Annotated in this window: 55 protein-coding genes and 2 pseudogenes; 31 read left to right on the top strand and 26 right to left on the bottom strand. The window is 73.3% G+C overall.

Going from position 1 to position 54,430, the window contains the following annotated elements; translation table 11 throughout:
- A partial coding sequence (locus E4P41_RS23075) for a hypothetical protein (protein WP_245177151.1) occupies positions 1–104 on the bottom strand: 104 nt, incomplete at its 3' end.
- Between the two features lie 37 nt (positions 105–141).
- Positions 142–1,164, bottom strand: a pseudogene (locus E4P41_RS06680) (bifunctional 3-(3-hydroxy-phenyl)propionate/3-hydroxycinnamic acid hydroxylase); the annotation flags it as partial.
- Between the two features lie 60 nt (positions 1,165–1,224).
- On the opposite strand from E4P41_RS06680, the gene E4P41_RS21940 reads away from it, so the two are divergent.
- Positions 1,225–1,371: a hypothetical protein gene (locus tag E4P41_RS21940; RefSeq protein ID WP_167760945.1), complete on the top strand. Its 147-nt coding sequence runs from the start codon at positions 1,225–1,227 to the stop codon at positions 1,369–1,371.
- 3 nt (positions 1,372–1,374) lie between these two features.
- Here E4P41_RS21940 and E4P41_RS06675 read toward each other — a convergent pair whose 3' ends face one another.
- The 5 genes from E4P41_RS06675 to E4P41_RS06655 form a co-directional block, all read right to left on the bottom strand.
- Positions 1,375–1,962, bottom strand: coding sequence for a molybdenum cofactor biosysynthesis protein (locus E4P41_RS06675; protein WP_245177150.1), 588 nt, complete (start codon positions 1,960–1,962; stop codon positions 1,375–1,377).
- A 64-nt stretch (positions 1,963–2,026) separates the two neighbouring features.
- Positions 2,027–3,148, bottom strand: coding sequence for an XdhC/CoxI family protein (locus E4P41_RS06670; RefSeq protein WP_135140122.1), 1,122 nt, complete (start codon positions 3,146–3,148; stop codon positions 2,027–2,029).
- A gap of 66 nt (positions 3,149–3,214) precedes the next feature.
- Positions 3,215–4,321: a VWA domain-containing protein gene (locus E4P41_RS06665; RefSeq protein WP_135140121.1), complete on the bottom strand. Its 1,107-nt coding sequence runs from the start codon at positions 4,319–4,321 to the stop codon at positions 3,215–3,217.
- Positions 4,322–4,376: 55 nt separating this feature from the next.
- Entirely contained in the window at positions 4,377–5,291 is a 915-nt protein-coding gene (locus E4P41_RS06660) for a MoxR family ATPase (protein ID WP_135140120.1), read from the bottom strand.
- A gap of 196 nt (positions 5,292–5,487) precedes the next feature.
- Positions 5,488–6,330, bottom strand: a complete 843-nt coding sequence (locus E4P41_RS06655) for a PRC and DUF2382 domain-containing protein (protein WP_135140119.1) — start codon at positions 6,328–6,330, stop codon at positions 5,488–5,490.
- 325 nt (positions 6,331–6,655) lie between these two features.
- Here E4P41_RS06655 and E4P41_RS06650 point away from each other — a divergent pair, with 325 nt between their 5' ends.
- On the top strand, positions 6,656–7,465 hold the full coding sequence (locus E4P41_RS06650; protein ID WP_135140118.1) for a DUF3097 domain-containing protein: 810 nt from the start codon (positions 6,656–6,658) through the stop codon (positions 7,463–7,465).
- 43 nt (positions 7,466–7,508) lie between these two features.
- Here the strand turns inward: E4P41_RS06650 and E4P41_RS06645 are convergent, their stop codons facing one another.
- The 4 genes from E4P41_RS06645 to E4P41_RS06630 all read right to left on the bottom strand — a co-directional run bounded on the left by E4P41_RS06645 (position 7,509) and on the right by E4P41_RS06630 (position 11,326).
- On the bottom strand, positions 7,509–7,700 hold the full coding sequence (locus E4P41_RS06645; protein ID WP_135140117.1) for a hypothetical protein: 192 nt from the start codon (positions 7,698–7,700) through the stop codon (positions 7,509–7,511).
- 263 nt (positions 7,701–7,963) lie between these two features.
- Entirely contained in the window at positions 7,964–8,803 is an 840-nt protein-coding gene (locus E4P41_RS06640) for an aldo/keto reductase (protein ID WP_135140116.1), read from the bottom strand.
- A gap of 100 nt (positions 8,804–8,903) precedes the next feature.
- A complete protein-coding gene (locus E4P41_RS06635; RefSeq protein ID WP_135140115.1) occupies positions 8,904–10,085 on the bottom strand; it encodes a GNAT family N-acetyltransferase in 1,182 nt (393 codons plus the stop codon).
- Positions 10,082–11,326 carry an MFS transporter gene (locus E4P41_RS06630; protein ID WP_135140114.1) on the bottom strand — a complete coding sequence of 415 codons (1,245 nt, stop codon included), beginning with the start codon at positions 11,324–11,326 and terminating at the stop codon, positions 10,082–10,084. Before E4P41_RS06630 ends, E4P41_RS06635 begins: the two co-directional genes overlap by 4 nt.
- A gap of 185 nt (positions 11,327–11,511) precedes the next feature.
- On the opposite strand from E4P41_RS06630, the gene moaA reads away from it, so the two are divergent.
- From moaA to E4P41_RS06610, 4 genes are all read left to right on the top strand, one after another.
- A complete protein-coding gene (gene moaA / locus E4P41_RS06625; RefSeq protein ID WP_209307572.1) occupies positions 11,512–12,564 on the top strand; it encodes a GTP 3',8-cyclase MoaA in 1,053 nt (350 codons plus the stop codon).
- 83 nt (positions 12,565–12,647) lie between these two features.
- Complete coding sequence (locus E4P41_RS06620; RefSeq protein WP_245177149.1) at positions 12,648–12,914, top strand: MoaD/ThiS family protein; 267 nt, start codon at positions 12,648–12,650, stop codon at positions 12,912–12,914.
- A 74-nt stretch (positions 12,915–12,988) separates the two neighbouring features.
- Complete coding sequence (locus E4P41_RS06615; RefSeq protein ID WP_135140112.1) at positions 12,989–13,195, top strand: CsbD family protein; 207 nt, start codon at positions 12,989–12,991, stop codon at positions 13,193–13,195.
- Positions 13,196–13,256: 61 nt separating this feature from the next.
- The gene (locus E4P41_RS06610) at positions 13,257–13,763 is read left to right on the top strand and encodes a GAF domain-containing protein (RefSeq protein WP_135140111.1); all 507 of its coding nucleotides are present in this window, start codon (positions 13,257–13,259) and stop codon (positions 13,761–13,763) included.
- A gap of 156 nt (positions 13,764–13,919) precedes the next feature.
- On the opposite strand, the gene E4P41_RS06605 is transcribed toward E4P41_RS06610, so the two are convergent.
- Positions 13,920–14,330, bottom strand: coding sequence for a molybdenum cofactor biosynthesis protein MoaE (locus tag E4P41_RS06605; protein WP_135140110.1), 411 nt, complete (start codon positions 14,328–14,330; stop codon positions 13,920–13,922).
- On the bottom strand, positions 14,327–14,905 hold the full coding sequence (locus E4P41_RS06600) for a nucleotidyltransferase family protein (protein ID WP_135140109.1): 579 nt from the start codon (positions 14,903–14,905) through the stop codon (positions 14,327–14,329). The genes E4P41_RS06605 and E4P41_RS06600 overlap by 4 nt, the downstream gene beginning before the upstream one ends.
- A 66-nt stretch (positions 14,906–14,971) precedes the next feature.
- Between E4P41_RS06600 and E4P41_RS06595 the strand changes: the two genes are divergently transcribed.
- Together E4P41_RS06595 and E4P41_RS06590 are read left to right on the top strand one after the other, a co-directional pair.
- Positions 14,972–15,199, top strand: coding sequence for an antitoxin (locus E4P41_RS06595; protein ID WP_135140108.1), 228 nt, complete (start codon positions 14,972–14,974; stop codon positions 15,197–15,199).
- Positions 15,196–15,594, top strand: a complete 399-nt coding sequence (locus E4P41_RS06590; RefSeq protein WP_135140107.1) for a TA system VapC family ribonuclease toxin — start codon at positions 15,196–15,198, stop codon at positions 15,592–15,594. The genes E4P41_RS06595 and E4P41_RS06590 overlap by 4 nt, the downstream gene beginning before the upstream one ends.
- Positions 15,595–15,673: 79 nt before the next feature.
- Here the strand turns inward: E4P41_RS06590 and E4P41_RS06585 are convergent, their stop codons facing one another.
- The 4 genes from E4P41_RS06585 to E4P41_RS06570 form a co-directional block, all read right to left on the bottom strand.
- Complete coding sequence (locus tag E4P41_RS06585; protein WP_135140106.1) at positions 15,674–16,726, bottom strand: ABC transporter ATP-binding protein; 1,053 nt, start codon at positions 16,724–16,726, stop codon at positions 15,674–15,676.
- A complete protein-coding gene (locus E4P41_RS06580) occupies positions 16,723–17,523 on the bottom strand; it encodes an ABC transporter permease (RefSeq protein WP_135140105.1) in 801 nt (266 codons plus the stop codon). Before E4P41_RS06580 ends, E4P41_RS06585 begins: the two co-directional genes overlap by 4 nt.
- Positions 17,520–18,311 carry a molybdate ABC transporter substrate-binding protein gene (modA, locus tag E4P41_RS06575; RefSeq protein WP_135140104.1) on the bottom strand — a complete coding sequence of 264 codons (792 nt, stop codon included), beginning with the start codon at positions 18,309–18,311 and terminating at the stop codon, positions 17,520–17,522. Before modA ends, E4P41_RS06580 begins: the two co-directional genes overlap by 4 nt.
- A 114-nt stretch (positions 18,312–18,425) precedes the next feature.
- Positions 18,426–18,821 carry a TOBE domain-containing protein gene (locus tag E4P41_RS06570; RefSeq protein ID WP_135140103.1) on the bottom strand — a complete coding sequence of 132 codons (396 nt, stop codon included), beginning with the start codon at positions 18,819–18,821 and terminating at the stop codon, positions 18,426–18,428.
- Between the two features lie 153 nt (positions 18,822–18,974).
- Between E4P41_RS06570 and E4P41_RS06565 the strand changes: the two genes are divergently transcribed.
- The 6 genes from E4P41_RS06565 to E4P41_RS06540 all read left to right on the top strand — a co-directional run bounded on the left by E4P41_RS06565 (position 18,975) and on the right by E4P41_RS06540 (position 27,397).
- Positions 18,975–20,282 carry a DUF2786 domain-containing protein gene (locus E4P41_RS06565; RefSeq protein ID WP_135140102.1) on the top strand — a complete coding sequence of 436 codons (1,308 nt, stop codon included), beginning with the start codon at positions 18,975–18,977 and terminating at the stop codon, positions 20,280–20,282.
- Complete coding sequence (locus E4P41_RS06560) at positions 20,279–20,848, top strand: hypothetical protein (protein WP_135140101.1); 570 nt, start codon at positions 20,279–20,281, stop codon at positions 20,846–20,848. The genes E4P41_RS06565 and E4P41_RS06560 overlap by 4 nt, the downstream gene beginning before the upstream one ends.
- A gap of 585 nt (positions 20,849–21,433) precedes the next feature.
- Positions 21,434–23,134 (top strand): ATP-dependent DNA helicase RecQ, encoded by a 1,701-nt coding sequence (locus E4P41_RS06555; RefSeq protein WP_245177148.1) that lies wholly within the window; start codon positions 21,434–21,436, stop codon positions 23,132–23,134.
- A gap of 131 nt (positions 23,135–23,265) precedes the next feature.
- On the top strand, positions 23,266–24,909 hold the full coding sequence (locus tag E4P41_RS06550) for a carbamoyltransferase C-terminal domain-containing protein (RefSeq protein ID WP_135140099.1): 1,644 nt from the start codon (positions 23,266–23,268) through the stop codon (positions 24,907–24,909).
- Between the two features lie 456 nt (positions 24,910–25,365).
- Positions 25,366–25,809, top strand: coding sequence for a DUF4383 domain-containing protein (locus E4P41_RS06545; protein ID WP_135140098.1), 444 nt, complete (start codon positions 25,366–25,368; stop codon positions 25,807–25,809).
- A gap of 376 nt (positions 25,810–26,185) precedes the next feature.
- Positions 26,186–27,397: an acyl-CoA dehydrogenase family protein gene (locus E4P41_RS06540; RefSeq protein ID WP_135140097.1), complete on the top strand. Its 1,212-nt coding sequence runs from the start codon at positions 26,186–26,188 to the stop codon at positions 27,395–27,397.
- A gap of 108 nt (positions 27,398–27,505) precedes the next feature.
- Here the strand turns inward: E4P41_RS06540 and E4P41_RS06535 are convergent, their stop codons facing one another.
- Entirely contained in the window at positions 27,506–27,706 is a 201-nt protein-coding gene (locus E4P41_RS06535; RefSeq protein ID WP_135140096.1) for a hypothetical protein, read from the bottom strand.
- 537 nt (positions 27,707–28,243) lie between these two features.
- Here E4P41_RS06535 and E4P41_RS06530 point away from each other — a divergent pair.
- A complete protein-coding gene (locus tag E4P41_RS06530) occupies positions 28,244–29,449 on the top strand; it encodes a hypothetical protein (protein ID WP_135140095.1) in 1,206 nt (401 codons plus the stop codon).
- A gap of 65 nt (positions 29,450–29,514) precedes the next feature.
- Here the strand turns inward: E4P41_RS06530 and E4P41_RS06525 are convergent, their stop codons facing one another.
- Positions 29,515–29,706 (bottom strand): hypothetical protein, encoded by a 192-nt coding sequence (locus E4P41_RS06525; protein WP_135140094.1) that lies wholly within the window; start codon positions 29,704–29,706, stop codon positions 29,515–29,517.
- Between the two features lie 54 nt (positions 29,707–29,760).
- Here E4P41_RS06525 and E4P41_RS06520 point away from each other — a divergent pair, with 54 nt between their 5' ends.
- Both E4P41_RS06520 and E4P41_RS06515 read left to right on the top strand, forming a co-directional pair.
- Positions 29,761–30,045: a metalloregulator ArsR/SmtB family transcription factor gene (locus E4P41_RS06520; RefSeq protein ID WP_135140093.1), complete on the top strand. Its 285-nt coding sequence runs from the start codon at positions 29,761–29,763 to the stop codon at positions 30,043–30,045.
- Between the two features lie 9 nt (positions 30,046–30,054).
- Positions 30,055–30,438: a VOC family protein gene (locus tag E4P41_RS06515; protein WP_135140092.1), complete on the top strand. Its 384-nt coding sequence runs from the start codon at positions 30,055–30,057 to the stop codon at positions 30,436–30,438.
- Positions 30,439–30,443: 5 nt separating this feature from the next.
- On the opposite strand, the gene E4P41_RS06510 is transcribed toward E4P41_RS06515, so the two are convergent.
- A complete protein-coding gene (locus tag E4P41_RS06510) occupies positions 30,444–30,959 on the bottom strand; it encodes a MarR family transcriptional regulator (RefSeq protein WP_135140091.1) in 516 nt (171 codons plus the stop codon).
- A 100-nt stretch (positions 30,960–31,059) separates the two neighbouring features.
- Here E4P41_RS06510 and E4P41_RS06505 point away from each other — a divergent pair, with 100 nt between their 5' ends.
- On the top strand, positions 31,060–31,998 hold the full coding sequence (locus E4P41_RS06505; RefSeq protein ID WP_135140090.1) for an ABC transporter ATP-binding protein: 939 nt from the start codon (positions 31,060–31,062) through the stop codon (positions 31,996–31,998).
- The gene (locus E4P41_RS06500; RefSeq protein WP_135140089.1) at positions 31,998–33,629 is read left to right on the top strand and encodes an ABC transporter permease; all 1,632 of its coding nucleotides are present in this window, start codon (positions 31,998–32,000) and stop codon (positions 33,627–33,629) included. The genes E4P41_RS06505 and E4P41_RS06500 overlap by 1 nt, the downstream gene beginning before the upstream one ends.
- Before the next feature lie 146 nt (positions 33,630–33,775).
- Here E4P41_RS06500 and E4P41_RS06495 read toward each other — a convergent pair whose 3' ends face one another.
- A complete protein-coding gene (locus E4P41_RS06495) occupies positions 33,776–35,380 on the bottom strand; it encodes an LCP family protein (RefSeq protein WP_135140088.1) in 1,605 nt (534 codons plus the stop codon).
- Between the two features lie 219 nt (positions 35,381–35,599).
- Between E4P41_RS06495 and E4P41_RS06490 the strand changes: the two genes are divergently transcribed.
- Positions 35,600–36,394, top strand: coding sequence for an exodeoxyribonuclease III (locus E4P41_RS06490; RefSeq protein WP_135140087.1), 795 nt, complete (start codon positions 35,600–35,602; stop codon positions 36,392–36,394).
- On the opposite strand, the gene E4P41_RS06485 is transcribed toward E4P41_RS06490, so the two are convergent.
- From E4P41_RS06485 to mobF, 3 genes are all read right to left on the bottom strand, one after another.
- Positions 36,391–37,599 (bottom strand): site-specific integrase, encoded by a 1,209-nt coding sequence (locus tag E4P41_RS06485; RefSeq protein WP_245177147.1) that lies wholly within the window; start codon positions 37,597–37,599, stop codon positions 36,391–36,393. The two genes, E4P41_RS06490 and E4P41_RS06485, sit on opposite strands and share 4 nt — an antisense overlap.
- A 62-nt stretch (positions 37,600–37,661) precedes the next feature.
- Entirely contained in the window at positions 37,662–37,871 is a 210-nt protein-coding gene (locus tag E4P41_RS06480; protein ID WP_135140086.1) for a helix-turn-helix domain-containing protein, read from the bottom strand.
- Between the two features lie 165 nt (positions 37,872–38,036).
- Positions 38,037–40,826, bottom strand: a complete 2,790-nt coding sequence (gene mobF, locus E4P41_RS06475; RefSeq protein ID WP_245177146.1) for a MobF family relaxase — start codon at positions 40,824–40,826, stop codon at positions 38,037–38,039.
- A gap of 584 nt (positions 40,827–41,410) precedes the next feature.
- Between mobF and E4P41_RS06470 the strand changes: the two genes are divergently transcribed.
- The 4 genes from E4P41_RS06470 to E4P41_RS06455 all read left to right on the top strand — a co-directional run bounded on the left by E4P41_RS06470 (position 41,411) and on the right by E4P41_RS06455 (position 44,884).
- A complete protein-coding gene (locus E4P41_RS06470) occupies positions 41,411–41,695 on the top strand; it encodes a hypothetical protein (protein ID WP_135140085.1) in 285 nt (94 codons plus the stop codon).
- 106 nt (positions 41,696–41,801) lie between these two features.
- Positions 41,802–42,629, top strand: coding sequence for a hypothetical protein (locus E4P41_RS06465; protein ID WP_135140084.1), 828 nt, complete (start codon positions 41,802–41,804; stop codon positions 42,627–42,629).
- 227 nt (positions 42,630–42,856) lie between these two features.
- A complete protein-coding gene (locus tag E4P41_RS06460) occupies positions 42,857–43,582 on the top strand; it encodes a nucleotide-binding protein (RefSeq protein WP_167760944.1) in 726 nt (241 codons plus the stop codon).
- 543 nt (positions 43,583–44,125) lie between these two features.
- Positions 44,126–44,884 carry a class I SAM-dependent methyltransferase gene (locus tag E4P41_RS06455; RefSeq protein ID WP_167760943.1) on the top strand — a complete coding sequence of 253 codons (759 nt, stop codon included), beginning with the start codon at positions 44,126–44,128 and terminating at the stop codon, positions 44,882–44,884.
- 100 nt (positions 44,885–44,984) lie between these two features.
- On the opposite strand, the gene E4P41_RS06450 is transcribed toward E4P41_RS06455, so the two are convergent.
- Together E4P41_RS06450 and E4P41_RS06445 are read right to left on the bottom strand one after the other, a co-directional pair.
- The gene (locus E4P41_RS06450; protein ID WP_135140081.1) at positions 44,985–45,623 is read right to left on the bottom strand and encodes an ATP-dependent Clp protease proteolytic subunit; all 639 of its coding nucleotides are present in this window, start codon (positions 45,621–45,623) and stop codon (positions 44,985–44,987) included.
- A gap of 347 nt (positions 45,624–45,970) precedes the next feature.
- Positions 45,971–47,401 (bottom strand): hypothetical protein, encoded by a 1,431-nt coding sequence (locus E4P41_RS06445; RefSeq protein ID WP_135140080.1) that lies wholly within the window; start codon positions 47,399–47,401, stop codon positions 45,971–45,973.
- Positions 47,402–47,698: 297 nt separating this feature from the next.
- On the opposite strand from E4P41_RS06445, the gene E4P41_RS06440 reads away from it, so the two are divergent.
- From E4P41_RS06440 to E4P41_RS06410, 7 genes and pseudogenes are all read left to right on the top strand, one after another.
- Positions 47,699–48,235, top strand: a complete 537-nt coding sequence (locus tag E4P41_RS06440) for an ATP-binding protein (RefSeq protein WP_209307571.1) — start codon at positions 47,699–47,701, stop codon at positions 48,233–48,235.
- Positions 48,236–48,365: 130 nt separating this feature from the next.
- Complete coding sequence (locus tag E4P41_RS06435) at positions 48,366–49,199, top strand: hypothetical protein (RefSeq protein WP_135140078.1); 834 nt, start codon at positions 48,366–48,368, stop codon at positions 49,197–49,199.
- Positions 49,200–49,432: 233 nt separating this feature from the next.
- On the top strand, positions 49,433–50,188 hold the full coding sequence (locus E4P41_RS06430; RefSeq protein ID WP_135140077.1) for a hypothetical protein: 756 nt from the start codon (positions 49,433–49,435) through the stop codon (positions 50,186–50,188).
- 1,274 nt (positions 50,189–51,462) lie between these two features.
- Positions 51,463–51,921, top strand: coding sequence for a helix-turn-helix domain-containing protein (locus E4P41_RS06425; RefSeq protein ID WP_135140076.1), 459 nt, complete (start codon positions 51,463–51,465; stop codon positions 51,919–51,921).
- Position 51,922: 1 nt separating this feature from the next.
- Positions 51,923–52,477, top strand: coding sequence for a PIN domain-containing protein (locus tag E4P41_RS06420; protein WP_135140075.1), 555 nt, complete (start codon positions 51,923–51,925; stop codon positions 52,475–52,477).
- A 414-nt stretch (positions 52,478–52,891) separates the two neighbouring features.
- Positions 52,892–53,080 carry a hypothetical protein gene (locus tag E4P41_RS06415; protein WP_245177145.1) on the top strand — a complete coding sequence of 63 codons (189 nt, stop codon included), beginning with the start codon at positions 52,892–52,894 and terminating at the stop codon, positions 53,078–53,080.
- A gap of 302 nt (positions 53,081–53,382) precedes the next feature.
- Positions 53,383–54,430: pseudogene (locus E4P41_RS06410) on the top strand (hypothetical protein); the annotation flags it as partial.

Genomic DNA, 54,430 nt, shown 5'->3' with positions numbered 1-54,430 from the left:
GCGTTGCCCGCGCTGATGACGCCGTCGGCCTTGAACGGGGTCTTCAGCGAGCCGAGCTTCTCCAGGGTGCCGCCGGGGCGGATGCCTTCGTCGGCGCTGACCACGGTGCCGTCGGGCGTCGTGACCGCCGCCGGTCATCAGCCGGCCCAGCAGCAGCGCCATCCGCACCATCGCCCGCGCGTGCGGCTCGCGCTCGGCCTGGTGGGTGTCGAGCAGCCGCTCGGGGGCCGCGCCGGCCAGCACCGCCGCCACCTTCCACGCGAGCTGGTGGACGTCGCGCAGCCCCAGCCCGAGCCCCTGGCCGATGAACGGCGGGGTGAGGTGGGCGGCGTCCCCGGCGAGCAGCACCCGACCGCTCCGCCAGCGGTCGGCCACCTGGGCCCGGTAGACGTACTCGGCGACCCGCACCACCTCGGCGCCCGCCGCGCCGTACGGGGCCAGCAGTGCGGGCAGCCGGGCGGTCAGCGCGTCGCGGGTCTCCCCCGGGCGCAGGCGGAACTCCCACCGGTAGCGGTCGCCGGACACCGGCATGGCAGTGGCCGCCCGGTGCGGGTCGCAGACCTGGTGCACCCCGGGCCAGAGCGGCAGCGGCGAGGGCGATCGCAGGTCGGCCACCAGCCAGCGGTCGGGGCGGCCGAGGTCGCGCATGTGCGCCCCGATCGACGTCCGCACCGTGCTGTTCGCGCCGTCGCAGCCGATCACCGCAGCGGCCCGCACCCTCGACCGTGCTCCGGAGGCCCGGTCGAGCACGGTCAGGGTCACCTCGCCGTCCTGCGTCAGGTCCACCAGCTCGCAACCGGTGCGCAGCTCGACGAGCGGCTCCCGGCGGACGGCGGCCAGCAGCAGCTCCTCCAGGTCGGGCTGGTGGAACATCGACCCCTGCGGCCAGCCGTGCACCCCCGCCCGCGGGTCGCGGGCGAACCCGGCGAGCACCCGCCGGCGGCCGTCGAGCAGCCGCAGCCCCTGCATCGGCCGGCTGATGCGCAGGAAGTCCTCGGCGACCCCGGCGTCGGCCAGCGCGCGCAGCGCCTCGTCGTCCAGGTGGACCGCGCGGGGCTGCCCGTAGGGCGAGCGCTGCCGCTCGAGCACCACCACCGCGACCCCGCGACGGGCCAGCAGCAGCGCCGCCGTCAGCCCCACGGGCCCGGCGCCGACGACGACCACCGGGCGCCCCGTCACGCCGTCACTCTCCCAGCCGGCGCTCCGGGCGGTGTGGCAGCAACGGTGCAGCCGACTTCCCACCGGTGTGACCAACGCCACGACCTGTCCAGCACGGTCATGCGCTGTGCGTGCCACGGCGGCGGGACGACCGGCCTCGACCTGCGGCTGCGCACCGCGGTCCGGCTCGAGCTCGTCCCGGTGCCGGCCTGACGGTCAGCCGGCCCCGCGGTCGGGCGCCCGGCGGACGGCGTCCCCCGCCCGGGTCGGGTCCAGCGGGACCGGACCGGCGAGGACGGCGGGGCCCAGCCGCAGCACGCCGTCCGACATCGCGGCGCAGCGCACCCCGCCCCGACCGCGCAACGCCCGGTGGGCGCCCGGCGCCAGGACGACGTCCATCCACGCGCACGGGTGCGCCGGCCGCCCGCCGCCCAACAGCACCGGCCCGGAGCCGGAGTCCAGCGCGAACCGCTGCCTGCGCAGCGCCTCCACCTCGGCTCCGCGCAGGACGACGGTGCGCCGCGCCAGCAGCGGGTCGAAAGGGAGGACGCCGATCTCGGCGGCGACCGCCTCCAGCGCCTCGACGGCGAGCACGGTGAGCCGGGCGTCGCGGTGGGCCGGGCGCCCCGCGTAGCGGTCCCCGACCACGCCGTACCCGGCGCGGACCTCGATCTCCTCCCGCCGGTCTCCGTCGACGGCCGGGGCAGGGCTGAGGGGCCGGCCGTCGTAGCGGTGCACCGGGGAGGCCAGGAGCGCGACCACCTCGACGTCATACCTGTAACGCAACTCTTCGATGTCGCTCACCGCGCGTTGGCCCCTTTCCAGGGTCCCGCCCCGAGCCTGCGAGGGGTGGGGAGGAAAGGGGTCCTTACCGGTCGGCCGTCCGGTGGATCGGCCCGTCGGTGCCGGTCAGCCGCTCCCCGGAGCCGCCCCAGCGCCCGGCGATGACCTCCGCGGCGATCGAGATCGCCGTCTCCTCGGGCGTGCGGGCGCCGAGGTCCAGGCCGATCGGCGAGGAGAGCCGGACCAGTTCCTCCTTGGCCAGGCCGGCCTCCTCCAGCCGCGCCAACCGCTCGTCGTGGGTGCGCCGCGAGCCCATCGCGCCCACGTAGGCCACCGGCAGGCGCAGTGCCACCTCCAGCAGCGGGACGTCGAACTTGGGGTCGTGGGTGAGCACGCACAGCACGGTGCGCTCGTCGATGCGGCCGGCATCGACCTCGGCCTGCAGGTAGCGGTGCGGCCACTCCACGACCACCTCGTGCGCGTCGGGGAAGCGCTTCGGGGTGGCGAAGACCGGGCGGGCGTCGCAGACGGTGACCCGGTAGCCGAGGAAGGCACCGACCCGGGCGACGGCGGCGGCGAAGTCGATGGCCCCGAACACCACCATCCGGGCGGCCGGGGCGAAGGCGTTGACGAACAGCGTCAGGTCGTCGCCGCGGCGCTCGCCGTCGTGCCCGACGTGCAGCATCCCGGTGCGGCCGGCGGCCAGCATGCCGCGCGCGTCGTCGACCACCGCGTCGTCCAGCCGCTGCAGACCCAGCGTGCCGGCGCTGCGGTCGGGCCAGACCACCAGCCGGCGGCCCACCCGGTCCTCCGGCCCGGCGACGCAGGTCACGACGGCGACCGGCTCGTGCGCCTCGACCGACTCGGCGACCTCGCCCAGCTCGGGAAAGGACTCGCGAGACACCGGCTCGACGAACACGTCGAGGATCCCGCCGCAGGTCAGCCCCACGGCGAAGGCGTCGTCGTCGCTCACGCCGTAGCGCTCGAGGGTCGGGACGCCGCTCTCGACGACGTCCCTGGCCTCCTCGTACACCGCGCCCTCGACGCAGCCGCCGGAGACGCTGCCCACCGCGGTGCCGTCCGGGCCCACCAGCATCGACGCCCCCGCCGGGCGCGGCGCCGACCGCCAGGTGGCGACCACCGTCCCCATCCCGACGGTCTCGCCCGCCTGCCACCAGCCGATCAGGTCCTCGAGCACGTCACGCATCGCTACCCCTCCCTGGCGGAGTCGCTCGAGTGCGGAAACCGCACTCGAGCGACTCCGCAACAACCCTCATGCACGGGAGATCACCCCCGCCAGTTCCTGGAACGCGGCCAGGCTGTGCCCGGCCACGAAGTGGTCGACCGACGGCAGCGCCGCCTGCATCCCCCCGGTGAGCGGCTCGTAGCCCTCGCGGCCCTTGTGCGGGTTGACCCACACGACCGCGTGCGCCAGCCGCTGCAGCCGGGCCATCTGCTCGGCGAGCACCTCGGTCCCGCCGCGCTCCCAGCCGTCGCTGCAGACCACGACCACCGCCCCGCGCGCGGTGCCGCGCTGCCCCCACCGGTCGAGGAAGGCCTTCAGCACCTCGCCGAGCCGGGTGCCGCCCGACCAGTCCGGGATCGCCGAGCCGCTGGCGGCCAGCGCCCGGTCCGGGTCGCGCAGCCGCAGCTCGCGGGTCACCCGGGTCAGCCGGGTGCCGATCGTGAACACCTCGGTCGCCGCCGGGTGCGCCCGGACGGCGGCGTGCGCGAAGCGCAGCAGCGCGTCGGCGTAGGAGCTCATCGACCCGGAGACGTCGACCAGCAGGACGACGCGGCGCGGGCGGGGCCGGGCGCGCCGGTGCAGCAGCCGGGTGACCTCGCCGCCGTCGTGCAGCGCGCGGCGCACCGTGCGGGAGGCGTGGACGACGCCGTGCGGACCGGGCCGGCGACGGCGGGAGGGGCGCATCGGTGACGCCGGCACCAGCAGCGCGAACAGCCGGCGCAGCTGTTCGCGCTCGGCGCCGGTCAGCTCGGCGACGTCCCGGTGGCGGAGCACCTCGTCGGCGCTGGCCTGGCCGGCCAGCTCCGGTTGCGACTCGCCCTCCTCCTCGCCGGGGCCGGGGTCGAGCGGCGCGGTCGTCGCGGTCCGGGGCTGCGGCGGCCCGGCGGGTCGCACCGGCCGGGGCGACTCGCCGCCGAAGTAGGCGGCGAAGGCGGCGTCGTAGCGGTCGAGGTCGTCCGGACCGGCGCACAGCGTCAGCCGGCCGGCCCAGTAGACGTCGGTGGCGTCGAGGACGTCGAGCGCCGCGACCGCGGCCAGCATCGCCTCGACCCGGTCCGGGGAGGCGCCCACCCCGGCCACCCGGAGGGTGCGCGCGAAGCCCAGCACCGTGTCGACGACGTCCCGCCGCGGCATAGCGGAGTCGCTGGAGTACGGAATCCGCGCTCCAGCGACTCCGCTCGGCGTCCGGTCAACCACCGAAGAGCGCCCCCCGGGCCATGGCGTGAACCCGGTCGGTGTCCTCCCGATACTTGAGGACGGCGCCCAGCGTGCGCGCCGCGACGTCCGGGTCCAGTTCGCGGGCGCCCAGCGTGTGCAGGGCGGTCGCCCAGTCCATCGCCTCGGCGACCCCGGGCGGTTTGAGCAGGTCGAGGGTGCGCAGCTTCGCCGTCGCGCGGGCGACCTCGTGGGCCAGCTGCTCGGTGACGTCCGGCAGCCGGCGGCGGAGGATCGCCACCTCCCGGTCGAAGTCCGGATGCTGCAGCCAGTGGTAGAGGCAGCGCCGCTTGAGTGCGTCGTGCACCTCGCGGGTGCGGTTGGAGGTCAGGACGACCAGCGGCGGCGTGGTCGCCCGGATCGTGCCGAGCTCGGGGATCGAGATGGTGAAGTCGGAGAGGACCTCGAGCAGGAAGGCCTCGAACTCGTCGTCCGCGCGGTCGACCTCGTCGACCAGCAGCACGCTCGGGGAGTCCTCCAGTGCCTGCAGCAGCGGGCGGGCGAGCAGGAAGCGGCGGTCGTAGAGCGAGGCCTCGAGCGTCTCGGTGTCGCCGGTGGCGTGCGCGGCCTCCGCGGCGCGCAGATGCAGCAGCTGCCGCCCGAAGTCCCAGTCGTAGAGCGCCTGGCTGGCCTCGAGGCCCTCGTAGCACTGCAGCCGGTACAGCGGCCGTCCGGTCACCTGAGCGAGCGCCTGGGCCAGCGCCGTCTTGCCGACCCCGGCCTCGCCCTCAAGGAACAGCGGTCGGTGCATGGCCAACGCCAGGTAGGCCGCGGTCGCCAGGCCCTCGTCGGGCAGGTAGCCGGTGCCCACGAGAGCAGCGGTCAGCTCGTCGGGCCCACCGACGACGCCACCCGGGCCAGCTGCCGGCTGCACCGTGGTCTCGCTCACGTCCCGAGCATCCCACCCCTCGCAGGGCGGCGACCCTGCCCGGTCGGGCGGCTCGCCCGGTCCGGACGCGGCATCCCCCGGACGGCAGATGGCCGGCCGGGAACGAGTCCTCGGCCGGCCACCGCAGTGAGGGGCTGGCCCCGGCGGAGTCCCGCTGCGAGCCTGCGAGCGGCGGGACCCTGCAGGGGGTCCTTTCTCAGACCCGACGGTCCGTGGTGCCCGGGCCGTCGACCTCGATCTCCTCCTTGCGGACGTCGGCCGACACCTGCTCCTGCTCGGTGACGGCCTGCTTGTCCAGGCGGACGTGCTCGACCGGCACGGCCTCCTTCTCCACGACCGGACGCTCGGCGCGGAGGGTGACCTCGTGCTCCTCCTCGGAGATCGCCGGGCCGTCCATGGCGTTCCCGACGTTGGCGTCGGTGATCGGCTCGCGCTCGACCCGGACCTCCTCGCGGGAAACGGGCACGGTCTCGGTCACGTTCTCGCTGACGACGTACTTGCGCAGCCGGGCCCGGCCGACCTCCTCGCTGCGGGTCCCCACGTTGAGCCGCTCCTCCGAGCGGGTCATCGCGTCGTCGGTGGTGGGGCCGGAGGTGTCGCGGCCGACGGCACCGGGAGCGACGTCGTCGCGGTCGGTGCGGCCCGCCATCCCGGTCATGCCCGCGGTCGTCGTCGTGCCGACGGTCGTCGTCGTGTCGGTTGTGCCGACGGTGCTGTCGGTCATGCCGAGCTGCAGGTCGTAGTACCGGTAGAGCTCCTGCTCCTCCTGCGGGGAGAGGTGCCCGTCGGTGTCGATCTTCGGGGCGTCCTTCACCTGGCTCTTGGTCACCGGGACCCGGAGGCCGTCGTCGGTGAGCTCGGCGTTGCGGATGGGGACGAAGGACTCCTTCGTCCCGAACATCCCCGTGCGCACCGTGACCCACTCCGGCTGGCCGCTCTCGTCGTCGAGGTACACCTCCGACGCCGAGCCGATCTTGTCACCGCTCTGGTCGTAGACGTCCTTGCCGATCACGCGGCTGATGGCTTCGGTGCCGATCATCGTGGCTGTCGCTCCCATCTGAGCACTGAGCACTAGGTGGTTCGGTCGCACCGATGGGTGACCGGTCAGCCGGTCACGAAACGGCATCACCGACCGCGACACGCCCGGGTCGGCCCGAGGGCGGCTCCCGCCGCAGGGCCGGAGACGGTTCCGTCCCGCATTCGCGCTGCTCAGCGCGGAGATCGAGGGGGATGACGAGGGACCCCGGACGACGGTAAGGGACGATCACGAAATGTGATGTCGGCACAGTCGGGCGTGTCGGACACGGCCCGACCTCGGCGCGTCGGTCCCGCCACGGGTCTTCCTTCTGCCCATCCTGGAGGGCGTGCCTCCCCGCTCGCCGTACGACGACCTGGTCCATCCCCGCACCGTCAAGAAGCCCACCCCGCAGGTCGAGGCCGACCGCGACCTCGTCGTCGAGGACCCGAGCTCGGGGTTCGTGGGCGCGGTCGTGCGCTGCGAGAAGGACGTCGTCCACCTGGAGGACCGGTTCGGGAAGGTCCGCGCCTACCCGCTCGGCCCCGGCTTCTGGGTCGACGGCCGCCCGGTGGTGCTCGTCCGGCCCAGGCCCGAGGCCCCCGCCGGGCCGGCACGCAGCGCCTCCGGCTCCACCTACGTCGCCGGCGCCCGCGCACGGGTGGCCCGCGAGGGGCGCATCTACGTCGAGGGCAAGCACGACGCCGAGCTGGTGGAGAAGGTCTGGGGCCACGACCTGCGCCTCGAGGGCGTCGTCGTCGAGCCGCTGCACGGCGTGGACGACCTGCCGGCGATCGTGCGTGACTTCCGGCCAGGCTCCGGACGGCGGCTCGGCGTGCTGGTCGACCACCTGGTGGAGGGGTCGAAGGAGTCGCGGATCGCCGGGCAGGTGACCGGCGCGCACGCGCTCGTCGTCGGCCACCCGTTCATCGACATCTGGCAGGCCGTGAAGCCGTCCGTCGTCGGGATCCGCGCGTGGCCGACCGTGCCGAAGGGTGAGCCGTGGAAGGAGGGCGTCTGCCGCCGGCTGGGCTGGGAGGACGACACCGGCTACGTGTGGGCGCAGCGGATCCTCGCCCGCGTCCGCACCTGGACCGACCTGGAGCCGGCGCTCATCGGCCGGGTCGAGGAGCTCATCGACTTCGTGACGACGGACTGATGGAGTGCCAGGGCGGATGATGCGCCCTGGCACTCCACCGGCGTCACTCGCCCCGGCGCAGCGGCGGCTTGTCCTCGGGTGCCGAGGCCACGTTGCGCTGGGCCTCGGGCGGGTCGAGCGGGCCGCCGACCTGGTCGCGGTCGTCCTGCTCCGCTGCGACGTCCCTGGGCCTCGGGGCCTCGGTGCCGTTGCGCGGCACCGAGGCCGGTGGGTTCGTGCCGGTCGGATCGGTCATGGCCGTTCGCCCTCTCCATGGGTCGCTGGTCTCCGATGGTTCCTGCATGACCGCCGACGAGGACGGCGAATCGAACGATGACCGCTCGTCACGAGTTCGTCCAGAAGGCTCCCGACGCAGCCGAGTCGTGCGCCGGGAGCCTCCCGCTCAGCCGTGGACGCGGGTGGCCATCGGGGCTCGCGACCGGACGGCGACGTCGGGTGCCGGGACGGTGACGCAGCGGAGTGCGACACCGCAGGAAACCTGCCGCACTCCGCTGGACGTCAGCTCGCGACGTGGTTGAAGGTGTCCGGGTCGGGACCGGTGCGCTCGCCGCGGTCCAGGCCGGTGACCGTGGCCATGTCGTCGCGGCTCAGCTCGAAGTCGAACAGTGCGAAGTTCTCACGCATCCGCTCCGGGGACACCGACTTCGGGAAGACGACGTCGCCGCGCTGGACGTGCCAGCGCAGCACGACCTGCGCCGGCGTACGGTCCAGCCGCTCGGCGATGGCCACGACTGCCGGGTCGCCGAGCACCTTGCCCTGCGCGATCGGCGACCAGGCCTCGGTGACGATCTCGTGGTCGGCGTCGAACGCCCGGACGTCGTCCTGCGCGAGGTAGGGGTGCACCTCGATCTGGTTGACGGCCGGCCGCACCTCCGTCCCGCCGAAGAGCCGGCGCAGGTGGTGGGGCTTGAAGTTCGAGACGCCGATCGCCCGGGTCCGGCCGCTGGCGTAGATCTCCTCCATCGCCTTCCAGGTCTCGACGTAGTCGACGTCGATGCCCGGCAGCGGCCAGTGGATGAGGAAGAGGTCGAGGTATTCGAAGCCGAGGTCGGCCAGGGACTGGTCGAAGGCGCGCAGCGCGTCGTCGCGCCGGTGGAAGCCGTTGTTCAGCTTGCTGGTCACGAAGACCTCGCCGCGGTCGATTCCCGAGCGCGCGACGGCCTTCCCGACGCCCTTCTCGTTCCGGTACATCTCGGCGGTGTCGATGTGCCGGTAGCCGATCTCCAGCGCGGCGGAGACGGCCTCCGCGGTGTCCTCCGGCGGGACCTGGTAGACGCCGAACCCCAGCTGGGGGATCTCGACGCCGTTGTTGAGCCGGATCGTGGGCACGCTGGCCACAGGTGCTCCTCTCGCTGACGGATGGGGCGCCGCGCGCCCGCACCGGGCGCGCGGCCTGCCGGCAGACCGCCTACCCGGCGGCCCCGCGCTCAACCCGTCGCTAGAAGTAGTCGAGCAGCTGGGCCGGGGGCCCCGCGGCGAGCAGGTCCAGCGCGGCGGGGTCCTCCGGCCCGTGCACCAGCCCGGCCAGCGCCGCGGCGCGGCCGGTGGTGACGCCGCAGTACAGCTGTGCGAAGCCGCGGACGTCGAGCCGCAGCCCCGGGTCCCGGCCGGGACGCCGCAGCTCGCCGGCGCCGTCGGCGAGCTCGAGCTCCCACGGCCCGGCGTTCTCCGGCACGACCGGGTCGACCAGCGTGAACGCCACCCGCCCGCGCACGTGCCCCGGCCAGCCGCGGTCGGCCACCGCGCGCACCACGTCGACCGGCCGGTGCATCCACGCCGTCGCGGGCCCGGCCGGCGACCGTTCGAGGGGCAGCCCCCCGGATGCCGCGTCGCCGGCCAGCAGCGGCACCCGGACGGTGCCGGTGACGGTGCGCCAACCGGCGAGCACACCGACCAGGGCGTGCCCGGCCTCCGCGGTGACCGCGAGCAGGTCGGAGACGGTCAGCCGGGCGTCAGGGCCGTAGCCGGTGCCGCGCCCGTACACCAGGGCCCCGGTCGGCGCGCCGTCCTGCTCGACGACCGTGACGCCGTCCACGCCGTCCGGCCACGGGCCGTCGTGCGGCAGGTCGTACCTGCCCCCGCGCCGGGTGAGCAGGCCGCTGCGCGGCCGGGCGAGCGTCTCGTACAGCGCGTCGACCACGGCGAGGTCGACCGGCTCGCCCGGGCGCACGCGCACCCCGGGGACCGGCGCCGTGGGCATCGAGGCGGTGTCGAGGTCGGCCCGCTGCAGTGCACCCACGACCTCCCAGCCCAGCCGCCGGTACACCGCCGACACCGTCGGGTACAGGGCGCTGACCGCGGCGCCCCGCTCCCGGCCCCGCGCCAGCAGGTCGGTGAGCAGGGCCCGGGCCACGCCCGCGCCGCGGTACTCGGGCAGGACGGCGACGCCGGCGACGTCCGCCGTGGCCAGCACCCGGCCGCCCCACCACTGCCCGTGCCCGGTGTCGGTGGCCGTGCCGACCAGGCGCCCGCGCTCGTCGAAGGCGCCCAGCCGGAGCATCCCGGGCACCGGCCGCAGCGCCCGGTCCGGCGGCGTGACCGGCCCACCGAAGGCCAGCCGGCCGAGCTCCCACGCGGCGGGCAGGTCTTCGTCGACCAGCGGCCGCACCGTGACGCTCATGCCACGCCTCCAGGGGCCGTCCCCGCCAGTACCGGCGCCGGGCGGGCACGCAGCAGCGGTGCGCCGGCCAGCGCCACGAGCGCCGAGAGCGCCGCGGCCAGCGCCGGGACGGCGAACGCCGGCTCGGCACCCCAGGCGTCGACGGCCGCGCCGGCCAGCGCGGAACCGGCCGTCACACCGAGCGTGAGCCCGGTGGTGGTCCACGACAGCGCCTCGGTGAGGGCGGCGCGCGGCACCCGGGACTCGGCCAGGGACGTCCCGGAGACCAGCACGGGGGCGATGGAGAGGCCGGCGAGGAAGCCGGTGGCCACGAGCACGGTCAGCGACCCGACGCCCCACAGCAGCTGCGCGGCCAGGCCGAACACGACGGCGGTGGCCAGGAACCGCGTGGCCAGTGTCCCGGGCAGCCGGACGACGCCGTAGAGGAGGCCGGCCACGAGGCTGCCACCCGCGTAGACGGCGAGCGCCACACCGGCCAGCGCGGGCGCGCCCTCCTCGTCGGCGAACCCGACCACGACGACGTCCATCGCCCCGAAGACGGCACCCACGGCGACGTAGGTGGTCGCCACCAGGAGCACCGTCGCGTTGAGGGCCGCCCACCGCCGGGACGGCGCGGCGGGGTCGGCCGGGTGCACGGCGGGCTCGGTGGCACCCTGCCGGGCCAGCCAGAGGCCGCCGAGCGTGCCGAGCGCGATGCCGGTGAGGAAGCCCACCGGAGGGGCGACGAGGGTGGCCAGCAGGGTCACCAGCGGCGGGCCCACGACGAACACGACCTCGTCGACGACGGCCTCGAGTGCGAACGCCGTCTGCCGGCGGGCCGGGTCGGCCAGGGCCTCGGCCCAGCGGCCCCGCACCAGGGAGCCGATGTTGGGGCCGCTGGCGCCGCACGCCGCGGCCAGCACGAACCAGGTCCAGAGCGGGGCCCCGGCGGTGACGGCGGCGACGAAGGCGACGCCGGAGACCAGGTAGCCGGTCATCGCCACGCGCAGGACGGCGCCCTGCCCGCGCCGGTCCATCGCCCGCGCCCACTGCGGGCTGGCGATCGAGAAGCTCAGCGCGAGCGTGCCGGAGACCGCGCCGGCCAGGCCGTAGCTGCCGGTCTCGGCGGCGACGAGCAGGACCGCGCCCAGGCCGAGCATGGGGATGGGCAGCCGGGCGACCCACCCGGCGAAGGAGAACGCCACCGATCCGGGGACGGCGAACAGGCGGGCGTAGGGGCTGAACACGGTGCGGGGTGACACGGAACTCTCGCGCTTCCTGGCCACAGGCGAGTGCGGGGCTGCCCGCCGGTCTCTCGGGTGGCCCCGCGACCGTAGCAACGCACCCGTGTGCGCCGCCCCCGGATTCCCGCCGCCCGGCGGGTCGGCGGCTGCACCGCCCGATCGGCGAGGGGCGCACGGTCGCCTCCCCGCACTACATTCGGGCTGTGACCTCGACCAGCCCGCTCCCGGACCCGGTGGCCCGCCGCGCGGACCCGACCCCCGGTACCGGCGGCCTCGTGGACCGGCACGGCCGGGTCGCGACCGACCTGCGGGTATCGCTGACCGACCGGTGCAACCTGCGCTGCAGCTACTGCATGCCGCCGGAGGGCCTGGACTGGCTGCCCAAGGTCGAAGTGCTCACCGACGAGGAGGTCGCCCGGCTGGTCCGCATCGGCGTCGAGCAGCTGGGCATCCGCGAGGTCCGCTTCACCGGTGGCGAGCCGCTGCTGCGCCCCGGCCTGGTCGGCATCGTGGCCGCCGCCACCGCGCTGGAGCCCAGGCCCGAGGTCAGCCTGACCACCAACGCGATCGGCCTGGCCCGGGTCGCCCCCGCGCTGGCCGACGCCGGCCTGGACCGGATCAACGTCAGCCTCGACACCCTCGACCGCGACCGGTTCAGGCAGCTCGCCCACCGCGACCGGCTCGACGACGTCCTCGCCGGGCTGGCCGCCGCGCAGACCGCGGGGCTGACGCCGGTCAAGGTCAACGCCGTCCTGCTGCGCGGGATGAACGAGGAGGACGCCGTCCCGCTGCTGGCCTTCTGCCTCGAGCACGGCTACCAGCTGCGCTTCATCGAGCAGATGCCGCTCGACGCGCACCACGCCTGGACCCGCGGGGAGATGGTGACGGCGGAGGACATCCTGGAGCGGCTGTCGGCGGCGCACACGCTCACCCCGGACACCGAGGAGCGCGGCTCGGCCCCGGCCGAGCGCTGGCTGGTGGACGGCGGCCCCGCGACGGTCGGCGTCATCGCGTCGGTGACCCGGTCGTTCTGCGGCAGCTGCGACCGCACCCGGCTGACCGCCGACGGGCAGGTCCGCAACTGCCTGTTCGCCCGCGAGGAGTCCGACCTGCGGACGCCGCTGCGCGAGGGCGCCACCGACGAGGAACTGGCCGACCGCTGGCGGATCGCCACCCTCGGCAAGCTGCCCGGGCACGGCATCGACGACCCGAGCTTCCTGCAGCCGGCGCGGCCGATGTCGGCCATCGGCGGCTGAACGTGAGCCGACCGCGAACGAGCACCGCAGCGAGCTCGGCGAGCGAGGAGCGGAGCGGGCGCGGAGGCGGAGCAGGTGGCATGGTGCCCACCCACCCCGCCACCCCGGTGACCGTCACGGTGCGGTACTTCGCCGGGGCCCGCGCGGCCGCCGGCGTCGAGACCGAGATCCGGGAGGCCACCAGCCTGGACGAGCTCGTCGGGCAGCTCGTCGACGCGCACGGCGAGCGGCTGGAGCGGGTGCTCGCCGCGTGCTCGTTCCTCGTCGACGGGGCGCAGACGCGGGACCCGTCGTCGGCCCTCGCGCCCGGGGCGGTCGTCGACGTGCTGCCCCCGTTCGCCGGGGGGTGAAGAAGGACCCCGTCCTCCCCACCCCTCGCAGGCTCGGGGCGGGACCCGGGACGGGGCCGCGCGAGAATGGGGCCATGAGCATCTGGGACAGGGCGAAGGCCAAGGTGGACGAGCTGGTCGGCCGCGCCGAGGAGGTGTACGGCGAGTCCCACGGGGACGCCGCCGCGCAGCTGCACGGGGAGGCCCACCGGCTGGAGGGCGAGGCCGAGGAGGACGCCGCGCTGCGTCAGGAGGCCGCGGAAGCCGACCGACGGGACGACGGGACCAGCCGGGCCCACTGACCGCCGTCCCGGGGTCACGCCCCGGGACTGGGCAGCGCGCTCCCGGGGCACACCGAACACCATGGCGACCCACCGCGGCATCGGGGACGTGGCGCCGTGGCAGGACTTCGCGACAGCAGCCCACGGCGCCCTCGAGTTCCTGCACCAGCAGCTCGGTTGGGACCTCTGGGCCCTCACCCGGGTGGTCGGCGACCGTCAAGTGGTCCTGCATGCGCACCCGGCCGGGCCGTTGCCGCCGGGGGCGTCCCTGCCGTGGGAGGAGAGCTTCTGCCGGCTGATGGTGACCGGCGAGGCACCGCGGGCGGCCACCGTGGTCGCCGCCGTCCCCGAGTACGCCGCCCGCAGGCTGGGTCCAGCGGCCCCCGTCGCCGCCTACATCGGCGTCCCACTGGTCACCGTGGACGGTCGGTTGTACGGCACGCTCTGCGGCTTCGGCTGGCGGGCGCGACCGCGCAGTGCCACCCGCGACCTGCCACAGGTCGAGATGGTGGCACGCGTGCTGAGCACCCTCATGGCCGCCGGCATGACGCCGCCCGACCCGCCGCCGGGGCCGGATCTGTGGGCGTGATGAAGGGACCCCGTCCTCCCCACCCCTCGGAGAAGGACCCCCTGCCCCTCACCGCTCGTCGGCCGGCCTCGCCTCGCCCGGAGGCTCGGCCGAGCTCGTGAGGGCGAGAGGGGCGAGGTCCTTCCACCTGCAGGGGCCGGGACCCGGGGCGGGGCCTCAGGGGCAGGCGACCCACTCCTCGTCGCCGTCGGTGAAGACCTGCCGCTTCCAGATCGGCAACCGCTTCTTCACCTCGTCGACGAGCTCGGCGCAGGCGGCGAACGCCTGGCCGCGGTGCGAGGAGCTGACCGCGCAGGCCAGCGCGACGTCGCCGATGCCGAGCATGCCCACCCGGTGGGAGACCGCGACGGCGTGCACGTCGGGGCGGGCGGCGAACTCCTCGGCCAGCTCGACGATCACCTGCTCCGCCGTCGGGTGGCCCACGTACTCCAGCTCGGTGACCGACCGGCCGCCGTCGTGGTCGCGGACCACGCCGGCGAAGGAGACGACCGCTCCGGCCGCCTTGTCGGCGACGGCGTCCTCGTGCTCGGCGACGGAGAGGGGGGTGTCCACGACCCGGGCGATCACGGCGCCGACGGTACCCCGCTCGGTGGCACGTCCAGGTCCGTCGGATCGGCCAGGCCGGTGCAGTCGACCTCGGTGACCGCGTGCGCGGCGAGGTAGCGGCGGGCGCCCTCGTCGCCGGTCGCGGTCTCGGCGACGCCGGCCCAGTGGTCGCGGCCGAGCAGCACCGGGTGCCCGCGGACGCCGTCGTAGGTGGCGACCGCCAGCGCGTCCGGGGCGGCGTGCGCGGCCATCCGCTCCAGCGCGGCCGGCGTCATCCCCGGCATGTCGACGAGGCTGACCAGGGCGACGTCCACCCGTCCGGGCCAGCCGCGCAGGCCGTCGAGCCCGGTGCGCAGGCTCGAGGCCATCCCGCTCTCCCAGTCGCGGTTGGCCAGCACCGTGGCGCCGTCGAGGTCCGCCGTCCGCCAGACGTCGACCGCCCGCGCGCCCAGGACGACGAGCACCGGGTCGCACACCGCCCGCGCCGTCCGGACCGCCCGCTCGACCAGCAGGCTGCCCCCGTATTCGACCAGCGCCTTCGGCATCCCGTAGCGGCGCCCGCCGCCCGCGGCGAGCACCAGCCCGGCAACTGACATACCCCTAAGCCTGGCACAGGGCTCTGCATCTTGATGCAGTTCGGGCCTCCGGTGCACCATTGAGCGGTGCGCACCACCATCGACCTCCCGGACGACGTCCACCAGCTGGCGACCGCGATCGCCCGGGATGCGGGGACCACGCTGAGCGAAACGGTCACCCGCCTGCTGCGTTCGGCGCTTGCCGCTCCCCGGCCGACCCGAGTGACCACCAGCAGCGTGACAGGACTGCCCGTCATCTCCCTCGGACGGATTACGACCAGCGAGGACGTGCGCTCGCTGGACGACGAGGAGTGACTGTTCTCCTTGATGCCAACGTCCTCATCGCCCTGGTCGTCGTCGACCACGTCCACCACGGAACCGTGGAGAGCTGGCTCGCCGAGGACTCGACGCCCTTCGCCACCTGCCCCGTAACGCAGGGTGCTCTCCTCCGTCACCTGTTGCGCGGCGGAGCGGACGCCGCCGAGGCGCTCAGCCTGCTACGCGGGTGGACGTCCAGCGAGCGGCACGAGTTCTGGCCCGACGACCTCGGCCACGGCGACGTCGATCTCCGCGGCGTCGTCGGACACCGCCAGGTGACCGACGCCTACCTGGCCGGACTGGCGCGAGTACGAGGCGGCCGGCTGGCCACCCTCGACCGCGGCCTGGCCCTACTCCACCCGGACGTCGCGCTGCTCCTGATGATCAGCTGAGTTGATCGTTCCGGTTCCGGGCTCACGACCAGTGGTGAGCCAGGAGCTGGAACGGTGATCCCAGCTGATCATCGCCGCCTCATCGGTCGTAGACGGCGACCTCGGAGGCCTTGACCGCGGCCCAGACCGCCGCGCCGGGGGCCAGCCCGAGCTCGGCATAGGCGGCCTCCGTGACGTCGGCGACCAGCGGCACCTCGCCGTCGAGCTCGCAGCGCACGGTCGACCCGTGCGGGGTGGCCGAGACCAGTCGGGCCGGCCAGACGTTGCGCGGGCTGCCCGCGGGCCGGGCCGGGTACAGCGCGACCGATCCCGGGCGGACGGCGACGAACACCGGCCCCGCGGTCTCCTCGGCCACCGCGACGCGGCCGCCGCCGTCCAGCCGCACCGTCGTCCCCTCACCGGTGCCCGGCAGCAGCGCCAGGCCGACCAGCCGGGCGACGTAGTCGGTACGCGGATGCCGGCTGACGTCCGCCGGCGTCCCGGCCTGCACGACCCGGCCCTCCTCGACGACGACGACCCGGTCGGCCAGCGCCATCGCGTCGATCGGGTCGTGCGTGACCAGCACGGTGCTGCCGGCGTACTCGGCGAGGTGGCGGCGCAGCTCGGCGCGGACGGTGAGCCGGGTGCGGGCGTCGAGGGCCGAGAGGGGCTCGTCGAGCAGCAGCACCGCCGGCTCCCCCACCAGCGCCCGGGCCAGCGCGGCCCGCTGCGCCTGTCCACCGGAGAGCCGGCCGGGACGCCGGTCGCCGAGGTCGGCGATGCCCACGCGGGCCAGCCATGCCGCAGCGGCTCTGCGCGCGTCCGACGTCCGCGTGCCGCGGGTGCGCAGGCCGAAGGCGACGTTGTCGGTGACCGACAGGTGGGGGAAGAGCAGGTGGTCCTGGAACACCATGCCGAGCCGGCGTCCGTGGGCGGGGACGTGCACGCCGGCGGCGACGTCGTCCCAGACCTCCGCGCCGACGGCGACCCGTCCGCCGTCGGGGGGCAGCAGGCCGGCCACCACGCGCAGCAGCGTGGACTTGCCGGCGCCGTTCGGGCCGAGGACGGCGAGCACCTCGCCGTCGGCCACCTCGAGGTCCAGATCGACCGTGAGCGGCCCGCACGCGACCCGGACGTCGGCGGAGAGCGTCACCGCACTCCCCTCGTCAGCCAGCGGTCCCGCAGCAGGAGCAGCGTGGCCACCGAGACGACCAGCAGCACGAGGGAGAGCACGATCGCCGTCTCCGGGTCCTGCTGCAGCGCGAGGTAGACGGCGAGCGGCATCGTCTGCGTCGTCCCCGGGAAGTTGCCGGCGAAGGTGATGGTGGCGCCGAACTCGCCGAGCGCCCGGGCCCAGCAGAGCACCGCGCCGGCGGCGACGCCGGGGGCGACCAGCGGGAGGGTGACCCGGCGGAACGTCGTCCACCGGTCGGCGCCCAGGGTGGCGGCGGCGTCCTCGAAGCGGGCGTCGGCGGCGCGCAGCGCACCCTCGACGCTGATGACCAGGAACGGCATCGCCACGAACGTCTCGGCGATGACCACCGCGGTCGTGGTGAAGGGGATCGTGACGTCGAACGCCTGGTCCAGCCAGCGGCCGACGATGCCCTGCCGGCCGAGGACCAGGAACAGCGCGACGCCGCCGACGACCGGGGGCAGCACCAGCGGCACGGTGACCAGGGCGCGCAGCACGGAGCGGCCCCGCGCGCGGGACCGGGCGAGCACCCAGGCCAGCGGCACGCCGAGCACCAGCGAGAGGGCGGTCGCGGCCGTCGCCGAGACCAGGCTCAGCCGCAGGGCCTCGCCGACGGCCGGGGAGGTCAGCTGCGGCCACAGCTCACCCCACGGTGCGCGGACGACGAGCCCGACCAGCGGCAGCACGAGGAAGGCCACGGCGAGCACCGCGGGGACGAGCAGCGGGACGGGGACGCCGGGCTCCCTCGACCGGCTCACGGAATGCGGAAGCCGGCGTCGGCCAGCGCCTGCTGTCCCTCCTCCGAGCGCACCAGGTCGACGAAGGCGGCCGCCGCCTCGGGGTTGGGGCCTTCGGCCAGGACGGCGATCGGGTACTCGTTGACGGCCTGCTCGGCCCCGGGGACGTCCACGCCCTCGACGGCGTCCCCCGCGGCGGTGACGTCGGTCGTGTAGACCAGCGCGGCGTCGACTTCACCGAGCTCGACCTTGGTGAGCGCGGCGCGGACGTCCTCCTCGAGCGTGTCCGGGCGCGGGGTCACGCCCGCGGCGGCGAAGACGTCCTCGGCGGCCGCGCCGCAGGGCACCTGCGGCGCGCAGATCGCGAGCGCGAGCTCCTCCCGGGCGAAGTCCGCCAGCCTGCCCACCTCCGCCGGGTTGCCCGCCGGGACGGCGATCTGCAGCACGTTCGACGCGAACACCGCGGGGTCGCCCTCGGCCAGCCCGGCGTCGGTGACCACGGCCATCTGCGGCTCGTCGGCGCTGGCGAAGACGTCGGCCGGCGCACCCTGGCTGATCTGGGTGGCCAGCGCGGAGCTGCCGGCGAAGTTGAACCGCACGTCCAGCGCGGGGTTCTCCTGCTCCAGCTGCTCCCCCAACTCGGTGAAGACGTCGGTGAGCGAGGCCGCGGCGAAGACCGTCAGCGTGCCGTCGAGCTCGGCCCCCCTGGTGGATGCCGTCGTCCCGGCTGCGTCGTCGGAGGGACCGCCGCAGCCGGCGAGCACGAGCGCCGCCGCGAGCGGCAGCACGACCTGGGTGCACCTGGGCATCGGACCTCCCGACCGCACGGACCCGAACGAGGTCCGCGACTGCGGCGAAGATAACCCAACGCTGGCGCAGGTGCGACTACCCTGTCGGGCAGCCCTCCGCGAGCGCGGATAGCGTCACGGGACGTCCACGCTGACCTGGGTGGCCTTGACCGTGGCGACCGCCCGCACGCCGACGTCCAGGCCGAGTTCGTCGGCGGCCTCCCGCGACATCAACGACACCACCCGGAACGGACCGGCCTGGATCTCCACCTGCGCCATCACCGTGTCGCGGACGACGCGGGTGACGATGCCGGTCAGCCGGTTCCGCGCCGAGGAGTACCGCGTCGCGCCGGGCTCGGGGGCCTCGTGCAGCTGCGCGGCCAGCCGGGCGAGGTCGGCGCCGTCGACGTGGGCGGGCCCGCCGCCGTCCCGCGAGGCCGGCAGCCGGCCGCCGTCGATCCACCGGCGGACCGTGTCGTCACTGACGCCGAGCAGCGCGGCGGCCTCGGCGATCCGGTAGGCGGTGGACACATCGGCACCCTAAAGGACCCCCTCCTCCCCACCCCTCGCGAGCTCGGGGCGGTTCCCAGGAGGGGGCCGCCGTGGGGCGGACAACGCCCGGCCGTCGTCCACAACCGCCGACGGAACGGTGACCCGTCGGCGTCGGCTGGGCATGCTGTCGGCATGGCGAAGACCGCGGCCGAGCGCAGGACGGCCCGCAAGCGCAAGCAGCAGCACCGCTCGCAGCGCCGATCCGGCGATGCGGCCGCGCGCAGCGACACCAGGGCTCTGATCGGGCAGCTGGTCACCGCCGGCGCCTGGCCGGCCGACGACCGACAGCTCGACCGCATCGTCGCCGAGCTCGCGTCGCTGGCCCCGGACGCGGAGGCCGCAGGGCAGGTCACCGACCTGCTGCTGTCCGTGCTCGGGCGGATGTGGGAGCTCGGCTGGCAGCCGGTCGACGCGGTGCACGTGGTGCGCAGGGAGGGGCCGGCGCGAGTGACCCGCCTGGCGGTCGCCGTCCTCGCCCGCCACGCGGCCGTGACCGAGGCGGCCACCCGTGCACCCGAGGAGTGGATCGCGCAGCTCTCCGCCCTGGGGGTCACCGCCGATCCGCACGCGAAGGTGGTGGCCCGGTGGCGGGAGACAGAGGGGCTGGATGCGGCGACCGCCTGGCGGGACGTGCTGCGGCTGGTCGGGCGCTGGGGAGAGGTGCCGGAGCTCACCAGCCTCGGGCCGCCACCATCACGATGGGGGCGCTCGGCGCCCCGGAGGCACGCGACGCGCGCGGGTCAGGCCGATCCGCGGATGCTGGCGCGGATCCGCGCGCTGCTGGCGAAAGCGGAGTCGACCGAGTTCCCGGAGGAGGCCGAGGCGCTCACGACCAAGGCCCAGGAACTGATGACCCGCTACGCGGTCGACGCGACGCTGCTCGACGCTGCGGACGGCGCCTCGCTGGCCGACTCGGTACGACCCCGCAGGGTGCACGTCGACAACCCCTACGCCGACGCCAAGGCGCAGCTGTTGGACGTGGTGGGCGACGCCAACGGGGTCCGAGTCATCTGGCAGGGACGGTGGGGGATGGCCACGGCCGTGGGGCTGCCGGTGGACCTGGACCTGACCGAGCTGCTGTTCACCTCGCTGCTCGTGCAGGCCACCCGCGCGATGGGAGACACCGGACGCGCCGGCGGGCGGCGCACCCGGTCGCCGTCCTTCCGCCGCTCCTTCCTGCTCTCCTACGCCCTGCGGATCGGCGAGCGCCTGGCCGACGCCCGCGGACAGGCCGAGCGGGAGGCCGAGGAGCGCGTCGGCACGTCACTGGTGCCGGTGCTGACCGCCCGCAGCGAAGCCGTCGACGACGTCGTCAGCGACCTGTTCCCGGAGCTCACCACGGTCGAGCGGCGGATCCTCAACGCGCAGGGGTGGCATGCCGGGCGGCTGGCCGCTGACGATGCGGACCTCCGCTCCGGCCGCGAGCAGGTCACCGGGTGAGCGGCGTTCCCGCGGGACCCCATCGAGGTGGCCGACTGCTGGAACACGGCTGGGACGGATGGCCAGCGCCGAGTGGACCCGTCAGTCCACGCGCCGCGCGGGACCACCCATCGCGCACGCACCCGATCGTCGACCTCGGCGAGGACCTCGAAGTCGGCGTCGTAGTGGAGGACGACGGCTCCGTGCTCCACAGCTGTCGCGGCCAGCAGGAGGTCGACCGCCCCGACCGCTCGTCCCTTGCCGGCCGCCCAGAGGGCGCTCTGCAGCTCGACCGCGCCGACCTGGGCCGCCGCACCGACGAACAGAGGGGTGAAGTCGACGGTCATCCGCCGGACGATCGCCGCGTGATCGGCCGCCGACCGGGCGCTGGACCCTGCTTCCAGAGTCGTCAGCACCATCGGACCGAGCCCGGCATGGCGCTGCTCACCGCGATCGACTCCCTCGCCGAACGCGAGGCCCGCCGCGAACGAGCGCAGAACGAGCAGGCCCGAGACTCCCGCACCGCTCGGATTCCCGACCCGGACGCCCACTCCGATCGGAGGGAGGAGACTCTTCCCGGGAGGTGAGCCACCGCTTCCCCAGGGCGTGCCCGTGAACGGCGAGCGGATGGACCTGCGCTATGCCGTCGGGGCCTCATGTGCCGCCGCGACCCGATCCGCCGGCTCGCCGCCGACGCCGGGGTCGCTCCGGACTTCACGCCACGGTGATCCGGGGCAGCGCACCGCGTTCCGCGGGAACGCCCCACCGGACCGCGTCGCCGCTAGGTGGTACACGAGCGAGGTGGCGCCCGCGCCCGGCCCGCCGGATCGCGGCCGCACCGGCCAGCAGCCCCGGACCGGCTCCCACAGCAGCTCCTCGTCGGACACGGGGTCCACCTCGAGGCGCACGCCGTTCCCGCTGTCGAAGGCCGGACCGGTCATGCGCCGCACGAGGCGCTCGCAGGCGAGGCCGTACTGGGCCGGCAGCGGGGCCAGCCGTCCGGGGACGTCCACACCGTGGGAGCCTGCCTGCTCGGCCCCGTACCGGCCCGTCGACGCGCACGGCCGCGTTCCCGCGGGAACGCCGGGTGACGCACGTTCCCGCGGGAACGTATCCGTGACGTACCACCAGCGTTCCGTTTGCCGACCTCGGCCCTCGGGCAGCGGGTGCCGGTGCCTCGCAAGAAGCAGGACAACCCCGCAGGGGCGTCCCCCTCCGTCCGCACCCGCCGCATCCGGGAGGTCGCCCGTGAGCTGCTCGGCTTCGAGGAGTTCCGGCCGGGCCAGGAGGAGGCGATGAAGTCGGTGGCCGGCGGGCAGGACACCCTCGCGGTCCTGCCCTCGGGCGCCGGGAAGTCCGCCGTCTACCAGGTCGCCGGGCAGCTGGCCGACGGGCCGGTGCTCGTCGTCTCCCCGCTCATCGCGCTGCAGCGCGACCAGGTCGACCGGCTCGACGGCCTCGAGGGCCGGGCCGCCCAGCTCAACTCCGCCCTGTCGGCCGGTGACCAGCGCGCCGCCCTGGAGGGGCTCGCGGACGGAACGGTCCACCACCTCTTCCTGGCGCCCGAGCAGCTCACCAAGCCCGAGGTCGTGGAGGCCATCGCCGAGGCCCACCCGGCGCTGTTCGTCGTCGACGAGGCGCACTGCGTCTCCGCATGGGGGCACGACTTCCGCCCCGACTACCTGCGGCTCGGCGGGGTCGTCGAGCAGCTGGGCCACCCGACGGTGCTCGCGCTCACCGCCACGGCCGCGCCCCCGGTCCGCGCGGAGATCGTCGAGCGGCTCGGCATGCGCGACGCCCGGGTGGTCGTCGCCGGGTTCGACCGGCCGGAGATCCGGCTGGAGGTCGAGCAGCACGCCGACGCCCACGGCAAGCAGCAGGCGGTCCTCGACCGGGTGCTCGCCGAGGTCGGCGCGGGACGGGTCCCGGGGATCGTGTACAGCGCCACCCGCAAGGGCACCGAGGAGCTCGCCGCCGAGCTGGCCGACCGTGGGCTGCGGGTCCGCCCGTACCACGCGGGGCTGAAGAAGTCCGAGCGCGAGGACACCCAGCGGGCGTTCATGGGCGACGAGCTGGACGTCGTCGTCGCCACGACCGCCTTCGGGATGGGCATCGACAAGCCCGACACCCGGTTCGTCGTCCACGCCGAGCCGGCCGACTCGGTCGACAGCTACTACCAGGAGATCGGCCGCGCCGGCCGGGACGGGCAGCCGGCGCTGGCGCTGCTGGTCTACCGGCAGGAGGACCTCGGCGTCCGCAAGTTCTTCGCCGCCGGCATCCCGCCCGAGGACGAGCTGCAGCAGGTGGCGGGCCTGGTCGCCGCCGCGGAGGCCGCGGGGATCGAGGACGGCGTCGACGTCAAGCAGCTGCGCGAGGAGACCGGCCGCGCCGCCACCCCGCTGGCCCGCGACCTCAACCTGCTCGAGCAGGTGTCGGCGGTCGTCCTCGACGAGGAGGGTGCCGCCCACCCCGCCGAGGGCGCGCCCAGCCCCGGCGAGGCCGCGGTCGCTGCCCGGGAGCTGGCCGAGCACCACGAGCGGGTGGACCAGAGCCGCGTCGAGATGATGCGCGGTTACGCCGAGACCACCGAGTGCCGGCGGCAGTTCCTGCTCGGCTACTTCGGCGAACAGCTGGAGCAGCCGTGCGGCAACTGCGACAACTGCTCGGCAGGCCTGTCGCAGGAGCAGCCCGGAGCGGACGCCGGAGACACCCCGTTCCCCGCCCAGACGCCGGTGCAGCACGCCGAGTGGGGCCCAGGGGTGGTCATGCGGGTGGAGGACGACCGGGTCGTCGTCCTCTTCGAGGAGGTCGGCTACAGGACGCTGGGGTTGGCCGCCGTCCTGGACAACGACCTGCTCCAGCGCCGGGACTGAGCACCCGCGGCGCCCACGGACGGGCGTCCGGCCCCGCGAGAAAGGGGGTTCACCCTGCGGAGGACGGGCGGCGGTCCGATGATCAAGTACGAGACCGGGCGGCGGACGTGCCCGGCGGGAGGAGTACACGGGTGAAGGTCCTCGGCATCAACGCGCTCTACCACGACCCAGCCGCGGCGCTGGTCGTCGACGGCCGGGTCGTCGCGGCGGCGGAGGAGGAGCGGTTCAGCCGCCGCAAGCACGGCAAGCGGCCGCTGCCGTGGAGCGCCTGGGAGCTGCCGGAGCTCTCGGCCGCGTGGGTGCTGGCCGAGGCCGGCCTCACCCCCGCCGACCTGGACGCCGTCGCCTACTCCTTCGACCCCCGCCTGATGCCCTCGCCCGAGGAGACCGGGCTGCACAACGAGGGCGACGTCATGCGGAAGACGTACGCCGAGAAGGCGCCGTCCTTCCTCGCCCACTACCTCCCCGGGCTCTCCGAGGACAGGGTCCGCTACGTCCCGCACCACGTCGCGCACGCCGCCAGCGCCGGCCTGGCCGCGCCGTACCCGACCAACTCCGTGCTCGTCCTCGACGGCCGCGGCGAGGCGGTCAGCCACCTCGCCGGGCGCTACACCGACGGGCAGCTGGAGGTGCTGGCCAGCCAGGCGCTGCCGCACTCCCTCGGCCTCCTCTACGAGGACCTCACCGACCACCTCGGCTTCCTGCGCAGCTCCGACGAGTACAAGGTGATGGCGATGGCCTCCTACGGCAAGCCGCGGTTCGCCGCCGAGCTCGAGCCGTACATCCACGCGACGGGGGACGGCGGCTTCCGCACGGAGAGGATCGACTTCACCGAGTTCGCCCCGCGGCTGGGCAAGGGCGACGAGTGGACCGAGGCGCACGCCGACCTCGCCGCGAGCGTCCAGCTGCGGCTGGAGGAGACGCTGCTCGACCTCGCCCACTGGCTGCACGGCCGCACCGGCGACTCGGCGCTCACGCTGGCCGGCGGGGTGGCGCTCAACTGCGTCGCCAACAGCCGCATCCACGCCGAGGGTCCGTTCGAGCAGGTCTGGGTCCAGCCCGCGGCGGGCGACGCCGGGACGGCGCTCGGCGGCGCGCTCTCGGTGGCCACTGATCTCGGCGACACCACCGCACCCATGCCCGGCGCCGACCTCGGCCGCGGCTGGACCGACGAGGAGATCGAGGCCTGGCTGGCCACGGCGGCGATCGACTACGAGCGCCCGCACGACGTCGCCGACGCCGTCGCCGCCGTCCTCGCGGACAACGGGATCGTCGCCTGGTTCCAGGGCCGCAGCGAGTTCGGCCCGCGCGCGCTGGGCCACCGCTCGCTGCTGGCCCACCCCGGCCACGAGGCCAACCTCGAGCGGATGAACAACGTCAAGGGCCGCGAGCAGTTCCGCCCGGTGGCGCCCATGGTGCTGGCCGAGCGGGCGAGTGAGATCTTCGGCCGCGGGCCGATCCCCTCGCGGTACATGCTCTTCGTCCACGACGTGCACCCCGACTGGCGCGAGCGCATCCCGACCGTCACCCACGTCGACGGGACGGCGCGGATCCAGACCGTCGACCGCGCCGAGGAGCCGCTGGTCGCCCGCATGCTCGAGTGCTTCGAGCGACGCACCGGGCTGCCGGTCGTGGTCAACACCAGCCTGAACACCGCCGGCCGTCCGATGGTCGACGACCCGCGCGATGCCCTGGAGTGCTTCGGCTCGGCCCCGGTCGACCTGCTGGCCATCGGCCCGTTCGTCGTCCGGCGCCCGAGGCCGACACCGCGCTGATCCCCGGCCGCCGACGCAGTCCGAACGGGAACCCCGGGCTCGCCGACCCGTCGGAGCCGCGGCCCTGACCCCGCGCTCCCCCATGCCGCACGGAACCAGGACCGGCCCTCGGCGCACCGCCCCGGTCATCACGCGGCCCGCCCCGGCGTGGGCGACCCGGTGGGTGCCTCCTCCGGGAACGACCCGACGGTAGCCGCTCCGCCACCGCATGCCAGGGCGCCTCGCGTAGCCCGACGGGGGTACGCCGGTGCCGTTCGCGCGTCCGGGAGCGAACCGCCCGGCCGCCATCCGACGAACGGTGTCTGCGAGTCGCTCCGGCGACCCGACGGCGGGGCCGTCCCGCCGGTGCGTTGCGCCCCACACGGACGAGTGACAACGGGTTCTCCCATCTCGGCCAGGGGTACCGCCCACCTGAACCGCCGAGACCTGGCGGACGACAGAACCCTGGAGGACAAGATGGCCGCATCGGCGGACAACACGAACAGCGGAGCGCGGACCTGGCCGCAGCTCCTCGCGCTGGTCATCGGCGCCGTCTACCTGCTGGTCGGGATCGTCGGCTTCTTCATCACCGGCTTCGACGACTTCTTCGCCCACAACACCGACGACTACCTGCTGTGGTTCGAGATCAACGGCTTCCACAACGTCGTGCACATCGTGATCGGCGTCGCCGGCCTGCTCCTGGCCCGCACCCTGACCGGTGCCCGCACCTACGGCTGGCTGTTGGCCATCGGCTACGGCGCCGCCTTCGTCTACGGGCTGATCGCCATCAACGAGACGTGGGACTTCCTCAGCATCAACGCCGCGGACAACTGGCTGCACCTGTTCAGTGCACTGGCCGGGCTCGTCATCGCGCTGGGCCCGGTGCGCCACGCCGCGGTCGACCGCTCGTCGCGAGTCTGAAGACAGGGCGTCGCAGCTCCCCTCGCACCAGCCGGAGGCCGGGTCCCGCACGGGGCCCGGCCTCCCGTGCGTCCGGGCCCGGGAACCGGGCCGGACGGCGCGCACGAAGGGCTGGTGGACGCAGACGCCGCGGCGCACGCTGGCCCGGAGGGACGCGCGCCCGCGACCGACGCCGGCGCAGCCAGCGTCCCCGCGCCTGAGCCCGGGGTCCGCACGTGCCCAACCGGAGGCCCGTGCCATGGACGACGATCCCGTGCTCCGCATCCCGGCCGACCCCCGGCCGGAGGACGATCCCCGGCCGTGAACCCGGCCGTGGCGGCCCGCGGCCGGACCCCTGGCGAGACGCCGGTCACCTGAGCCCTCTACGTTGCCAGGCATGGACTTCGCCCTCTCCGCCCGTGCCGAGGAACTGAGCGGTCAGCTGTGGGACTTCATGCGCGAGCACGTGTTCCCTGCCGAGCCGGTCTACGAGGAGTGGCGCGCCGCCCGCGGCCACGACAACCACGAGCACCCGCCGGTTCTCGAGGAGCTCAAGGCCGAGGCCCGGAAACGCGGCCTCTGGAACCTCTTCCACCACGAGCTGGGCGGGTTGTCGAACCTCGAGTACGCCTCGCTGGCCGAGATCATGGGCTGGTCGCCCACGATCGCGCCCGAGGCGACGAACTGCGGTGCCCCCGACACCGGCAACATGGAGACGCTCATGTTGTTCGGCACCGACGAGCAGAAGCAGCGCTGGCTGAATCCGCTGCTCGAGGGCGAGATCCGCTCCGGCTTCGCGATGACCGAGCCCGACGTCGCGTCGTCGGACGCCCGCAACATCCAGACCTCGATCGTCCGGGACGGCGACGAGTACGTGATCAACGGCCGCAAGTGGTGGACGTCCGGCGCGGCCGACGAGCGCTGCCAGATCTTCATCGTCATGGGCAAGACCGACCCCGAGGGCGCCCCGCACCGGCAGCAGTCGATGGTGCTCGTCCCCCGCGACACCCCGGGCCTGGAGATCATCCGGCACCTGCCGGTCTTCGGGTACCAGGACCAGCACGGCCACTCGGAGCTGCGGTTCACCGACGTGCGGGTGCCGGCGTCGAACATCCTGGCCGGTGAGGGTGACGGGTTCATGATCGCCCAGGCCCGGCTGGGCCCCGGCCGCATCCACCACTGCATGCGTGCCATCGGCATGGCCGAGCGGGCGCTGTCGCTGATGGTCGAGCGCTCGAAGGCCCGCGTGGCCTTCGGCCGTCCGCTGGCCGAGCAGGGCACCGTCCGGGAGAGCATCGCGCTCTCGCGCATCGAGATCGACCAGGCGCGCCTCTACGTGCTCAAGACCGCGGACCTGATCGACAAGTACGGGGCCAAGGGGGCCCGCACCGAGATCTCCGCGATCAAGGTCGCTGCCCCGCGGGTCGCCCTCGACGTCATCGACCGGGCCATCCAGGTGCACGGCGGCGCCGGCGTCAGCAACGACACCATCCTGGCCCGCTTCTACGCGAGCGCCCGCACGCTGCGGATCGTCGACGGCCCCGACGCCGTCCACATCCGCGGCGTCGCCAAGGAGGAGCTGGCGCGGGAGCGCCCGTACGCCGGCTGACGCGCACACGGGAGAGGCCGGTCCGCAGTGCGGGGCCGGCCTCTCCTGCTCCCGGCGTCCCGCTCCCGGGGTGTCGATCCCCGGTGCCCGCTGAGCGGGCGGACGCGGTCAGGGGGCGATGGTGCCCCCGAAGCCGCCGCCGGCGAGCTTGGCCATGAGCTGCGTCCGGTCCAGCCCGACCGCGTCGAGCGCGTCGCCGTCCCGGTCGGTGTCGATCTCGTCGGGCAACCCGGCGGCCACCTTGTCGGCGGTCTCGTTGTCGCCCTCCGTGTGCAGCACCCTCAGCAGCTCCTGCTTGTCCAGCTTCACGCCCGGCCTCCGCTCGGTCCGATGACAGATCCGATCCAGCGTGATGCCGGTCACCCCCGTCCGCAAGGTGGCCACCGCCGGTCACGATCCGGTCACGACGGCGTTCCTCCCCGGCGTCCTCGCACGTCCTATGGGGTGAGGACGAGGGGGAACGGGTGAGAGCTCGAGACGAGGCGGCCTTCGAGGCGTTCGTCGCCGCACGGTCGGACGAGCTGCTGCGCACCGCGGTGCTGCTCGTCCGCGACCGCGGCCACGCCGAGGACCTGCTGCAGACGGCCCTGGTCAAGGCGAGAGCCAGACCGTCCGGGGCCTCGCCCGCCTGCGGGTCCTGCTCGACATCCCGACCCCCGCCGCCCTCATCGAGGAGTGCTGACATGCCGTCCGACCTCGAGGACCGTCTCCGCCGGGGGCTGCGGGCCTCCGCCGACGAGGCCTCGCCGGCGCCCCGCGACCTGGCCGACCTGGTGCGGCGCCGGGCACGCCGCCAGACCCGCACCCGCCTCGCGGCAGGCCGGCGCCGGCCTGGCCGCCGCTCTGGTGTTCGTCGGCGTCCCGGTGGTGGCCTCCACCCTGGTGGCCGACGGCGGGACGGCGGCCCCGGCGCAGCGCCCACGGCTCGAGCCGCTGCCGACCCTCTACGACCAGCCGACCCGCGGCTCCCTGGCCGAGGACGAGGAGTGGGTGGCAGGGGTCCGCAAGGTCGACTGGACGCCGGACGACGTGGCCGCGGTTCCCGGGCTCTTCGATCCACCGGTGGCCGACCGCCGGGTCGCCTTCGCCGGGGACGTCCCCGGCGGCCGGGTGGCCCTGGTCCTCGCCCGGCTGGAGGACGGCCGGCTCGTCGGCGCCTGGCTCACCGGTCCCGAGGGCGCGCCGTCGGAGGAGATGGCAGCGGTCCAGCCGTTCGAGCCGGCGCGGTACCACCCGGTGGTGCTGTGGGACGCGCCCGGGAGCGCCCCCGGCCGCTCACTGCTGGTGGCGGTCGGTCACCCTGGCGACCGGGTGGAGTACCGGGCCGGCGTCGAGGTGACCGCCGCCGGCGAGAGCCGGGAGGTGTGGCTGCCACTGGAGACGCAGGAGGGCGCGGGCGCCGCCCTGGTGGACGTCCCCGTGTCCTGGCCGATCGGCAGCGCGGTCCTCCGGTACGAGCGCGACGGCCGCACCCGGCCCGTCGGCTCGATGCAGTACACCCCTCGGGCGGACGCCGCGGTGCAGGCCCCGGTGGCGGTCGCGGACCCCCGGGGGCTGCTCGACGAGGTCGACGGAGAGAGCCTGCAGTGGCTGGTCCGGTCACTGGAGTTCACCTACGGCCTGCCCGCCGATCGACTCGATCCCACCCTCCTCGCCGGTGGCCCGGTCGGCAACGGCTCCAGCAGCACCGCGCTGGTCGGGGTGACCCTGCCGTCCGGCGCCACCGCGGCCGCTCTCGCGGAGTTCTGGGCGACGTCGGACTCCGCCGCGGGGATGACCAACACGGTCGCCATCGGGCCGTGGCCGGCCGGCACGGCGCTGCACGACCGGGTCGTCGCCGTCCCCACCGCCAACTCGATCACGGTCAGCGGGCCGGCCGGGGGAGTGCGCGCCGAGGTGCTCCTCGCCGACGGGACGGTCTCCGCCGCACTGCCCCTGGTCGACGGCGCCGGCACGGCCTCGATCGTGCCGCCGGCTCCCGACTCGGTGCGGGTCCTCGACGCCGCCGGCGAGGTCCTGGCCGAGGTGCCGGTGTCGGAGGGGGCCGGATGAGCGAGCCCGCGTCGGTCATCGCGATGCGCCAGCTGGCCGCCGAGGCCCGGGCCCGGGCGCGGTGGTCAGCGGCGCTGCGCGCGCCGGTACAGGAAGGCGGCCACCCCGGCGAGGACGGCGCCGAGGAACAGCTGTGCGACTCCCACACCCGCCTGGTCGCTGGCGAACCAGGTCACCGACGACACCAGCAGGACGACGGCGACGCCGGCCGCGAGGAGGGCGACGAGCCGCTCGCGGCGGTCTCCGGGTGAGGTCACCCCGACGACCCTAGGCCCTTGTCAGGCAAGCAGCTACTTGCCTATCCTCCTGCCATGGGCGACGTGTCGGGGAGCGTCTACCGCGCCCTCGCGGACCCGACCCGGCGGGCCATCCTCGACGAGTTGCAGGAACGCAGCGGCCAGACCCTCTTCGAGCTCTGCGCCCGGTTGGTCAGCCGGCACGGGCTGTGCTCGTCGCGGCAGGCCGTGTCCCAGCACCTCGGCGTCCTCGAGGAGGCCGGCCTGGTGCAGACCCGCCGGGAGGGTCGCTACAAGTTCCACGACCTGGACACGTCGCCGCTCCGGGCCATCACCGACCGGTGGCCCATCGACCCCTGAGGAGGGACCGTGCGGATCAACCTGGCCAGCGTCTGGGTGGACGACCAGGAGAAGGCGCTGCGCTTCTACACCGACGTGCTCGGCTTCGTGAAGAAGACGGACGTCCCGACAGGCGAGTACCGCTGGCTGACCGTCGTCAGCCCGGAGGCCCCGGACGGCGTGGAGCTGCTGCTCGAGCCCGACGCGCACCCGGCGGCCCGGCCGCTCAAGGAGGCGCTCGTCGCCGACGGCATCCCGTTCACCTCGTTCGCCGTCGACGACGTGCACGCCGAGTTCGACCGGCTGAAGGGGCTCGGCGTCACCTTCACCCAGGAGCCGGCGGCCATGGGTCCGGTGACCACCGCGGTCCTCGACGACACCTGCGGCAACCTCATCCAGATCGCCAGCGCGTAGCCGGGTCAGCGGGGGACGGGGGCCCCGTCCCGCTCCCCCGCCAGCCGGTCGCGCTCCGCGGGCCAGCGGGCGAGCGCGTCGGTCAGCTCCTGGTGCAGGAAGGCCATGAAGTCCCGGGTCTCGGCGAGCCGCCGGCCTCCCGGCCGCTCCGTGCCGAGGACCTCCAGGCCACCGGCGACCGCCTCCTCGAAGCGGTGCAGGCTGGCCAGCTCGGCCGTCATGAACCGCGACCAGAGGTCGCGGTCGTCGAGCACGTACAGGTCGCTGCGGGTGCCCGGCTCGCGTTCGCGCACGAGCAGCCCGACCTGCACGAGCTGGCGGACGGCGCCGCTGATCGCCGCCGGGCTGACCCCGAGACCGCGGGCGAGGTCGCCGGCCGTGTACCTGTCCGCGTCGTCCGCGAGCGCGTACGCGAGCACGCGCGCCGGCATCGGCGCCATGCCCGCCTCCCGCAGCACGAGGGCGAAGCGCTCCACGAACCGCAGCAGGGCGATCCGCTCGTCGTCCCCGACGTCCGCCACCTGCGCCTCCCACCCTCGGCCGAACATCCACCAGGGTACCGGAGCGTCGCATCATGATAGATGTTCACAACTTCGTGAAGGTTGTGTAGCTTCAGGCGATATGGACACCGCCATCTCGATCGCCGGCCTGGTCAAGACCTTCGGCGCGACCCCGGCACTCGACGGCCTCGACCTCGAGGTGCGGACCGGGGAGGTGCACGGCTTCCTCGGCCCCAACGGAGCCGGGAAGTCGACGACCATCCGGGTGCTGCTCGGCCTGCTGCGCGCCGACGCGGGCGTCGTCCGGCTCTTCGGGGGCGACCCCTGGGCCGATGCCGTCGCCCTGCACCGCCGGCTGGCCTACGTGCCCGGCGACGTGACGCTGTGGCCCGGCATCACCGGCGGAGAGGCCATCGACCTGCTCGGCCGGCTGCAGGGCGGCCTCGACCCGGCCCGCCGCGCGGAGCTGCTGGAGCGCTTCGCCCTCGATCCGCGGAAGCGGGCGCGCACCTACTCGAAGGGAAACCGGCAGAAGGTCGCCCTGGTGGCCGCACTGGCGTCGGACGCCGAGCTGTACGTGCTCGACGAGCCCACCTCGGGCCTCGACCCGCTGATGGAGGCGCTGTTCCAGGACCAGGTGCGCCGGCTGCGCGCGCAGGGCCGCACGGTGCTGCTCTCCAGCCACATCCTCGCCGAAGCGGAGGCGCTCTGCGACCGGGTGAGCATCATCCGGCACGGCCGGACGGTGCAGAGCGGCAGCCTGGCCGAGCTGCGCCACCTGACACGGACCACGATGACGGTGGAGACCGCCCGGCCGGCCACCGGCCTGGCCGAGCTCCCCGGCGTCCACGACCTGCGGGTCGACGACGGCCGGGTGCGCTTCGACGTCGACAGCGACGCCCTCGACGCCGTCGTCCGGCGCCTCGGCGGGTTCGGCGTCCGCGCGCTGACCAGCGCCCCGCCGACGCTGGAGGAGCTGTTCCTCCGCCACTACGGCGAGGACCTCGCGGCCGATGCGGCGGAGGACGGACCGGTCCGCACCTCCGAGGCGGTGCGGTGATGGAGCGAGCTCGCGAGCTCACCGACGGGTACAGCACCGCCGGGGCACCCGCGCTCGAGGGAACCGGCGCACTGCTGCGCTTCGCGCTGCGCCGGGAGCGGGTGCGGCTGGTGGTGTGGGTGGCCGTGGGCGCGGGGCTGGTCGCCGCCCAGGCCACGGCCAGCCAGGCCCTCTACGACTCCCCGGAGGACCTCGTCGCCTACCGGGCGTCGGTCGGCAGCAACGCCGCGACGATCGCGTTCGGCGGGCCGCCGGTCGGCCTGGACACGGTGGCGGGGACGGTCGCCTTCGAGATCTCCGCCTTCCTCCTCCTGGTGGCCGCGCTCATGGCCCTGTTCACCACCGGCCGGCTCTCCCGCGGGGACGAGGAGGCCGGCCGCACCGAGCAGCTGCGCGCCACCCGGGTCGGCCGGCACGCCCCGCTGCTGGCCGCCGTCCTGACCGCAGGCCTGGCCTGCGCGGCCCTGGTGCCGGCCGTCGGCGCCGCCGCCGCGGCCACCGGGCTGCCCGCGACCGGCTCCTTCCTCCTCGGCGCGTCGGCCGGCGCCGTCGGCCTCGTCTTCACCGGGATCGCCGCCGTCGCGGCGCAGGTCACCGGCTCCACGCGCGCCACGTACGGGGTGGTCGGCGCGGTGTTCGGCGTGGCCTTCGCACTGCGGGCCGTCGGAGACGTGGAGGGAACCGCGCTGGTGTGGGCGTCCCCTCTCGGCTGGGCGCAGGCCACCCACCCGTGGTCCGACGACCGGTGGGCCCCCTTGCTGCTCTGCCTGGGAGCCGCCGCGGTCCTGCTCGCGCTCGCCGTCGTCCTGCTCGACCGCCGCGACCTCGGAGCGGGCCTGGTCGCGCCCCGTCCGGGTCCGGCGGCAGCGTCCCGGGCCCTGCTGTCCCCGCTCGGCCTGGCGTTCCGGCTGCAGCGCGCCGCGCTCCTCGGCTGGACGGTCGGCCTGGTGCTGCTCGGCGGGGTCTACGGCGCCCTCGCCGGGTCGGTGGAGACGCTCTTCGCGGACAACCCCGAGGCCCGCGCGTTCCTGCCGGACGCCGGCAGCCTGGTCGACGCCTGGTTCGCCACGACGCTGGCCACGACCGCGCTGCTCGCCGCGGGCCACGCCGTCTCGTCGGTGCTGCGTGCACGGGGAGAGGAGGCCGCCGGCCGCGCCGAGCCCGTGCTGGCCACCGCGACCGGCCGGGCCGCCTGGCTGGGTGGCCACGGAACCGTGGCGCTGCTGGGCTCCGCCGCCCTGCTGATCGCCTCCGGCGCGGCCGCCGGGGCGGTGCGCGCGGCGGCCGGCGGCGCCGCGGAGGACGTCGGCCGGCTGCTCGTCGCGGCGCTGGCGTACCTGCCCGCCGTGTGGGCGGTGGCAGGGCTGGCGGTGGCCCTGTCCGGACTGCTTCCCCGTGCGGCGGCCACCCTCGCGTGGACGGCGGTGACCTACGTGGTCGCGGCGACCCTGTTCGCCTCGGCGATGGACTGGCCGGCCTGGGCCGACGACCTCTCGCCGCTGGGGTGGACCCCGACGGTGCCGGCCGAGGAGTGGACGCTGCGACCCCTCGCCGTCCTCACCGCCGTCGCCGCCGGCCTCGTGGCGCTCGGATTCGGGGCCTTCCGGCGGCGCGACCTGGCCACCGGCTGACAATGGCCCCGTCCAGGACCCGCCGCGAGCCTGGTGACGTACTGGGCACGGCCACCCTTTCGGTAGAAGGACCCCCTCCTCCCCACCGCTCGCACGCTCGCGGCGGTGCCCGGGAGGGGGCCGAGAGGCGGGGGAAGGGTGGTCTTTCAGTCGGCCTGGTTCGGCGGTTCGCCGGCGGCCCGCGCCTCGGCGGCCCGCACGGGGTCGTACGCGCACGCATCCCCGATGTCGGTCACCGCCGCAGGGTCGTCCGTGGTCGCGCCGGCCGACGGCGCGGCGGACGGCGTGGGGGACGGCGCGGGGGACGGCGTGGCGCTGGGCGCAGGAATCCCGTTCGTCGGGGCGTCGTCGGCCGCCGGGGCGGGGTCGATCGCCTCCTCGGCGATGGCCCGGATCCGGTCGTAGTCGGGGTAGGCCGGATCGATCACCGTGTCGTCGAAGACGACGCTGCGGATCTCGGCGTCCTTGACCAGGAAAGCGAGGTCCACGAAGTCGTCGAGGGCCGACCGGGGGATATCGGTGCTCACGATGTCCTTCGTGGTGGCGGCCAGCCGCTGGTAGCGCTGCAGCAGGGTGACCGGATCGGCGGCGTCGATGATCGCCTTGATCGCGCAACGCTGGCGGGCCATCCGGTCGTAGTCGCTCAGGCCGTACCGACCGCGGGCGAAGTCCAGCGCCCGCTCGCCGTCCATGTGCTGGTCCGGGCCGGGGGCGATGTAGTCGTCCGGCAGTTCCTCCCCGACGATGCCGTTGATCGGCACCCAGTAGTTGACGTTGACGGTGATCCCGCCGAGGGCGTCGACCAGCCGGCTGAACCCGTCGAGGTTGACCAGCACGAAGTAGTGGATGGGCAGGCCGAGCGCCTCCCCGACACCCAGCTTGAGGAAGTCCGCTCCCGGGTCGTCGGTGGGACCGAGGATGTCGGGGTACCAGGCCGGCCCGGTGCGGTAGACGGCGTTGAGCAGGCTGTCGGACTCGTTGGCGCCCTCGAACCCCTCCGGGTAGACCTCGGCCAGCGGGCTGTCCTCCGGGAAGGGCAGGTCCTGCAGGTTGCGGGGCAGGCTGAACAGCACCGTGTCCCCGGTGCTGGTGTCCATGCTGGCCACGATGACCGTGTCGGTGCGGACGCCCTCGCGGCCCTCGCCGCCGTCGCCGCCGAGCAGGAGCACGTTGAGCCGCTCCTGGTCGCCGAACGGGTCGGGGGTGTCCTCGACCGTGGCCGAGTCCCGGTCGGCGAAGAGCCCGTCGAGCAGGCCGCGATGGGCGAGCGTCACCTGGCCGGCCGTGGCGATCGGGTAGGCCAGCGCGGCCACCAGGGCGGCGACGAGGACGCCGCCCACCACCTGCCCGCCGCGGGAGGTCCGGGGCGGCAGCAGCATCCGGTAGCCGGCCACGACGACGGCGACCCAGAGCAGGCCGACGACGAGGATCCCGCCGAACACCCAGGTCAGCGCGGTGGGGTCGACGGCGATCTGCGCGGCGGTCCGCCGGCCGGCGGTGGCCAGCCACGCGGCGCCGCCGACCAGGAGCAGGAGGGTGGCGAGGGTGATCACGCCGAGCCGCCGCCGGCCGGCCGCGAGGAACGCCGTCCCCGGCACCACGGTGTTGAGGACGGTCAGCGCCAGAGCCGCCGGGAGGCTGCGCCCCCGGGTGCGCCCCCGGGTGCGCGGCCGGTGCGCGGCCTCCGGGGGCGGTGGGAGGGGCCGGGACGGGCCGATGGGGCGCGTCGCGTCCCATTCGTGCTCGCTCACGTACCCTCCTCGCTCCAGTCCGGTCGGCCGGGGGTACAGCGCGGCCGGACCCCGTCTCCGGTCCATGCTGCCACTCATCGCGCGGTCGTACCGCCGTCGCGACCGCGCCGACCTGCACGGACACCCGTCCGGGTATCCGCACCGTAACTCCGCTCACCCCGGGCGGGCGCACCGCGGGCGGCACGCTCCGCGCGGACCCACTCCGTAAGCTCGGTGCACGTGCGGCTCGCCACCTGGAACGTCAACTCGATCCGCACCCGCGCCGACCGGGTGGCCGCCTGGCTGCAGCGCTCGGACGTCGACGTCCTGGCGCTGCAGGAGACCAAGTGCCGCGACGACCAGTTCCCCGGGTCGCGCTTCACCGACCTCGGCTACCGGGTCGCGCACGTCGGCCACTCGCAGTGGAACGGCGTGGCGATCCTGTCCCGCGTCGGCCTGGAGGACGTCGAGACCGGCTTCCCCGGCCAGCCCGCCTGGGGCACGTCCGACCCGGCCGCCGAGGCCCGGGCCCTGGGTGCCACCTGCGGCGGGGTCCGGGTGTGGAGCCTCTACGTCCCGAACGGCCGCACGCTGACCGACCCGCACTACGGGTACAAGCTGCGCTGGCTCGAGGCGCTGCGGACGGCGGCGGACGGCTGGCTGGCCGCGGACGCCGGCGCGCAGGTCGCCCTCGTCGGCGACTGGAACATCGCCCCGCAGGACGACGACGTGTGGGACGTGCGGCTGTTCGCCCACTCCACCCACGTCTCCGAGCCCGAGCGGGCCGCGTTCCGGGCGATCGTCGACGCCGGGTACGCCGACGTCGTCCGCCCGCACGCTCCCGGGCCCGGCGTCTACACCTACTGGGACTACACCCAGCTGCGGTTCCCCCGCCGCGAGGGCATGCGGATCGACTTCGTGCTCGGCTCGCCGGCGCTGGCCGGCCGGGTGACAAATGCCCTGATAGATCGCGAGGAACGCAAGGGAAAGGGCGCGAGCGACCACGCGCCCGTCATCGTCGAGCTGGCCGACTAACGGAGCGAAGGGGCGTCCTGGGGCACATCTGGGGCACACGAGGCCCTGGCTGCGTCCCACGCCGCGTCGACGGCGCTGCGCGTCCGGTCATCCGAGTCCGGCATCAGGTGCCCGTAGGTGCTCAGGACCAGCGAGGCGTCCTCGTGCCCCAGCCGCTCGGCGACGGCCACGACCGACTCACCGGCCGACAGCAGGACGCTGGCGTAGTGGTGCCGCAGGTCGTGGCTCGTCGTCCCCTTCGGTAGCCCCGCCTCGGTCACCGCCCGGCCCATCAAGTTGTGGCCGTAGTAGACGTGCCCGAGCGGAGCCCTCGTCCGGGTCGTGAAGATCGTTCCGTCCTCGGCCGCTGGAGACGCTGTCAGGTGGGCGGCCAGCGCTTCAGCAACCACGCGAGGAAGCGGGATCGTCCGCCTCGACCGGGGAGTCTTCGGCTCGCTCCGCTCGCCCTTCGATCCCTGGGTGAACTGCCACTCGATCCGCACGGTGCGGCGCAGGAAGTCGACGTCCTGGACGCGGAGAGCAAGCAGCTCGCCGATCCGGAGCCCGAGCCCGGCCTGGGTGAGGACCATGGCCCGGTAGCGCTCCGGCATGGCCCGGGCGAGCGCCGCTACCTGCTCGACCGACAACGGCACGACCCGCTCCCTCTCGTGTCGGGGAAGCTGGATGCGGACGACGGGCGAGGAGGCCACAAGTCGGTCGAGGACCGCGGCCCCGTACACGCTTCTCAGCAGCCCAACCGCTTGTCGCAGGGTGGTCGGGGCCAGCACTCTCGACCGGTCGGTGGCCCACGCTTGGACCTCGGATGGGCGCACGTCCGCGAGCCGCCGGCCACCGAGACGCGTCCCGTCGATGTGCAGCCGGATCATCATCTCGGTCCGCCGCGCCGTGGTCGGCCGGTGCGGGCGGGTCTCCGCCCACCTCCGGGCGTACTCGGCGACGGTGGTCTTCGAGGGTTCGACGTAGGTGCCGCGGGCCTTGTCCGCCTCGACCGTGGCCGCGTGACGATCGGCGTCGCCCTTCTTGCCGAAGGACTTCTTGCGTTGCCTGCCCTGGTCGTCCCGCCACCGCGCTTCGTAAGTCGTCCGCCCGTTGCGGACCCGCTTCTCAACGCTCGCCATGGCTGACTCCTCAACGTCTTCGACGCGGCCTGGCTGGCCGTCGGCGTCCTTGCTTCTCGGGGGACGGAACGAATCGGCACGCAGCATGCCGAAGGGATCCGACGAGGCCAGGGCGGCGGCCCACGGGACTGCGGCCCTTCGCCGAATCGCTATCCAGCGGCACTTCGACCCGACTGCTCCTCGACCCACGCCTGGAGGTCGTCACGGCGGTAGAGGACCCGGCGGCCGAGGCGGAAGCTGCGCGGGCCGGTGCCGAGGTGGCGCCAGTATCGGAGGGTGGCGACGGGGGCGCGGAGGAGTTCGGCGGCCTCGGTGATGGTGAGCAACTCGGGCTCGCGGCGGGCGGGGTCGTCGGACATGGCTGGCTCCGGTGGGCTCGAGTGGGCTGTGCTCCGTCAGGGGGATAAGGCGCCATTCGGGCGCGATTGGTGACAGCCGGCCACCGATAGCTTCCGAAATCCTCCGGTTCTCCTCCTGTTGCCGGTGTCCGGGCCCCGCCGACGGCCGGTTGGCGGCGGGCCTGGTCATCGGCCGATGACTGGCGCGGCGCCGCCACTTGCGAAAGAGGGTCCCCGCCGCTCGGCCTCCGGCCGGGGGACGTGGGGTGCCGGCGGGACCGGCCTCGGGGGAGCGGGGGCCATCCGGTCGCGCGAGTAGTCCTGGCGGTCGCGGGCGGCCTCGCTGGCGGCCAGTTCGGCGGCGTGGCGGGGGCCGAGGTCGGCCCGGTCACGGCCGAAAACTGCGATCCATTGGGCCCGGGCCTCGGCTCGGTCGTCGGCGACGAGGTGCGCGGTGTTGGACAGGCGTCCGCGGGTCATGCCGACGTAGGCCGAGGCGGCGCCGGTCTGCTCGCCGATCACCACGTGCGCGGTGGGCACGGTGTCACCTTGCACGCCGTGCGCCGTGCTGGCGTAGGCCAGCTCCACGTGGTCGGTGACGTAGTGAGCGGGCAGCACCCGGACCGGTGCGGCGGCCGGGGTGACATCGCCCCGGGATACGTCACCGGTGGCCGTGCCGGTGACCAGCAGCCCGCCGCGTCGCCCGACCGCGGTGACCGTCCACGTGTCCCGGTTGGCCACCTCCAGGTTCCGGTCGTTGCGCCGCGTGGCTATCCGGTCGCCCGCGCCGATCCGCTGACCGGCCCGCGTGGTCACCACCTGGGCGTCGTCGACGCGGCCGTCGGCGACCAGCCGGTCGCGGATGGCGGCGTTGAGCTCGGTGACCTGCTCGCGGGTGCCGGCCACCACCGCGACGTCGCCCGCCCGGGGGTCGTGGGCGGCCGTCGCGGCCAGGGCGTCCTGCAGCGCTGCGGAGTCGGGGTGCAGCCGTATCCGGCCGAGCGCGAGGAGGGCGTCGAACACCACACCCGGGGTGTCACCCCGCCGCATGGCCAGCGTCAGCTCGGCGTACTCACCGTCCGAAATCGTCTGGCCGGTGCTGTCGGTGCGGGTGAAGCGGTGCACCGACTCCAGAGTCACGTGGGCGGCGGGGTCGACCTGGGCTGCGGCCAGGTCCAGGACACCGCCGCGGCCGACCGCGGCCAACTGGTGACGGTCGCCGAACAGCGCCAGCCGCGCCCCGGCCTCGTCGGCGACGGTGAGCAGCGCGCGGGCGGTGTCCTGGTCGAGCATGCCCGCCTCGTCGACGACCAGCAGGTCGTCGGGCCGCAGCTGGGCTCCCCCGGGCGGCCCGGTGTGGATGCGGCCGGTGACCGGGTCAGCCTCGCCCGGGGTGAGTCGGGTCCACTCGCCGTGCTCGGTCCAACGCCAGCCGTGAGCGAAGACCAGGGACGCCGCCGACCCGGTGGCCGCGCCGACCTCCGCGCGGGCGACCTGGGCGGCCTTCAGCGTCGGGGTGACCACCATCAGCCGCCGTCCCTGCCCTTCGAGCAGGGCGCGCGTGGTGGTCAGGGTGGTGGTCTTGCCCGCCCCGGCCGCGCCCTCCACCACGACCAGCCTCTGGTCGCCGGTCAGGACGGCGACCGCGGCGGCCTGACCAGCAACCAGCCTTGCGCCGCCGCTCGCGAGGTGGTCCGGGAGTGTCAGGTCCGGGTCCGGTCCGCCGATCGCGGCGCGGGCGGCGACCCGGGCGACCAGGTCGGCCTCCACGGCGAGCACCGGCCGCGAGGTCCAGCACCGGACGTGTTCGGGCACCCCCTCCCGATCCACCAGCGGAACGCACCGGTCGAGCGCGCGGGCGGTGAGGTCCTCGGCCAACTCGCCGCGCACCACCGGATCGGCGACGATGCCTTCCGCGGCGATCAGCCGCTCGACCTCGCCGCGGACATCGGCCGCGTTCCAAGCCGAGCGGCCAGCGGCCAGCCGGATCAGCACGGTGTCGACGGCAGCCTCGCGGTCCAGTGCGCCGACCGGGGTCGGCGCCAGCGAGACGGGGAGGGCAGGATTGCGATAGCCCAACGCCCCCAGCTCGGCTCGCCACCGTGCCACGAGGTCGGCCCCCGACTGTGGGGTGACCTTGTCCGGGCGGCCCTCGGCCCAGGCGCGGGCGTCCCACGCCCGGCGCAGCGCCGGACCGGCCTGCTCACCGGGATGCGCCGCGGTCCACTCGCGCTCGTAGCGGTCCAGGTTCCGCGCGATCTGGGCCGCCCGCGCGCTGAACGGGCCCACATACTCGGCGAGCTCCCGAATTTCTCCTGTTCCGTCCAGGGTGTAGCCGTGGGCGACCAGGGCCGCCCGGAACTGCGGATCGCAGGCCACCGCGGCGTGCCCGATGCCGTTGAGCGCGGCGAGGAAGTCACGCACGCCGACGGTGTGCAGGCCTCGCCACCGACCGGCCGCGAACACCCGTGCGTTGAGTTGCAGGTGCAGATGCCGGTGCGGATCTCCGGCGCGGGAGGTGTGGTGCCGCACGGTCACCGCCTCCAGCAGCTCCACCGGCACCTGGACCTGCCGGCCGCGAGGGCCGACCCGGGTGGTCGCGTGGGCGGCCAGCCAGCCGATGATCTGGGCGGCGGCCCGGTCCTGCGCGGCATCGTAGGCGGCCGCGACGTCGTCATGCAGAGCCGCGGCCAGCGACCAGGACTTCGGGCCGTTGACTACCACCTCGACGAAGCGCACCGCACGCTCATCGGTGCGCAGCCGCCCCCGCGGGTCGCCGGTGTCCGGGTCGCGGCCGGCCACCCAGGTCTCGTAGCCATCGCCCGCCAGCGGTGCTCGCTCGGCCACCCGTCCGTCGCGGGCCACGAATCGGCGGGCCAGGCCGGCGCCCTCGGCCAGGTAGTAGTCATCGGCCCGGCCGCGGTCGGCCTCCAGATACGCCCTGGCGGCCGCCGCAGCACCGGCATACACCTTCATTCCACCGCGCATTCCCAATGCCACCCAACAATGACCAAAAGGTCGTCCCTAGAAAAAGGTGGCGGGCCCCGCGAAGCGGGGCCCTGACTACCGCTATTGGTAGCATGCGTGCCGCCTCTTGACGCCTCTTGACGCCTCTTGACGAGTACCGCCTCTTGACGAGTACTTTGCTAGCCCGACGAAGGCCATAGTGGCGGGCGAAAAGTCTTTGCGATGATTCCATCTTGTTGGCTATTCACGGCAGTTTTCGGTCTGGAAGCCCGGCGCGTTTTTCGTCTCGGCGAGGGGCGTCGACCACAATCACCCCCGTGCTGCGCAAGCTCGCATCACCCACTCCAGCGACGCGCTGTCGCGGGGCGCTAAGCGCCTCACCGGACGGGGGCTACGGGGGGCCGGCGGGGTGTCCCGGTCGTCCTCCCCATGCGGGAAGGTTCACCGGGCGGGTCTTACGGGACGGCGAACGAGCGGCACCTGCCCTGTCCTGCGGTGTTCCCGGCTGGGGGTCCGGTTACGAGACAGACTTCTTGTCGTCCGATAGACGGTCCTGCGCGAGCTCGAGACTAATGCGGTCCACGCTTCGCGCCGTGTTGGACAGCACGACCGCGGCGCTGTTCTGGCCGGGTGCGAACCCGGCGAAGGAGCGGCAGCCCCACGTGCCGCCGTTGTTCCAGACGACGCGGGCGCCCGAGACGGAGCTCGCCGAGCAGCGGGCCTGGGCCGACCACGTCACCGCGCTCGCCGACCTGGCGAACGGCCGCTGGGCGAGGGTGGGGGCATCCCAGTGCTCCGGGTGGCGGCTGCAGGCAAACGGCCAGGAAGCGCAGCAGGTTCCTCGGCGCTGGAACGCAGGCTGCCGGTCGCGGGCATGAGATCCTGCAGCGGCGGCCGGAGACCGCCGCGCCGGGAGTGGCCCGGGAGCAGCGTGCATAAGGATGTCGGGTCTGCCTGCGTCGGCCGCAGTTGAGGAAGGGCGGAATGTACAACCTGATTGTGGGCGCCGTTGACGGGACTCTAGGCGTTGGCCGGTTCCTGGAAGTGGTCGAGCCTGGACTGGAGGAGATCGTGCGTCCAGGGGGAGTGCCGGATACCACTCGTCTATTGGAGCTGCCCACGCTGTTGATGCCCGAGCTAGGCGATAACCGCAGCCCACAGGTCGCTCAGGTCGGAAACGTCCTCTCCGTGGCGAAGACAGGCCGCGACTACCGGTTCCGATTCCTGCGGAATCCGGCAGTCCCCCCGATCCCCTTAGATCAGGTCGAGGCCGCCGCCGCCCGCCTGCACATTGGCGACTGGGATCTCACGCGGACGCGTTGGTCGGTGAAGAAGGCCGACCTCTACCAGGTGCTTCTTGAAGACAACTTGGCCGGTGTGTCAGCGCCGACGGCATTCGTCATCCCGCCTGGCCCGCCCGATCGCAACCGGATCGCGGTCATGATGCCGTTCGGCGCCGCGTTCAATGGCGTGTGGGAAACTTTGAAGGCTGCCGGCGCGGCAGGTGGCTGGACTTGTCAGCGGGCCGACGACATCTGGGAAAACAGTGTATTGATTAATGATGTCGTCGCTCTTATCGCGCGATCGAAGGTCGTGATATGCGACCTCACGGGCCGCAATGCCAACGTCTTCTACGAAGCCGGGATCGCGCATGCACTGGGCCGTGAGGTGATCCTAATTACCCAGTCGGCCGCAGATGTTCCCTTTGATCTCACTCATCATCGCTACGTCAAGTACCTGGCTAACGCACAAGGACTGGCCGATCTGCAGTCTACGCTCACGGCCCGCCTTCAGACTTTGATGTCGAAGTGATCGCCCCCGAATGACCCAGACACGCGTGTCGACAGTTAGTGGCGCTTATCCGAGTGGGCGTCACTCCGCCGGAGGCCTACCGCATGGCGTCCGCGGCGTCGGTGCCCGATCCCAGCATTCGGTAGGCGTTTGGGCGTGAAGTTCCCGGCGGCGCCCACGCCGTCGGCCCGGTCGGGCGGTGCGACGTCTCGTAGGCTAGCGCGGTGCCAGTCCCAGCGGCTCAGCCCGTGCGCCTGTTTGTCGGCTCATCCGCCGAGGGCCGTGAGGTCGCGCACAACCTGCAGGCGGTTCTGGAGGGCCGCGGGGTGTGTGAGGTCGAGGTCTGGGACCAGAGCGTGTTCGAGCCCTCCGGCTACGCGCTCGACTCGTTGCTCGATGTCGCGGCCCGGTCCGACTTCGCCGTCCTGGTCGCCTCGCCGGACGACGTGACGGTGAGCCGCGGCGACACCGCGGCCTCAGTACGTGACAACATCGTGCTGGAGTTTGGGCTGTTCACGGGTGCCCTCGGCAGGCAGCGCACCTACCTGCTGGCAACTGGGCCGGCGAAGTTGCCGACCGACACGCTGGGGCTGACCCGGCTGCCGTACCGACCGCGAACAGACGGCAACCTGCGCGCGGCTGTCAACGACGCCGCCCTCCAGGTCGCGCGGCAGGTCGCGGCGCTCGGCCGGCGCGTGGACGGTGCCGCCGTTCGCGGTCGGTCGGACGACGAGGCCCTGGCGGCCGAGATCGCCCTCCTGCGCGCCAACGCGGAGGCCCAGGGCTGGACCGTGAAAACCGACAGCGTGACCACGTTGCGGCTACGGTCACCGCGCGGGCGGCTCCACACGCTCACGAAGGGCAGGCCAGAGGCCACGCGCGCAGACCTCAGGCGCTTCGCTCGCGAACTTCGCGCCGCCGGGGTACGGGTCAACCAGGCGGTCCGGCGGCCGGTCGAGGCGTCCCCCTACTGAGGTCGAGGCGTGTCCCCCTGCTGGCTCTGCCGTTGCGGACCTGGCCGCGGCAGGGGGACGGCGCTCCAACCCGGGCTCTACCGGGGGCACCCGAAGGGTAGTGCCGCGCCTCGGCCGTTTCTCCGCAGGTCCGTATGGCCAACGGCGTCGCGCCCCTGGCCCCCGCCACCTGGGCGGTAGTTGAACCCGTTCCTGCGGTTCCGCGGCGCTGCCCAGCGTAGCTGTGCCGCGCCGTCAACCCTGGTGCCATCCGCAGCCGACCGCCGGGTCCGTCCGGGCCGGGCAGAGGAGGAGGCCCGGCCATGGCTATCCCAGTGAGCTACCCCTTCGTGGCGGCGAAGTAGGAACCTGCTTCGGATGCTCTCGACGGCCCAGACCGGAACGTTGGGCTATGACCGCGGGGATCGCCTTGCGGCCGCGGGGACTCTCGGCGCCGGCCATGGCCTCGGACGTCGCCGAAGCCGGTTGCTCTCGCGGGATACCGTCAGCCGTAGCGAGTACGCCAGAGGTGTGCCTCCCTTCGATGGTGACGATGCTCTACGCATGGGCGGCGCCTTCGCGAGTTCGACGGCCGGGGCCTACCGGCGCGTTCGCCGAGACGTGCCCGCCCCGGTACTCGACCGGCTGATGACCCACCTCGGCGTGGTCCCCGCCGATCGCGCTGTCGACCTCGGCGCCGGTACGGGGCAGGTCGCGGTGCCGCTGGCGGCCCGGCTGGCCGGCGTACTGGCCTTGGATCCGGAGCCGGACATGCTCGTCCAGCTGCGTCGCCGCGCCGAGGACGACCATCTGACGAACGTGGTGTGCGCCCTTGCCGTAGATGTCGACCTGCCCGCGCTGACCCGCGCCATCGGGTCGGCTGGCTTCGGGCTGCTGACGGTGGCCAACGCGCTGCACTGGATGAACGCCGGCGCGGTTTTCACCGCCGCGCGGCGACTGCTGCGCCCCGGCGGCGGCATCGCGGTGATCACCCATGGCCGGCCGCTGTGGCTGGGCGAGCGGGACTGGGCCCGGGCGCTGCGCGGCTATCTGGAGGACTGGTTCGGTCCGGCGCGTGCGGGCTGCGGCACCGACGAGGAGACTCTGCTGGAACGCCGAAGGCTGCTCGAGGCGAGCGGGTTCGTCGACGTCGCGGTGCTCGAGCACCACTTCTCGGTGCCGGTGGACGCGGATTTCGTCATCGGTACCTGCACTCGGCGCTGCCGCCGGGCCAGCTGCCCGACGACCGCCGGGACCAGTTCGCCACCGGCGTCCGCGCGGCGCTCAGCCCCCATGGCACCCTCCGAGGGGACGGGTTGGTAGAGGACGTTCCCGTGGAGGTCCTGGTGGGACGGCAGCCGGCAGACTGACCCCCGACGACATCACGCCCGGTCTCTCCGGCGCGTGCCGCCCTCGTCTGGGCTCAGTCCGCGATGATCGGGTTGTCCCGCACCGGCAGGGCCGCGGCGGTGGCGACGACGTGGTCGACCAGGCCGTAGTCGAGTGCCTGCTCGGGGGTGAACCAGCGGTCGCGGTCGGAGTCCCGTTCGATCTGCTCGGCCGGCTGCCCGGAGTGCTGGGACTGCAGCTCGTTGAGCTCGCGCTTGAGCTTGCGCAGCATGTCGGCCTGGATGGTGATGTCCGACTGCGTACCGCCCACGCCGGCCGAAGGCTGGTGCATCATGATCCGGGTGCGGGGCAGCGAGTACCGCTTGCCCGCGGCGCCGGCGGTGAGCAGGAACTGGCCCATCGAGGCGGCCAAGCCCATGCCGTAGGTGGCCACGTCGCAGTCGATGAACTGCATCGTGTCGTAGACGGCCATGCCGGCGCTGATCGAGCCGCCGGGTGAGTTGATGTACAGGTGGATGTCCCGCTGCGGGTCATCGGCCGACAGCAGGAGCATCTGCGCGCACAGTTGGTTGGCGATGTCGTCGTCGACCTGGCTGCCCAGGAAGATGATCCGCTCGCGCAGCAGCCGGTCGAAGATCGCGTCCTGCAGGCTCGCCGGCCCGCCCGGGCCGCGGAGTTGGGGCAAATTCTCGCTGGTAGCGACAAGGTGCATGGGGTGTCCAACCTTCCGTCATGCAGGGGTGACCGTCGCCGGAAGTCTGTCGGGAATGGCGCGAGAGTGCGCGGTGGAATGGTGCGTTCCGCCAACTGCAGAATTGTTGCGCCTTCCGCGAAATGCCATCGACATCGCCGCATGGTTACGTTCTGCGCGACGGGGCTGGCGCCCGGGGCGCGGCACCGGGCGGCACCGGAGCGAGCGGAGGACCGCCGTGGAAGACGACGGACTGTCCTCGATTGCAGCCCAGTACGAGGGTTCCGTAGGGGACTGTCAGCTCGCCTGTGTAGGTGCGTGACTTGATCTTGGTTAAACCAGGTCCAGGCGGCCCGCTGTGTTGGCCGTCAACTCTCGTCGTTGGACGTCCCGCGTCGCCATATCGCGAGGGCACCCGGCGCCTGTCTGCAGGTCACCGTGACCTCACCCTGGAACACGTGGTCCACAGCACGAGCCGTGACCTTCCATGCGCCGCCGATCTCGCTCTGCATCGGCTCATGGTCGTCCTCTGTCGCCCTGTGGTTATGGACGTGCAGGCTCTCGTCCGTGAACACAGCAAACTCCTCGTCAGCGTTGACCGTCGCCCGCGGAGGCAGGTCGCCCACGTACCAAGAAACCACGTAACCGGCCGGCGTTACTTCCACGTCCATGTCCGGCGCAGGAAGGCTGGGCATCGGGGCGACCCTGGGCATTATCAGGCCGCTGTAGTCGAGTCCATAGGGCCTCAAGTCGCCGTATTTTGCAGGAGGATCTGGCAGCATTCGGAGCGGCCTGAACTGGCCTCCGTGATCGCAATAGTCCGTGTCTGATGCCATCAACACGCTGACACTTGGCGGGAATGACACCTGCACACGGACACTCTCGAGGTAACGGTCTGACTCGTTGCGGATCATGAACGTGCCGTGGTCGAGGGTGTGGCGAAGAAACTCAGTGACGACGTCCTCTGTCGCCTCGCGACAGTCTTCCTGCCACTGCTCCACATCGTCCCGGAACTGCTGGGTGGATCGTCGGTCGCCGTGACCCGAAGTCTGCTCCAAGATCGCCTGCATGCCCGAGTTGTACGGGCTGCGCCGAACCGGCGCAGGGATTCCGTCGATGAGCTCATCCGCTGCCGCATGGACCATGCCCTCGATGAGTTCGCGGACGTTGGCGCGACTGGTCCGGTCGAACGCCCCGACGTACGCCACGCTCACCTCCGCGCCGGTGTGCGGTGCCTTGGCGCGTCGGCGCTCCAAGTTCGCCAGGTCGTGGCTGGTTGCGGGGCGAGTCTTGCCCGGCACGCGGACCAGAACCTCGCCGTCGCGGATCGCGAGTTTGGACGTGTCGTCAAAGTAGTCCTTGCGGCAGGCATGGATGCGGTCGCCCCACTTCGGGGGATCTACGATCACCGCCAGGACGAGACCGTCCGGGTGGTTGATGAACTGGTGGTCCCACGTAGGACCGTCCTCACCGACGTATGGCTCGATCAAATCGCGCAGCATCGCTGCGTCCACCGACTCGGCACCAACGAGGGTCTGAGACTGATCGATGCCAACAAACACCACGCCTGACCCGCTTAGGTGCTTCTCGGCGAGGTCGGGCATCCGGTTCGCCATGCCCAGGATCGCCCTGCTCACGACGACGGCGGACCGCTTCCGGTCCTGCCGTTCGGCGAACGAGAGCGAGCCCTTTAGCTCCAAGTAGTCGACTTCCGAAAGGTCTCCCAGTGCCAACGCGTGGTTGACGAGGGCAAGCCAGCCGCCGATTCCGGTGGGCAGGCGAAACAAGACGGCGTCCATGCAGCCGAGTCTCCTCTACGCCACCGACACACTGGGCTCTGCAATAGTCGGAGGCCGACGTGCCTCCGTGCCCGCTCACCGATCCTCCTGCGAGACACCGGTGGCCGGCTGCCTCCATCCCTCGAACCGCGCCGTAGCCGGTTCGGCTCGTGGAACGTCCCGGGGCGACACTCGCTTGACGGCTTGCTCCCGTCAGGCGCAGCGGTTTCTCTCAGCGCGCCGTACGGCAGGAGCGCAGCACCGCGCAGGAGCGGCAGTCCGCGAGGATGAAGGGACCGCTCGGATGAGGAGGTGATGATGACGGGACCGACTCTGTACCTGACCGTGGGACTGCCGGGCACCGGGAAGACCACAGAGGCACGGCGCATCGAGGTCGAGGAGAAGGCGCTGCGTCTCACGAAGGACGAGTGGGTCAAGGCCCTCTACGGGCTCGCCAACCCGCCATCGGCCTCAGACGTGATCGAAGGACGGCTGATCGAGATCGCACTGCGGGCACTCGAGCTCGGCATCAACGTGGTCATCGATTTCGGCCTCTGGAGCCGAGAGGAGCGCTCTGCTCTACGCCAGGCAGCGGCCGACCTGGGGGCGGCGGTGGTGATGCGTTACTGCGAACTCACACCGGCTGAGCAGCGGCGCCGGCTTGACCGGCGCCAAGCGGAAGAGCCGCACACGACATGGCACATGTCCGACGAAGAACTCGCCACGTGGGCTGCCGTCATCGAGGTCCCGACGCCGGGGGAACTGGACGGCAGCGAAGGTGTCAACGATCCACCGGAAGGCTTCTCGACGTGGGGTGAGTGGCGCAGGCACCGCTGGCCTCCGTCGATCTCTTAACCCCAGGGTCACAGGCCGCCGCGCATCGAGCCGAGGGCGCGAGCGATCGTCGTCCGTCGCGTCTCCGTGGGGGATCCCCGCGCGGCGATGGTGCGACCCGCACGCGGGCAGCGGCCCTACTATCCGGTTCGTGGGGGATGGCGAGGCGAGGTCGAGCGCGCGTCCCGAGGCGGCGGTTCTGGCAGCCTTCGACCTCGACGGCGAGCCGCAGTTGCTGGCCGGCGGGCAGGGCCGCTCGTGGCTGGTCGGAGAGGTGGTGCTCAAGCCGTGGGACGGGACACGGTCGGCCCTGCAGTGGCAGGCGGGAGTGCTGACCCGTCTGGACGGCCGGGACGACCTGCGGGTGTCCGTGCCGCTTTGCACCGTCGACGGCCAGTGGAGCAGCTACGGCTGGACGGCCTCGCGCTACCAGCCCGGTGAGCACCTACCCGGCCGTTGGCACGACGTCATCGCGGCAGGACAGCGGCTGCATGCCGCCTTGGCGGACGAGCCCAAACCGGCGTTTCTCTCGACCCGAACCGACATCTGGTCCATCGCCGACCGCGTGGCCTGGGACGAGCTGCCCGTCGAGAACCATGCGGGTGCGGAGCACCTGGACAGACTGTTCACGGCACGGAGGCCGGTGGACGGCGTCGCCCAGCTCGTCCACGGTGACCTGACCGGCAACGTCCTGTTCCACCCCGGTCTGCCGCCGCTGATCATCGACCTCAGCCCCTACTGGCGACCGCCGGCGTTCGCGTCCGCCGTGGTGATTGCCGATGCCCTTGTCTTCGAGGGGGCCGGCGCGGACGTGGTGGCGCCCATGCTGGTGTACCCGGCCTTTCCGCAGTACCTGCTCCGGGCGCTCATCTTCCGAGCAGTCACCGATCACCTGGCCCGACCGCATCTACGCCGACCCGATGCCGACAACCCGTACGAGCCGGCCGTCGACCTCGTGATCGACCTCGCGGCGACGTCTCGGTAGCCGGACCCGCTACGGCGACGTTCGGGCAGGTCGCGCGGCCGTTTGACGGCGTCCCGCAACGGGATCCTCTGCGGGGCACCGGCGCCGCGGAGATCGAGCCGCCGGGATAGTGCCGTAGCGGAATCATCCACGGGCCAGGTCCCTCGAAGCCCAGGCCACGGCAGGGCAGGCGTCGCCGTGACCGGTCACCCGTGAGAAGCCCTCTCTGGCGACCGACAGGTGAAACTGAACGAATGAGCAACGACTTCTTGGGCGACGTGCGGCAGTGGCTGGAGAAGAGCGGGCACGCCTTCGAACTGAGGATCGCCCGGGCATTCCGGGAAGGTCGTGCCAACCCAGTGGACCTGTCGTTCACGTACAGGGACGCCAATAGCGGCGCTCTCCGCGAGGGCGATGTGTTGGCTCAGTTTGGCTGGGAGGCCTTGAACGACACTCCAGCCTCCGTTGAGGTTGTCGTCGAGTGCAAGAGCGGTCGTGACCACCCCTGGGTCGCCTTCTACGACAAGGTCATCGCGAGGGGCTCCGCTCTGAAGGACTGGGTTTACTTCGCCCACGGCCCCTTCGTCGGCGTTACAGAGCCACTCGAGGAAGCCTGGATCGGGCACCCGCCATTCGACTCGCTTCGGATCGCTAGCCACCTCGTGGCTGCGCACACGAAGGATTCGCACAATTCCGCGGGCGATGCGGTGAGACAGGTGCTGAGCGCCGCGGAAGGCCGTCGCAACCGGTACATAGAGAGGCAGGGCCAGGATCGTCGCGGCTGCGTGATCGTCCCGGTCGTTGTAACCGGCGGGCGCCTGGTCGAGTGCCAACTCGGCGCCGACGGGGAGGTCCGCCTCGAGGAGGTCCCCTCGGTCGTGGTCGCAGGGCCCCGTAGCGGCGAGAAGCCGGCTCGGGTCTTCGTCCTTACCGAGGGGGCCGTGAAGCAGTTCGCCCATTCCATCGCGGACTTGGCCATGCAGGCACATGAGCAGGCCCAGTTCCGGTAACCCCACCGTTGGCCGATCCCCTTGCGCGCGTCCCGCGCGGCAGTCCCCCTTATGAGCCTCACGGACCGAAGCCTGACTGGGGGCTCGCTTTCACTTCGAAGCGCGCCGCTCCATTGCCGCCGGGCAGCAGCCGCCGCCATGGAGGTTCCCGATACGAGGCCGGGGGAGCTGATCAAGATGAGCCGAAGATGTCGTTCAGGTTAGGGATTAGGGCCACCCCCGCACCGACGATGAAGCCCAGGAGCGCGACCCTGGCGTCCCTTCGGTGGTTTGGCGCGCATAAGCCGGATCTCCCTTCGCGGCGTCGGGTCGACGATCAGCACGCTCTGACGGTTCCTCGACCGAGTAGCGAGAGGACGGGCCCAACGCACCAGTGCGACCGTTCCCAACACCCCGACGACCGCGGCCGGCGGCCACAGTAGGGGGGATAGCTCGCCGGTAGAGGCTGCGGCGGCGGGGAGAAGGACCAGTGCCGCGATCGCTAGCCCGGCGGCAACCCACGGCCAGCCTGCGAACGTCGGTCGGGGACGACCCAGCTTGACGATCAGTCGAGCCATCTCGTCGGTCACCTGGTCCAGCCGGACGCGGTCGCCGCAGGTGACTGACAGGGAGCCGTACAGGCCCATTTCCTCCGTGCCGACCCGGATGAACGGGAAAGGGTCCTGAGGACCCGCTCCGTTAACCTGCAGCACACCCTCGGGCAGGCGCCGCCCCGTCTCCAAGGTCAAGAACTCAAGGTCGACCCGGCTGGGATCGTCGAGCCGCTCGGGTCGAACCTCATGACTGGTGAGACTGCGCATCACGAGTTCGGCCCCGTCGCCGGACAGCCGGACCATCTCCCTGCCGACCTCGCGTACTGCAGTCAGATCGAGAGACAGCCGGTCGAAGACCACACCGCGGCGTCCCGCAGTGGCAGGCTCCCGGTACACGTCCCCGGCGTTCCGATAGCCCGGCCCTCGCCGCCACCACACCATCGCCGATCTCCCCCGCCTCACACGTGCAGGAGGACCGTAACGGTGAGTGCGCGTCACGACAGCGGGCGGGGCCTCGGCGGACTCCCACCACCTGGCGGGACGTCACCCCAGCAAGCGCGCCCGGTCATCCGGTCGGGTCAAGAAGCGGTCACCCCCGGCCGATAGACACTGCGAACGTTGCGCTTACTGCGACTGCTGCGGATACTGCTGTCAGGTGTGTCGGGGGTGTTGGGGGTGCTCTCCCGGCGACGACGCAGCACACGGTTGCGGCTCCGCCAACACACTAGGAAGAGGCTGATTATGACGTCGCTGCTTGACCCGCCGATCCAGCCCGACGCGACCGATGTGACGACCGCGGCCGACGCGGTGAAGAGCGTCCAGAACTACCTGCGCACCCACAAGCGCAAGGACGCCGTGCGCCTGGTCGTCGAGGACGAGCACCGGGACACCCTCGTCGTCCCCCGGGCGGCGGTCGAACTCCTCGCCCAAGTCCTCGCGCACATGGCCGCTGGCGAAGGCGTCTCGGTGGTCCCATCACACGCCGAACTCACCACCCAGCAAGCCGCCGACATGCTCAATGTGAGCCGTCCGTACCTGATCGGTCTGCTCGACCGCGGTGAGATCGAATACCGCAAGGTCGGCAGCCACCGCCGAATCAAGGCGGAGTCTCTGCTGCGGTACATGCGCGAGGACGACCGCACGCGGCGCGCCGCCGCCGACGAACTGACCGCACTCAGCGAGGAGATGGACCTCCTCTGACGTGGCTTCATTCATCGTCATCTACGACGCGAACGTCCTTTACCCCAGCCTCCTGCGCGACCTGCTGATCCGGGTCGCGCAGGCGGGACTGGTCCGCGCCCGGTGGACCGATGAGATCCTCGATGAGGTCTTCCGCAACCTGACCGAGGACCGTCCCGATCTGGACCCCGAGCGGCTGGCTCGCACCCGCACGCTGATGAACGACGCCATCCGGGATGTCCTGGTCACCGGCTACGAGCCGCTGAAGGAGGTCCTCGACCTTCCCGACGCCGACGACCGGCACGTCCTGGCTGCCGCGATCAAGGTCGGCGCCCAGACGATCGTCACCAACAACCTAAAGGACTTCCCGGTCGAGAGCCTGGACCCGTGGGACATCGAGGCCCGCAGCGCCGACGAGTTCCTGCTCTCGATGGTCGACCTGAACCCGAAGGTCGTCTTCGGCGAGGTCCAGCGCATCGCTGACAGCAAGCGACGCCCGCCGATGAGCATCGACGAAGTGCTCACCGCCCTGAGCAACCAGGGCCTCGTAGAGACGGTGACCGCTCTCCGCTCATGACGCACCAGTCGCGGAGTGGCTGGGGCCGAGCAACGGCGCTGCCCCACCGACGTGCCGGCTAGCGTCCGCGTGGTTGCCCTCCGCCCAGTTCTCCCTGTCCGACCCCATAACCCGCGCCCTCTCCGTCGGTTGAGGCCGGGGGAAGGGTGGGCCGGAGGCCCATCCCCGCAGGGGACGCGTCAGCGCCCTTCCGGCGGCCGGAACCGACGGACAGAATCCGGCGGTCGTGGGGGGCGGTCGCGGCGCCTGCCTGTCGCTCGCCCCCATACACCCGGATGGGCACCTCGATGGAGTCCGGCTCGCTGGGGCACACCTGGGGCACATGATCTTGCGATTGAGACCGATGGGCACTGATTGGCTGTGATGTATTCATGCAGCTCAGGCTGCAAGTCGTCGCCTTCGACCTGGTCAGGCATGCCCGGTCACACCTACTGGGACTACACCCAGCTGCGCTTCCCCCGCCGCGAGGGCATGCGGATCGACTTCGTGCTGGGCTCCCCGGCCCTCGCCGCGCGGGTCGGTGGCGCGCGCATCGACCGCGAGGAACGCAAGGGCAAGGGCGCCAGCGACCACGCCCCCGTGGTCGTCGAGCTCACCCCCTGAACGAGGACCCCGTCCTCCCCGCCCTTCGTAGCGGACCCCCTGCCCCCCCACGGCTCGTCAGAGGACCCCGTCCTCCGCCCCGTCCTCCCCACCCCTCGCACGCTCGGGCGGTGCCCTGGACGGGGCCGGCGGGGCCCTGCAGGGGGCCGGGACGCGGGACGGGGCCGCCCCTGGACGAGGCCGGACCCTCACCGCCGATGAGGGTCCTCTCACCGACCCCTCACCGGACTCTCCTCCGCCGTGGACACCGTGGGTTCACCGCCTCGTCACCGGGGACGCCCACCCCCACGCCGGAGGAAGCCATGCCAGCCGTGTTCGACCGCACCGGGACGCACCCGCGCCGGATCGCCTTCTACTCCCACGACACCCAGGGCCTCGGCCACACCCGGAGGAACATCGCCCTGGCCGCCGCCCTGGTGGCCGGGCACCCGGACACCGACGTCCTCCTGGTGACGGGCAACCCGGAGGCGGCGATGCTGCCGCTGCCCCCGCGCACCGACGTGGTCACCCTGCCGGCCATCGGCAAGGACGCCGACGGGAACTACGCCGCACGGACCCTGGGCGGCCCGCTCGAGCTGGTGCTCGACGTGCGCGCCCGCGTCCTCGAGGCGGTGCTGGGGTCCTTCGCCCCCGACCTGCTGATCGTGGACAAGGTGGCGGCGGGCGTCCGCGGCGAACTGCTGCCGGCCCTCGCCACCCTGCGCGAGCAGGACGGCACCCGGGTGGTGCTGGGTCTCCACGAGGTCCTCGACCGGCCGGCGACGGCGATCGCCGAGTGGGAGCGCTCGGCCACGACCGAGGTGCTCACCGACTACTACGACCAGGTGTGGGTCTACGGCGACCCGGCGGTCTACGACCCGGTCGAGGAGTACCGCCTGCCGGCCGAGGTGGCCGCCATGGTGGTCCACACCGGCTACCTGGGGCACGGCCGCGACGAGGGCCTGCGGACGCGCACGCGGCCGGCCGAACGGGTCCGGCCGCCCGCTCGGCCTGCCCGAGCTGCTCGCGACGCCCGGTGCCCAGCTGCTGGCGCACCGCCCCGAGCGGCGCGCGGGGGTCCGGGTAGCAGGTCGCCAGCAGAGCGTCGGCGCCTACACCAAGGTGGTGCGTTCCGACCGCTGGCCGGGCGTGGCGGCGGCGGCGGCCGAGCGAGCCGCGCGGCTGCCGGTCCGGGTGCCCCGTGTGCTGGCAGCCGACGCCGGTCGGGGCCGGTTGACCACCGCGGCCCTGCCCGGACGGCCGCTGCACGAGCTGCTGGACACGCCCGTGGCGGTGCCGGCCTGCCGCGCGCTGGGCGCGGCGCTGGCCGCCCTGCACGCGGCCCCGGTGCCCGCCGGGACGCCGCAGATC

The sequence above is a fragment of the Geodermatophilus sp. DF01-2 genome (assembly GCF_004571065.1).
Classification (GTDB): Bacteria; Actinomycetota; Actinomycetes; order Mycobacteriales; family Geodermatophilaceae; genus Geodermatophilus.
Note: the sequence above shows the minus strand (reverse complement) of the source record. Positions and strands in the feature narration are given on the sequence as shown.

Excerpts from the sequence above, each read along its gene's own strand:
- E4P41_RS06670 (WP_135140122.1), bottom strand. The coding sequence starts at position 3,148 with ATGCGTGACGTGCTCGAGGACCTGATCGGCTGGTGGCAGGCGGGCGAG.
- E4P41_RS06665 (WP_135140121.1), bottom strand. The coding sequence starts at position 4,321 with ATGCCGCGGCGGGACGTCGTCGACACGGTGCTGGGCTTCGCGCGCACC.
- E4P41_RS06655 (WP_135140119.1), bottom strand. The coding sequence starts at position 6,330 with ATGATCGGCACCGAAGCCATCAGCCGCGTGATCGGCAAGGACGTCTAC.
- E4P41_RS06645 (WP_135140117.1), bottom strand. The coding sequence starts at position 7,700 with ATGACCGATCCGACCGGCACGAACCCACCGGCCTCGGTGCCGCGCAAC.
- E4P41_RS06635 (WP_135140115.1), bottom strand. The coding sequence starts at position 10,085 with ATGAGCGTCACGGTGCGGCCGCTGGTCGACGAAGACCTGCCCGCCGCG.
- E4P41_RS06615 (WP_135140112.1), top strand. The coding sequence starts at position 12,989 with ATGAGCATCTGGGACAGGGCGAAGGCCAAGGTGGACGAGCTGGTCGGC.
- E4P41_RS06610 (WP_135140111.1), top strand. The coding sequence starts at position 13,257 with ATGGCGACCCACCGCGGCATCGGGGACGTGGCGCCGTGGCAGGACTTC.
- E4P41_RS06600 (WP_135140109.1), bottom strand. The coding sequence starts at position 14,905 with ATGTCAGTTGCCGGGCTGGTGCTCGCCGCGGGCGGCGGGCGCCGCTAC.
- modA (WP_135140104.1), bottom strand. The coding sequence starts at position 18,311 with ATGCCCAGGTGCACCCAGGTCGTGCTGCCGCTCGCGGCGGCGCTCGTG.
- E4P41_RS06565 (WP_135140102.1), top strand. The coding sequence starts at position 18,975 with ATGGCGAAGACCGCGGCCGAGCGCAGGACGGCCCGCAAGCGCAAGCAG.
- E4P41_RS06545 (WP_135140098.1), top strand. The coding sequence starts at position 25,366 with ATGGCCGCATCGGCGGACAACACGAACAGCGGAGCGCGGACCTGGCCG.
- E4P41_RS06540 (WP_135140097.1), top strand. The coding sequence starts at position 26,186 with ATGGACTTCGCCCTCTCCGCCCGTGCCGAGGAACTGAGCGGTCAGCTG.
- E4P41_RS06520 (WP_135140093.1), top strand. The coding sequence starts at position 29,761 with ATGGGCGACGTGTCGGGGAGCGTCTACCGCGCCCTCGCGGACCCGACC.
- E4P41_RS06505 (WP_135140090.1), top strand. The coding sequence starts at position 31,060 with ATGGACACCGCCATCTCGATCGCCGGCCTGGTCAAGACCTTCGGCGCG.
- E4P41_RS06500 (WP_135140089.1), top strand. The coding sequence starts at position 31,998 with ATGGAGCGAGCTCGCGAGCTCACCGACGGGTACAGCACCGCCGGGGCA.
- E4P41_RS06485 (WP_245177147.1), bottom strand. The coding sequence starts at position 37,599 with ATGCTGCGTGCCGATTCGTTCCGTCCCCCGAGAAGCAAGGACGCCGAC.
- E4P41_RS06480 (WP_135140086.1), bottom strand. The coding sequence starts at position 37,871 with ATGTCCGACGACCCCGCCCGCCGCGAGCCCGAGTTGCTCACCATCACC.
- mobF (WP_245177146.1), bottom strand. The coding sequence starts at position 40,826 with ATGAAGGTGTATGCCGGTGCTGCGGCGGCCGCCAGGGCGTATCTGGAG.
- E4P41_RS06465 (WP_135140084.1), top strand. The coding sequence starts at position 41,802 with ATGTACAACCTGATTGTGGGCGCCGTTGACGGGACTCTAGGCGTTGGC.
- E4P41_RS06455 (WP_167760943.1), top strand. The coding sequence starts at position 44,126 with ATGGGCGGCGCCTTCGCGAGTTCGACGGCCGGGGCCTACCGGCGCGTT.
- E4P41_RS06450 (WP_135140081.1), bottom strand. The coding sequence starts at position 45,623 with ATGCACCTTGTCGCTACCAGCGAGAATTTGCCCCAACTCCGCGGCCCG.
- E4P41_RS06445 (WP_135140080.1), bottom strand. The coding sequence starts at position 47,401 with ATGGACGCCGTCTTGTTTCGCCTGCCCACCGGAATCGGCGGCTGGCTT.
- E4P41_RS06440 (WP_209307571.1), top strand. The coding sequence starts at position 47,699 with ATGACGGGACCGACTCTGTACCTGACCGTGGGACTGCCGGGCACCGGG.
- E4P41_RS06430 (WP_135140077.1), top strand. The coding sequence starts at position 49,433 with ATGAGCAACGACTTCTTGGGCGACGTGCGGCAGTGGCTGGAGAAGAGC.
- E4P41_RS06425 (WP_135140076.1), top strand. The coding sequence starts at position 51,463 with ATGACGTCGCTGCTTGACCCGCCGATCCAGCCCGACGCGACCGATGTG.
- E4P41_RS06415 (WP_245177145.1), top strand. The coding sequence starts at position 52,892 with ATGCCCGGTCACACCTACTGGGACTACACCCAGCTGCGCTTCCCCCGC.